Here is a 57,671-nt window from a genome sequence, read left to right as displayed (position 1 = left end):
AAGAATACATAATTCTTCCACTCATTCGAGTACGGATTTTGCATCTTATACTCTATCCATGTAACGGTGGATCCCGTGCTTCCCTACTAAAATTGCTTCAAGAAACCTCTCATAAGCCCATTCTGCAAAACTCCACGTACCGGATTCTCACCATTCCCGGCTCTCTGTAACCCTTCTATTTTGCATACTCTTCTTAATCATCAATTTCAATATTAAATTTTTCTTGGTGGAAAAATAAAAGGGTCCCTCATCCCTTATGTAAAGGACGAGGAACCCGCGGTGCCACCTTTATTAGCTTGAAATAGCTCAGCTTTGACAGTATCAAGAATATTTTTCTTAATACCCGTCTCTTATAACGATGAGACATTCGCCAAAGCCTACTACTAATTATTTCATTAGGTTCAGTTTGGAAGTTCAGAAGTCCATTCATCTACACTTCAACACCGGTTTACACCAACCACCGGCTCTCTGCTTGTATCCGTATAGAATACTACTCTTCATCATCACTTAAGTTTATTTCGAATTTATTGATTATTATATTAATCTCCATACAACAATATGTCAAGAGAATTTATCAATAAAAATTTAAAAAAATTAATCAACGACTATATATGTCTAACATTATATCTTAAATCTCTTCACTAAATCTTGAAGATACTCGGATATATTTGAAAGTGCTCTTGCAGAGTCACCAATATCCCCCATCGTATTTTGGTGATCTTCTATAGAGCTTGCCATTTCCTCAGTTGCTGCAGCATTTTCTACAGCAATGTTTGATAATTCATTTGTCGTAGAAGTAACTTCCTGAATTGATGCAGAAATTTCTTCTGTTACGGCTGCCATTTCTTCTATTTGTGGAGCAATATCCTTCATACCATCAATAATTAAGTTAAATTTCGTTATTGTTTCTTCGGATCTTGACACACCATGTTGTACATCTATTGATACTTGTTCCATTTCTTTTACATATTCTTTCATTTCATTTTGTATTTGGAAAATCAAGTTGGCTATTTCTTTTGTTGACACAGATGATTGATCAGCCAACTTCCGAATTTCTTCAGCGACAACGGCAAATCCTCTGCCATGTTCACCAGCTCTAGCAGCTTCAATTGCAGCGTTTAAAGCCAGTAAATTTGTCTGTTCAGCAATTCCCTTTATGACCTCTGTAATTTTACTAATTTGCATAGAATTTGCGTGTAAAGATTGTATCGTTTCATTTGAGTGTTGAACAGAACTATAGATCGATTGCATCTGATCAACAGTTTCTTGAACTGATTTCCCACCATTCTGTGCGTGTTCAACCGTTGTGTTTGTTAAGTTGGAAATGTCCATCGTACTATCTGTTACTTTCTCCATTGCCTTAGCAATTTCTCCAAGGGCTGTAACACTATTTTCAATTCCTTGCGTCTGTGTCTCTGCTCCACTTGCAATTTGCCCAACCGCAGAATTCAATTGTTTCGTTGCCTCTGTTGTATTTTCGACACTGCCAGTTAATTGATCTGCAGAAGATACAACCAACTCCGTGCTTTTATCGACTTGATCCAATAAATCTCTTAAATTGTCAGTCATCTTTTTGAAGCTTTGAGCAAGCGCACCGATTTCATCGTTTGATTTAATCGTAATTTCTTCTGTTAGATCACCATCACTAATTTTAATCGCAGCCTCCCTTAAGCGCTGGATTGGCTTTGTAATAGAGCGAATAATAAAGTAGCTTAAAATTGCGCCTAACACAAGGAAAATAAGCACTACTAAATAAGTTTCATACATGATCGGTTTAACAGCATCATTAATTTCTTTAGTGTTCATCGTACCCGCAATTTTCCAACCTGTTAAAGGATCTGTCGTATAAACCATTTTTTTATCTACGCCACTTTTGACATATGAAAAAGTTCCTGATTTCTGTTTGTACATGCGCTCGGTAATGCCTGTGCTTGATTTAGATCCCGCTTTTTTACCAGGTACTTCAATCACATTTTTATTTTGATCCAACAATATTGGGTATCCATGGACACCTATTTTAATTTGTTTTGCAAGATCATGGACTGCACTTAAATTGATGTCAACTGCAACGACACCTGATCCATCATTTGTTGTCTTTGCGACCGTAATAACCATATTGCCTGTAACAGCATCTTGATAAGGCTCTGTAATGATCGTTTCCCCTTTTTTAGCCATCGCCTCTTTATACCAAGATCTTTCCCTCGGATCGTATCCTTTCGGCAATGCTTGTTTCGGTTCTATAATCATTAAACCTTTCGTTGTTCCAACGTACACATTGATTACCGTATCGTTTAAATTTTTATACTGTTGAAATTGTGTACGGATTTGTTCATTTTTCTTTTGTTTATATTGCTTTGCAGTAATGTGCTCAGCAAAATAATTAACATCTTGAATTCTTGGTTGAATTGTCTCATTAATTTTCGTTTTTAAGATTTCTACGTTTTGATTTGCATCATCGATTGTTCTTTGTTCGATTACTTTTTTTGAAAAATATGAAGAACTGTAGCCGATAATAAGACTCGGAACTATGAGAACAGCAATTAAAGTAACCGCAAGTCTTGTTTTCATATTCCAACTAATGTACTTTTTTAGAAATTTTTTCATGCTGGCAACTCCTTTTTTGTCGAGGCATGTCATAATACGTCTAATCTTATTATCGTATCATCTTAGTCTTTATTCATAGGTATTTATGACTATATTTAGATTGATAAATATTAATTTTTTATTAGAGCATCATTTAGAAGGATTTTCATAAATTTTTATCGAAGAACATAAACATAAACTTGTGGAAATGAGGGATTTTAATGGCATCTAGAACAATGATTATTACTGAATCCTTGAGTCAACAAAAAGTCGATCAAATTCAACAATATATACCTGATTGGAATATTGTCGTCGGCAAAGAAACCGAAATATGGAAACCTTACGTGAAAGAAGCTGAAATTATAGCAGGCTGGAATAGAAGGATTGAACAAGAAGTTCTTAGTCAAGATTCAAACTTGCGCTGGATTCAAAGCTGGAGTGCAGGGGTTAATAGTTTTCCGTTAGAACAATTAAAAGTGAGAGAGATTTTATTAACGACTGCTAGCGGTGTCCATGCTTATCCTATTTCAGAAACGATTTTCGCGATGATGCTTGGTTTTACACGAAACATTCATACATATGTGCGTAATCAATTGAAGAAACAATGGGACGATACTAATTTGAAGCTTGAAATCCACGACAAAACAATTGGAATTATCGGCGTCGGAGAGATCGGTCTAGAAACTGCCAAAATTGCAAAAGCGTTTGGGATGAAAGTGATTGGGGTAAGAAATTCAGGAAAACAAGCAAAATTTGTGGATGAAATGTACAAAACGGAACAATTGCCAACTGTGCTAAAACAATGTGATTTCGTCATCGTTTGTCTGCCATTAACAAAAAAAACGCATCATCTTTTCGGAAAAGAACAGTTTAAACAAATGAAATCGACAGCCTTCTTTGTCAATATCGGCCGCGGAGAAATTGTTGATGAAAATGCATTAATATCAGCATTGCGCAATGGGGAAATTGCCGGTGCAGGTCTGGATGTTTTCGAAAAAGAGCCTTTACAAGAGGATAGTCCGCTATGGGATTTAGAAAATGTAATTATTACACCACATACAGCAGGCTCAACCGCCCAATACGACCAACGTGTTATCGAAAACATATTGATTCCAAATTTAAAGAACTATTTAAGCGGTAACGACTTAACGATCAATCTTGTTGACTATCATAAAGGTTATTAAGACATTCATGCCTAACATGTAATATTAGTTGTAAGCAGTCGACAAGCTTATTGTTTTTTAGTATTGAATCTGTACACATATCCCGTATTTGTTTTAATAACATGTTAAGTCTCCCATTTTCCACTCTAAAAATCACTTATAGAAATGGAACTAAAGGGATTCAAAAGCAACACTCCATTGGTTCGGAGGAAACCAATGGAGCGTTGCTTTGTAATGATCATTTAAATGTTAGATTGGATAAGCTTGTTTTTATACAAAAATAGCTCTATTGCTGTAAATGCTGCAATAGAGCTTAAATAAAAATTGGATGGGCCAAACAGCCTATCTATTTTTCATCATAGACTATGATCCAGTATTGGAAAAAATGTAGAAGTAAGAATAAATCCTACAATACCTGCCACGATCATGCCAAGACTGGCAAACGTACCTTCAAGCTCACCGATTTCAAATGCCCTCGATGTCCCTGCTCCATGTGCTCCCATCCCTAAAAGAAGTCCTTTTGCAGTTGATGCTTTGATTGAAAGCATTCGAATTACCATTGGGCCAACAATCATCCCAATTAAACCGGTTATAATAACGAAGACAGCAGTCATCGTTGGAAGTCCTCCAATAAGCTGGGAAATATTCATCGCAATTGGTGTCGTAATTGAACGTGGTACGATACTATCAACTGTAGAAGTACTAAGTCCCATCCATAAGGAAAATAAGAATGAAGATGTAATGGCCATCGCTGATCCAACGATGATACTCATCAATACTTCGATACTATATTTTTTTAGCAATGCAAAATGTTTATACATTGGAACAGCAAACGCAACTGTTGCTGGTCCTAATAAATTAGTCAATAAACTAGTCCCTTTCGCATACGTTACATATGGAGTATGAAAAACCGCTAATAGTAAAATAATAAGAATTGGACAAATTAGTAGCGGAGTTAAAAAAAAGAATTTCCAACGTGCATAAATTTTTTTACACATCCAGAAAACAAGCACAGTAACGACAACACTAATGCTTTGGAGAAGCAGATTCATGTTTTACATCCTTTCTTAATTTTGACAAGATTTCCGCTGTAAATCCTGTAAAAATCATGACAACAATTGTACTTAAAATGATAATGAGAAAAATCTTAACTCCTTCTAATCCGAGCATTTGCTTATACTTCATAACCCCTACTGCAGATGGAACAAAAAAAAGAAGCAGTTCTGCTATTAGCCAATTCGCTCCTAAGTCAACCCACTCCACCCTAATGATTTTACTTTGAAGTAAAACAAATAATATAACGAGACCAATAATACTCCCCGGAATTGATATATGAAAAGAAGTGGCAATAAAATTACCTATCATAAATAAAACGTAAAGGAAACAGATTTGTATAATTCTCTTAATCCATATCATCATATTATGTCCTCCCATTTAAGCTTACTTTTAAAAAGAGCAGTCTACAATTGGACCGCTACTTGCTAAAAATTGTTCATTTTATAAGCAATCGACGATGACCTCAACATACTACATTGATGCTACCCTATACGATCCAAGTCAGTGCCCGTGAGGAAAAAGAAATATAAACATGAACATTATTTAACATGTAAGCTTAAACGTTGTCTTCACCCCCATATATACAATTTCATTGCAACAACCAATGCTTTATAAAAAATGTAATGACACATATTGTTAACAATTTTATTCGGTACATATACTTTACTTCAATTTTTATAAAACGTAAAATACATATAATTTATAGCTCCTATAACTTATAGGAATGAAAGTGGTATCATCTCATTAAGATAAAGTTATATATTCAATAAACGTCTTAGCTGCATTTGAAACATATTTTTCTTTTTTTAAAATAATTCCTAAGTTCCAAGGAATAATCGGATCTTTAATAGGAATTGCCTTCACAGTATTAGGATTCGCCTTTTTTGTAATTGATTTTGGAAAAAATGTAACGCCAAGATCTTGTTCTACCATCTCGCTTATAAAATCCCATTGGGAACTTTCATACGATACATTAGGCTGAAAACCGGCATTTTGGCATTCCTGTATAATCCGATCATGCAATGTAAAATCTTCAGTAAATAAAATAAACGGCTCATCTTTTACATCTAAAATGGAAACTTCCTCTTTAGCGGCTAATCGATGTGATGTATGTACAAATAGCATCAATTCCTCCGTAGCAAAAGGAATAATATTAAAATCGTTATCTTCTTCAGGCAGCATGATAATGCCAAAATCAAGCTCGCCCTCTTTTACTAATTGCTTCACCCGTTTTGCACCATGCTCAATCAATTGAATTTTTACATTAGGATATAATGTTTGAAATCCTTTAATGATCTTAGGGAAAAATACAGTTCCAATAAGTGGTGGGAGGCCAAATTTAATTTTTCCCTTTTTCAAAGTCGTCATATCTTGTAAAAGAGCATGTAAATCATTAAACGCATGTACTACTTTTTGGCTTTGAGAAAATACTATTTCCCCAGCATCTGTTAATTCAATATGCTTCGACCGTCTATCAATCAGTTCGATTTCTAATTCTTCTTCCAAACTTTTCACCATTTTGCTTAATGCCGGCTGTGATATATGTAAAGTATTAGCAGCTTTTGTAAAACTTTTTTGCTTTGCAACTTCAATAAAGTAAAGCAATTGACGAATGTCCATTTGATCTATCTCCAATAAATGAATTTATTTCCTTTATCTAGGATATTAATGGATGAACACTTACAATATCAAATCATCACAATTAAATTTAGAAAAAAAGAGAGTTCTTTCATAAATTATTCGGAGGAAATAAGAAGTAAACATGATTTTAGCGATGCATGGATGAAAGTTGCCACCAAAACGAATATAGCAAACTTTCAATATAGTAGATTCAATAATGCACAGATTGCCGTGCCGATAAAAGTTTTTTTCCATAAGATTATTCTGTAAGGGTGAAAAAGCATCCGTTTGTACTGCCAAGATGCTTTTTCGGGGAGAGTAATAATATTATTTCCTGTTTTTGTGTTTTTATACAGTTTCAAACATGATTAACAAATAGATTCACCTTCAAAAGTATAGAATATGTCAAAAATGCTAAAGAGACAGTTTTTTTAAAATTGTTTATTTTTTTCTTTACACTGTCGAATCATGATGTTAGAATAACGTCAACAGGGAATTATCGAAATAAACATCCTATTCTCAAAAATACAAAACAAGTAATGATGAAGAAGGTGTATAGATAAAGTTTCAGAGAGTCGGTGTTCGCTGCAAACCGATACTTCATCTATACAAACCTAGCGCTTCTGAACTGGTCAGCTGAAATAACAGTAGGTTGCCCCGGCATCGCCGTTATCTAGTCGAGACTATTTAAAAGTAGTAAACGAGGGTGGTACCACGGTTAATAACGTCCCTCATAGCAATATGTATTTGCTATGAGGGGCGTTTTATTTTTATGGACGGCATTATAACCCGTTCTATACATTCTATTTTTTCAAAAGTGAAAGGATGAACAAAATGCTATTTTGTAAAGATTCTTTATTTACACCTGGTCCAACACCAATTCCAGAACGAGTTCAAAAAGCTATGAGTCAGCCGATGGTAGCCCATCGCAGCAAAGTTTTCTCTAAAAATCTTGAAGAGGTTGCGACAAGACTTCAGCCTGTTTTTGGTACAAAGGAGCCTGTTATTATTGTAGCGGGCAGTGGAACTTCTGCTTTAGAAAGCGCAGTGTGCAATGTTATTAACGAAGGTGATCATGTAGTCGTTGTTGTCACAGGAGTTTTTGGCGAACGATTCGCTTCAATTTGTGAAGCATATGGCGCTGAAGTCCACCGTTTAAACATAACATGGGGAAAAACTTGCCAACCTGAAGAGCTAGAAGACTATTTAAAAACAGTAAATCAGCCGATTAAAGCTGTATTTGCTACTTATTGTGAAACTTCAACAGCTGTCTTAAATCCTATTAAGGAACTTGGCGAAGTGACAAAACGCATAAGTGATGCTCTATTTATCGTCGACGGTGTTAGCTGTATTGGCGGTGTCCCTGTGAATATGGAAGAATATCAAATTGATATTCTAGTCTCTGGTTCACAAAAGGCATTAATGCTTCCACCAGGCCTTGCTTTCATTGCAGTTAATCAACGCGGTAAAGAGGCGATTAAAAATGGAACATCCAAACGCTTCTATCTTGATTTAAATCGTTATATTCAATCTTATGATGAACAAACAACAACACCATTCACTCCGCCTGTTTCCCTTATTTACGGTGCGAATGAAGTTTGTCAAATGATTGAAGAAGAAGGATTTGAGCAAGTGATCAAACGTCATGCAGTAATGAGAGATATGACTCGTGCTGGCGTTCAAGCATTAGAACTTCCACTATTTGTCGAAAAAGATGCCGATGCTTCCCCTACTGTTACATCAATTAGACCTGAAGATGGGCAAGCAAACGCCATTAAAAATTATTTACAAGAACATTTCTCAATGACAATTGCAAGCGGTCAAAAACAGTTAAAAGGTGAAATCTTTAGAATCGGGCATATGGGATATTGCACACCATTTGATGTTATTCAATATTTAACAGCACTTGAATTTGCTGTAAATGCTTTATACGAAAAAGATGTGTTTGGTCTAGCTGTTAAAACCGCACAGGAGGTATGGAAAAAACATGTATAAAGTGCTCGTTACCGACAATGTAAATGACGAAGGACTTACGAAATTATATGAGCATGAACATTTTACTGTCGATAAAAATACGGAGCTACCACCTAAGGAAATAAAAGAAATCATTCATCAATACGATGCCTTGATTGTAAGGAACCAAACGAAAGTAACAAAAGAAATCATTGAACATGCTGCAAATTTAAAAGTAATTGCCCGTGCTGGAGTAGGCGTTGATAATATTGACGTTGATGCGGCAACACGAAAAGGTATCATTGTTGTCAATTCTCCAGGAGGAAATACAATTTCAGCAACTGAACATACTTTAGCAATGATGCTGTCACTTTCAAGAAATATTCCACAGGCCCATCAGTCAACAACAAATGGTCTTTGGGAACGTGACAAATTTAAGGGCGTAGAGCTTTACCAAAAAACATTAGGCGTCATCGGAATGGGAAAAATCGGAACCGAGGTTGCAAAACGGGCTCAAGCTTTTAAAATGACTATTTTAGGATATGATCCATACTTAACAGAAGAACGCGCCAGCAAATTAGGCATTAAAAAAGCAACATTAAATGAAATCGCTGCAGCCTCTGATTTTATTACTGTTCATACACCATTAATTAAAGATACAAAACATCTTATTAATGAAGCATTTTTAGCAAAAACAAAAAAAAGTGTTCGCCTCGTGAATTGTGCACGCGGTGGTTTAATCGATGAACACGCCCTACTTGCTGCTTTACATTCGGGACACGTGGCAGGCGCTGCACTTGATGTATTTGAAAATGAGCCAAAAATTACCGAAGGCTTATTAAAACAAGCAAATGTCATTGTAACTCCCCATCTAGGTGCGTCAACACAAGAAGCTCAAATACGAGTAGCGATCGATGTTAGTGAAGAAATCATCAATATTTTTGAATCTCAATCGATTCGTAATGCGATTAACATGCCGCAAACAAGCGGGGAAGTTCAAGGACGTATGGAGCCTTATTTAATGCTCGGTGAACAAGTGGCACAGATCGGTATCCAATTATTAAACGATGCACCTGAAAAAATTGACATCACCTATGCTGGGGAATTAATAGAAGAGGACACAAGTTTATTAACAAGAACTATTATAAAAGGCATTTTAACTTACCATCTTGGCGAGAGCGTAAACTTAGTAAACGCCATTCATTTATTGAAGGAACAAGGTTTAACTTACAATATTCAAAAGAATGCTAAAAACAAAGGATTCTCAAACTATTTAGAGCTTACATTGCATAAACATAGCAAAGAAATCAAAGTCGGTGCTGCCATCATTAATGGTTTCGGTGCCCGCATTGTTAAATTAAACGAATATCGTATTGATGTTCGCCCTGAGCAGCATTTACTATATATTAAACACCAAGATATTCCTGGGATGATTGGTCAAGTAGGTTCCATTTTAGGGAAAAATGATACGAATATCGGTACAATGCAAGTGGGAAGGAAAGAAATTGGTGGCGAGGCCATCATGGTTCTTACACTTGATAAAAAAATCGAGCAAAATGTTGCTGACAACATTAAATCATTGATTGGAATGAAAGATATCCAAACATTAGAATTAACAACGGGTTATAACTTTCAGGACTCCCCCTTTATTGAAGTATAGTCAATAATCGTTTATCGAACTCATATTCATAATTGATAGAGAAAAGCATTCGAGCATTGTATCGAATGCTTTTTTATATATGGACGGTGATTTCCGCAGGCGGCCCGTAAGCATCCTTATTTAAGATGAAACGAAAGTAAAAAGAGCAATGATGATAGAATGTTCAGCAGTAAAAAAAAGACTAATAATCATCTGGATAGAAGCGTTAGCCCCTTGATCCTAATGATTATTAGTCCCCTTAAACTAAAATATGCTATTGTACTTCCATTTGTAAATCTCCTCTTTTTGCCCAACCAAGTAGTTTAATAAAATGATAGATTCCTAAAGTAATGATGATTGGCAGCACAACTCCAGTTGCAATGTATATAAGTAATCCCGTTAATCCTTGATTTGCAACAATATTAAGTGGCGCAATTAAAGAATTAAGGCCGAGTCCTGCAAGTTCATACGAAACTTTAAAATGGAAAGCCATCGTTGCGATTGGCGCACAAATAATAGACGAAATAAATGGCGGAATCACAAGTCGCGGATTTTTCACTAAATTAGGAAACTGTACCTTTGGTGTAATAAGTGATTGTGCAATATTTGCACCGAGGTCATTTTGTTTAAACGACATCGCTGTAAACCCAACGAATTGGACAGTACATCCAATTAATGCAGCTGCGCTCGAAACAGGATCAAGTTGCAGTGCAATTGCAAGTGCAGCAGATGAAGCGGGTGTCATTAACAAAATGCTCCAAACAAGGGAAACAACCATTGATCCCAGTAATGGACTGCCATCTACAGAAGCTGTAATTTGTCCGCTAATCCATTGCAGCAATGGTGTTGTTACTGCTGCTAGCCCAACACCTGCAACTCCTCCAACAAGGACAGCAGCAAATGGAATTGCCATCATATCTAATTTTGTCCGACCAGCAACACGTTTTCCTACCCATGTTGCCACAAGAGCCGCTAACACAGCACTGACTGGTTGTCCAGTAACAAGGGTAATGAGCCCATCAGATGTTTGATGAATGGCATTTCCTCCAATTGCACTGCAGGCCATTGCACTAAAAATGATTAATGTATTTCCTCCTAGCTGATAAGCAATCCCTGCTCCGATTGCGGGGGCAAGCAATGATTTTGTTGCAGCTCCAATCGTTAGAAAACCAGCCCATCCTAAAAACTTGCCAAACGTCTCAAATAATAGACCAATCCCCAAAGTCACCAATACTGCATTCGATGCACCGATCGATGCTTTATACATACGTTCAATAAGGTAATCCTTCGTTGCCTGTTTCATTATGAATTCCCCTCTTTTTTGTAAAATATTTAAATTTTCTGTCTTTTATACTTAAATAAAAAACGATAATAATATAAAAGTGCTTTTATCTGCTCATACAATCCAAATGTGGACCATTTTTCCCATTTTCTTGAACTCCTTTTTGTTGATGTTGTAATATTACAATAATATTCAGATAAAGTCAATAATTTATTTTATTCTAATTTATCATTCTTTTATAGAGGCATTTATTATTTAACAATAACAACCATGTGATAAAACCTAACATTATTTTTATCAATTCAATGATTGATGTTAGATTCTCTTTAAATAATAAAAATGCATAAGCCCTGTTCAATATGGGCCTATGCGAATATAGTAATTGACCAATATTAATACATTAAATGATTGTTTGTACATCTAATACAGAATCTAATATATAATCTGCACCATGCTCTTCAAATTCCGCTCTTGCTTCCTGACCTGATAATCCTGTTAGAATACCAGCAAAAAGACAGCCCATCTTTTGCGCCGCTAATAAATCTGCTAAAGAATCTCCAACGATTAATATGTCTTTCCCATTTTTAAGTGGAAGCTCTGTATGAACAATTTCTTGAGCCGATGTTTCAGTCCCTTTTAAAGACAATAAATATGTAAAAGGATTTGGCTTTGCTAATGGCAGATCACTTTGAAGCTCTGTTTCAGCCTTTAGTACTTCGTCCGCTGTAGCAATATGATTCTCTTGGAAAAATTCTAACCATCCTAAAGCTTTAAAAGGTCCAAATGTTTCTAACTGAGGTCTGCCTGTCCCAACCCCAAGTGCAATTCCTTTTGATCTGATATTTGAGAATAACGCTTTAATTTCTTCTGGTTTTGCTAAAGGAATTTCCTCCTCCAGAAAACCTTTTTTTCCCGGCTGAACAGATGGTTTCCCAGTAGAAGATAAAATATATTTATCGCCGACATACCATTCTTGTGAGGCATGTTCACCAACCGACCATAATGCACCTTTTCTACTAAAAATATCTGTTTTAACGCCTAATTTGTCAAATACAATGTTATCTAATACTTTTAATAATCCCTGCTTCGTTTCTGTTGTATGTTTAAAATCTTCAAGGAACATTGTGAAATCCAATGTTAATTCATACTTTGAAAAAACGGCTTTCATTTCTGCAATCGTATCATAATTGATTTCAGCAGTTAACCATTTTTCAATTTGATCCGCTTCATCCTCTTTAATTTGAGTTAAAAGATGGATAAGCTGATCGCTTAATGTTAAATAAATCATATCCCAATTTGCATTTAATCCTCTAGACTTCAGAAGTTTAAGTACTTCATCTTGAACGAAAACTTGCTCCCTAATTCTATTAATTTCCTCATCACGATAGACTGTCTTGAATTGATCAGGAGCCAACCCTAAATAATGATCACTATGTATAATTTCCCAAACAGTTAATCCAGAAGCATCAAAATATCTTTCTTCACTTAATAAAACACCATCAACATCAAATAATATTGTTTTAACCATTTTTTCACCCCTTTACTCTATTAGTGTATCAAAATACGCCTTCAAAATCATTGATTTTTTCGAGTGTTCAGCTAATTAATAAAGGGCCGGACATCACACCGCCATATACAAGAATCTCCTTATATATGTATAATGTGATGCCAGGTCCTTTTAAGTGCTTATAATGAAACGATTTTTCGCTTAGCCTTTTCTGACATTGCTAACCTTTTAAAATATGGAATTTTTTCAATGTCTGCATTACCTCCACTGACGATCACGCCAACGTGTTTACCAGCTACATTTACTTTTCCGCTTAAAATTGCCGCAAAGGCTGCAGCACCTGCACCTTCCACAAACATTTTCTCCCGTTCGAGCATGAGGATAATTGCTGAGGCAATTTCTTCATCACTAACAGTAACAATCTCATCAACATAATGGTTGATGAGTGGAAATGTGAGTCTCCCACTTTCCTTCACGAGAATACCATCCGCTATCCCTGTTACATTATCCAATCTATGATTACCAAGCCCCTTAAATCGATTATAAGTAGCAGGAGCACCTGTTGATTGGACACCAACGACTTTAATAGTCGGGGCGAAATTTTTCACTAAACTAGCAACACCAGCAATGAGTCCGCCACCACCAATAGGTACAACGATTGTATTCAGATCTGAACATTGCTGAATCATTTCTAATGCAATTGTTCCCTGACCTGCCATCACTTCATAATCATCATACGGATGAATAAATGTTGCCCCACTGATCTTTTGATCTTCAATTGCTGCCTCATATGCTTCCTGGAATGATTCACCAGTTAATACGACTTCTGCCCCGTACGCCTTTGTCGCAATTACTTTTGCCATTGGCGTTTTTTCCGGCATATAAATTTTTGATTTAATGCCTTGCTTAGTGGCCGAAAAAGCAACGCCTTGAGCGTGATTCCCAGCTGATGCCGCAATAACACCGTTTCGTTTAGCATACTTAGATAGATTCGTTATCTTATTTAACGCTCCTCTAATTTTAAACGATCCTGTCCGCTGCAAATTTTCCATTTTAAAATACAACTGAGCCCCTGCCATATCATTGAAAGTACTTGATTGATTTAAAGGGGTTCTATGAATAATTGGTAATAAGTTTTCAAATGCACTTATAACGTCTTTAGTTTGTAAGTAATCCCCACGTTCCGTCACACTCCTAATGTTGTGGTTTTTTCATATTCCGCGATCTTTTCTTCATGCATCAATGTTAACCCAATCTCATCTAGACCTTCTAATAGCATATTTTTTTGATATGGATCTACTTGAAATTCTATGCGAAATTGTTCACTAAATATGACTTCATTCTCAAGATCGACCGTTAAATATAAAGAATGTTTACTTGCTTCCTCTATTAAACTATACACTTCTTTTTCCGGTAAAACAATTGCTAATATTCCGTTTTTCAGACAATTGTTAAAAAATATATCTGCGAAGCTAGGTGCAATAATAACTTTAAATCCATAGTCTAAAAGTGCCCATGGTGCATGTTCTCTCGAGGAACCACATCCGAAGTTATCACCTGCAACGAGAATTGAAGTGCCTTCATATTTAGGATGATTTAATTCAAAGTCGTCTTTCTTCACACCATTTTCATCAAATCTCCAGTTGTAAAAAAGACATTCTCCAAATCCTTTTCTTTCAATTCTTTTCAAAAACTGCTTCGGTATAATTTGATCTGTATCAACATTTGTACGATTTAGAGGAAATACTAACCCTGTATGTTTCTTGAACGCTTCCATCTATTAACCTCCTTGAAACGAAATGTACCGATTGAGGAGCACATGAACATATATCTTTTTAATGATGAGATAAAACTGAATCAAGTTTCCGAACGTCTACAAACTTCCCATAAATAGCAGCAGCTGCTGCCATGATCGGACTGACTAAATGGGTACGTGATCCAGTCCCTTGGCGACCTTCGAAATTCCGATTCGATGTAGAGGCACATCTCTCTCCAGCAGGTACAATATCATCATTCATAGCAAGGCACATACTGCAGCCGGCTTCCCGCCATTCAAATCCTGCTTCCGTGAAAATTTTATCTAAGCCTTCTTCTTCAGCCTGTGCTTTTACACTTTGTGATCCTGGAACAATTAATGCTCTTACACCATCATGTACATGCTTTCCTTTCACAACTTCGGCTGCTGCTCTTAAATCGGCAATCCGTGAATTCGTACATGATCCAATAAAAACATGTTGAATTTCGATATCACTAATCGGCTGTCCGGCTTCTAATCCCATATAATGTAATGCCTTTTCAACCGCTTGTTTTTTATTTTCATCCTCAATATTTGCCGGAACTGGCAACGTGCTATTAATTGGCAGGCACATAGATGGATTAGTTCCCCATGTCACTTGCGGCTCAATTTCACTAGCATCTAATTCAAGTGTACGGTCATATTCTGCCCCTTCATCACTTGCTAATGAAAGCCAATAGGCTGCCTTTTTCTCAAACTCTTCACCTTTCGGAACATATTTTCTTCCACGAAGATAAGATATTGTCGTTTCATCTGGGCTAATCAAACCTGCCCTCGCTCCAGCTTCAATAGACATGTTACAAACGGTCATTCTTTCTTCCATTGATAAGTGACGGATTGCTTCCCCAGTATACTCAACAATATGGCCAGTTCCGACGCCAATACCATATTTCCCAATAATAGCTAAAATTAAATCTTTAGCAGTTACACCGTAACCAAGCTTCCCATTAATTTTTATTTGCATCGTTTTTGGTCTTTTTTGCCAAAGTGTTTGAGTAGCAAGAACGTGTTCAACCTCACTTGTGCCGATGCCAAATGCAATCGCGCCAAATGCTCCGTGTGTCGACGTATGACTATCCCCACAAACAATCGTTTTACCAGGTTGCGTTAAACCGAGTTCTGGACCAATAACATGTACGATCCCTTGATCAGGATGATGAATACCTGCAAGCGGTACTCCAAAATATTCGCAATTCTTTTCTAACGTTGACATCTGTTTTTTAGAAACTGGATCAGAAGAGATTCGATCTTTCGTCGTCGCAACATTATGATCCACCGTTGCGAACGTTAAATCTGGTCTTCGTACCTTGCGCTGATTCATTCTTAAACCTTCGAATGCTTGCGGTGATGTAACTTCATGAACTAGATGAAGATCAATATAAAGCAAATCGGGTTTTCCCTCTTCATGAAGAACTAAATGCTGATCCCATATTTTATCAATAATTGTTTGCGGCTTCATCTAATCACTCCAATCTTGATTACTGATAAGTTTTCGCTAATCCATTTATTGCATGATTTTCACGGATCTTTTCAACTACTTTTTCAGTCATTTGTGACGTACTTAAAATGTTCCCATTTGGAATTTGTAAATCTCCAGTACAATATCCATCTTTTAAAATGTCATCAACCGATGTTTCAATAAGCTTTGCTTCTATTTCAAGTCCAAAAGAATAACGCAGCATCATTGCAGCAGATAAAATCGTACCGAGTGGATTTGCTTTTCCTTGTCCTGCAATATCTGGGGCTGAGCCATGAACAGGTTCATACATTCCAAAAGCGTCAGCCCGTAAGCTTGCTGAAGGCAGCATGCCTAATGATCCTGTAATGATGGAAGCTTCATCGCTTAAAATATCCCCAAACAAGTTTTCTGTTACAATGACATCAAATTGTTCTGGCTTCGTAATTAACTGCATCGCTGTTGAATCGACAAGCATATGCTGGACATCAACATCTTGATATTTGGATGCCATTTGATCCACAATTTCTCTCCACATGCGGCTTGATTCTAACACATTTGCTTTATCAACTGATGTCAATTTCTTTCTCCGTAATCTAGCCAATTGAAATGCCTTTTCTACAATTCTTTCAATCTCAGCTTTTGAATACTGTAACGTATCAACGACTTCTTCGTTGAATTGTCCGCGCCTTTCGCTCGGTCTTCCAAAATATAGACCGCCTGTTAATTCTCGAACAATTAATAAATCAACATTTCCTATCACCTCTTGTTTCAAAGGTGATGCAGAAATTAACGGTTCGTATGTTTTAACTGGTCGCAAATTAGCAAATAGGCCCATTTCTTTACGAAGGCCTAGCAATCCTTTTTCAGGGCGCAATTCAGGTTTATTATGATCCCATTTAGGTCCACCGACAGCGCCAAGAAGAATCGCATCACTTTCAGCACATTTTTGCAATGTTGCAGTTGGAAGTGGAGATCCTTCTAGATCGATAGCAATCCCGCCAATGAGCGCTTCAACAAATTCAAATTGATGACCGAAGTGATCGAATACAGCTTTTAGCACTTTGACAGCTCCATCCATTACTTCAGGACCGATACCATCACCTGGTAAAACGGTAATTTTTTTTGCCATCTGTTTCCCTCCTTTGTATAGAAAAAATGATCAACGAATCTATTAAACATTTACTTTATTTAATACATTTTCTTTTGTTCCAATAGCACGGTTAATCGCATTTAAAAATGCTTTCGCGGAGGCTTCTAAAACATCTTGTGCAGAACCACGTCCGCCCGATTCAATATCCTCATATTTTACTTTTACGTATGCATCTGCAAGTGCATCTTTACCGGATCCAACTGATTGAAGCTTGTAGTCAATTAATTTCACTTCACCTTCAACCATTTTTCCTAATGTTTGATAGATTGCTTCTACACTGCCCGAACCAGTACCAGCCTCTTGGATATGCTCGTTTTCTGGAGTAGTAATTTTAACGGTTGCAGTTGGAATGTTGGTCGTTCCGTATTGAACTTGCACACTTTCAAGCTCATATTTTCTTACATTTTCTGGATCTGTTTGCTTATCAGTAAGAATCGCGAATAAATCATCGTCTGTAATTTCTTTTTTGCGGTCAGTTAATTCTTTAAAGGCTTGAAACGCCTCATTTAATTTCTCTTGTTCAAGATCAAATCCTAATTCGATTGCTCGTTCTTTAAAGGCGTGACGACCAGAATGCTTTCCTAACACAAGACGGTTGCTCGAAAATCCAACTAATTCAGGGGTAATGATTTCATAAGTTGAAGCTTCTTTTAAGACACCATCTTGATGTATACCTGACTCATGTGCAAATGCATTAGCACCAACGATTGCCTTATTCCCAGGAACTACCATACCTGTTAACTTGCTAATTAGCTGGCTCGTTCGCTTAATCTCATCCAGTTTCAATCTCGTTGTTGCTTGGTAATAATCTTCCCGAATATGAAGGGCGACGGCAACTTCTTCAAGAGCCACATTCCCGGCACGTTCACCAATTCCGTTAATACAGCCTTCAACTTGAAGAACACCATGCTCAATTGCTGATAATGTATTCGCTGTTGCCATCCCAAGATCATCATGACAATGTGCGGAAAGAATAGCTTGATCAATATTAGGGACTTTTGACTGAATGTACTCAAATAGCTCCCCGTACTCTTTCGGAGTAATGTAGCCAACAGTATCTGGCAAATTAATAACAGATGCGCCTGCTTTTATCACTTCCGTAACGATTTTAACGAGAAAATCACGATCCGAGCGGCATGCATCTTCAGCCGACCATTGCACAATTGGAAATTTTTGTTTGGCATATTTTACAGATTCAACGGCATTTTTCAAGACTTCATCTGGAGACTTTCTAAGTTTGTATTTCATATGAATGGGTGATGTAGCTAAAAAGATATGAATTCTTGGCTCTTCCGAATGCTTTAAAGCTTCCCAAGCTGAATCAATATCACGAGTGATAGATCTTGCTAGCCCTGTAACAGAACTGTTTTTAATGGTTTTAGCAATTGCTTCTACCGCCTGAAAATCCCCTTGGGATGAGGCAGGAAATCCTGCCTCAATTACATCTACACCAAGTCTTTCAAGTTGCTTTGCAATCTCAATTTTTTCAACAATGTTAAGATTAACCCCTGCCGATTGCTCCCCATCTCTTAACGTCGTGTCAAAAATATTAACCTTTCGCATTCGCAACCACTTCCTTTTGTTTTTGTTGGCTTTTCACAAAAGGCATTAATTCTCGTAACTCTTCACCAACTACTTCAATTGGATGTTTTCTTTCACGAGCATTAATGGCATTAAACATTGGACGATTTGCTTGATTTTCCAAAATCCAACTCTTTGCAAATTTACCTTCTTGAATATCTGCCAACACTTCACCCATACGTTGTTTCGTTTCTTCATTCACTACTCTAGGTCCAGAAACAAAATCTCCCCATTGTGCCGTATCGGAGATTGAATAACGCATGTTTTTCAATCCTCCTTCGTAAATTAAGTCCACGATTAATTTCATTTCGTGCAAACATTCAAAATAGGCAACTTCAGGTTGATAACCTGCTTCTGTTAATGTTTCAAACCCAGCTTTTATTAATGATGTTAGACCACCACATAGGACAGCCTGTTCTCCGAATAGATCTGTTTCTGTTTCTTCTTGGAATGTTGTTTCAAGAACACCCGCTCTAGCAGCTCCAATTGCTTTTGCATAGGCAAATGCTAAGTCTTTCGCTTCCCCCGATACATCTTGATAGACAGCGATAAGTGCAGGTACACCAGCACCTTCTACAAATGTTCTTCTTACTAAATGTCCTGGTCCTTTTGGCGCAACCATAAATACATCAACATCTGCTGGTGGAATAATTTGTGTAAAGTGAATGTTAAAACCATGTGCAAATACAAGGGCTTTTCCCGCACGTAGACCTGGTTCAATTTCTTCTTTATATACTTTCGTTTGTAGTTCATCTGGGAGAAGAATCATAATAACATCGGCTTCTTCACTAGCTGCTTTTACAGATTTAACTTCAAAGCCATCTTCAACTGCTTGTTTCCAAGACCTTCCTTCGCGAAGTCCAATTACAACATTAAAACCATTATCACGAAGATTTTGCGCATGAGCATGACCTTGAGAACCGTAGCCAACTACTGCGATTTTTTTGCCTCTTAATACTTCTTCTTGAATATTTTGATCATAGTATACTTTTGCCATTGTTCATCTTCTCCTTTTTGATTAAAAATTTAAAATATTTATTTTAGTAATGAATAAGAACTAAGGTCTGTTACTTGTTTTTGGGAGCCTCTTAGGAAGGCCGTCAGCCCCGTTCTTACCATTTCTTTAATACCATAAGGTTTTAATAGATCAATTAGCGCTTCTACTTTTTCACTATCACCTGTGACTTGAATTGTGACACTATCACGGCTTACATCAATAATAGATGCCCGGAAAGGTTCAACAATCCCACCAATTTCACTGCGTGTTTGCGCTGTGCTTAACACTTTAACAAGCGCTAATTCACGGGCAACAATCGCCTGATCTGTCACATCTTGCACCTTGATCACGTCAATTAATTTGTTCAGCTGTTTTGTCAACTGTTCTGCTTGCGCATCATCATCGACATTTACTACAAATGTCATTCTTGAGATACCGTCATTTTCTGTATGACCAACAGTAATACTCTCAATATTAAATTTTCTCTTTGCTAAAACACCTGTGATTTTATTTAGGACACCACTCTGATTTAACACCGTTGCGATAACAATTCTTTTCATGGCTTCACCCCCATCATTTCATGGAGACCTTTTCCAGGCGCAACCATTGGATTAACCAATTCCAGCCTCTTCACACAACAATCAATTAAAACGGGCTCGTCATCTAAGAGCATGGTAGAAAAGGCGTCTTCCAATTGCTGCTCATTCGTCACTTTTATCCCTCTAATACCATAACTTTCAGCTAATTTAACAAAATCTGGCTGAACTTGAATATCGGAATAAGAATACCGTTCCTTATAGAAAGTTTCTTGCCATTGCCGTACCATTCCTAAATATTGATTATTTACAATTACGATTTTAACTGGAATATTTAATTCCCTAACAACTGCTAATTCTTGCAAAGTCATTTGAAAACCGCCATCTCCGACAACAGCAATAACTTTTTTATCCGGTCTTGCTAACTGTGCGCCAATTGCTGCCGGAAATCCAAAGCCCATCGTTCCTAAACCACCGGAAGTAATCCAGTTATGAGGCTTTTCAAATCCGTAAAATTGTGCAGTCCACATTTGATGCTGCCCTACATCCGTCGCAACAATTGCATCCCCATCTGTATAATGATGAATTCTTGTAATAACATGCTGCGGAGAAAGCTCTTCATCATCTCTATCGAACCAAAGAGGATATTTTTCAGCATCTTCCTGCAGTTTTTGAATCCATTCTTCAGTACCAGCAGTTACAATGTTTCCTTCACAAATTTTGAGCAATGCTTCTCTCGCATCGGACACAATTGGAATATCTGTTTTCACGTTTTTACCGATTTCTGCAGGATCAATATCGATATGGACAACTTTTGCATTCGGTGCAAAATACTTTAGATTACCTGTTAAACGATCATCAAAACGGGCACCGATATTAATTAAAAGATCACTCTCACATATTGCTGTATTTGCTACAAAAGTTCCATGCATTCCAGCCATTCCTAAAAACAAAGAATGATTCGCTGGAAAGCTGCCTAATCCCAGCAGCGTATTAATAACTGGAATTCTCCCTCTTTCTGCAAACTGTACTAGTAATTCAGAAGCCTTTGCATGCAATACACCTGCCCCAGCTAAAATCACTGGTTTAGTAGAATAGGAAATGGCCTCCATTAATTTTTTAATTTGCAATGGATTTGGAGATACATTTGGCTGATAGCCTGGCAAATGTACTTCAACACTTTCAGGTAACTCAATCTTTTGTGCTGAAATATTTTTCGGAACATCAATTACTACCGGACCAGGCCTTCCTGAAGATGCTATATGAAATGCCTCTTTAACAATTCTCGGAAGATCCTGCAAATCTCTAACTTGATAGTTATGCTTCGTAATAGGTGATGTCATTCCAATTACATCTGCCTCTTGAAAAGCATCGCTCCCAATTACGGCACTTGCAACTTGACCTGTAATGACAACTAGTGGAAGTGAATCCATCATTGCATCTGTAATACCTGTAATAAGATTCGTTGCACCTGGACCTGAAGTAGCAATGACTACACCTGGTTTTCCAGTCACACGTGCATAACCTTCTGCCGCATGAATGGCTCCCTGTTCATGCCGAGTTAATACATGTTTAATTGGTTTATCATATAGTGCATCATAAATTGGTAAGACAGCACCACCCGGATAACCAAATAACACATCCACATTCTCATTCATTAGTAATTGAACGAGCGCATCTGCACCATTTAACTCGACTGTTTTTACATTTCCATCCATTCTTGCTTTAGCGCACACGTTTTTCCCTCCTGCTTTTTTATTGATATATGATAAAGGGATATACCCTAATCAAAACAAAAAGCCTTTTTATCCCTATGCATGGTAAAATAGAAGTCTACCATTTTTGTAGGGATGAAAAGGCATCTTTTCATGGTACCACCCAACTTCATGACACTCTTACAAGTGTCACCTCATGCAACATTTCAACGAATGTCGCTTTTTGTAACAAGTCTTTGTAGAAGACTCGACTTATCCTACTAGATGGATCGTTCAGATAAGCACTCAGAGGCGATGTCATGATAAGGGGTATTATCGGTTTCCAGCATCCCCGACTCTCTATAAATACCTGATCAAATCACTTTATCCTCGTCAACGATTTGTTCTGTAATTGAATTTTCATAACTCCACCCGTATTGGCGCTTGATACAAGAGCAGCATATCTTGCCAGCCAGCCACTTGTAATCTTAGGCTCTGGTGGAATCCAATTTCTTTTTCTATTTTCTAACTCCTCATCTGTTACAAGAAGTTGAATACTTCTATTCACTAAGTCTATGAAAATTTTATCTCCATTTTGCACTAATGCGATTGGTCCACCTTCTGCTGCTTCCGGTGAAATATGACCAATACTGATCCCACGCGTTGCACCAGAAAATCTTCCATCTGTAATGAGGGCAACACTTTTCCCTAATCCTCTCCCCATAATAGAGGATGTCGGTGCAAGCATCTCTGGCATCCCTGGCCCGCCTTTTGGGCCTTCATAGCGAATGACAACTACATGCCCTTCTCTTACTAGCCCGTTGTCTATCCCTGCTTGCGCCTCTTCCTGAGATTCAAATACAATTGCTTCTCCGGTAAAAGTTTTAATTGATGGATCAACTGCCCCTACTTTAATTACTGCACCATCCGGAGCGATATTTCCAAACAAGATGGACAATCCACCGACAGGGCTATAAGGATTATCCTTTGGTCTGATTACTTGAGAATTTAAAATTTCAGCGTCTTTTACATTCTCATAAATGCTTTTTCCTGTCACAGTAATTCTGTCAGGATGCAATGCACCTTCTACCTTACAAAGTTCTCTAACAATAGCACTTATTCCACCAGCAAGATGAACATCATGCATTGAATAATCTGAAGCCGGCATGATTTTCGCTAAATAAGGAACTCGTTTTGCTACTTCATTAATACGTTGTAAATCATAATTAATGCCTGCTTCATTTGCGATGGCTAATGTATGTAGGACAGTATTCGTTGAGCCGCCCATCGCCATATCAAGAGCAAATGCATCATCAATCGCTTCTTCTGTTACAATATCTCGCGGCCTTATATCTTTTTCAATACAATTCATTAAGTATTGAACAGCCTCTTTAATAATCCGGTGACGTTCTCCTGATGTTGCTATAATTGTCGCATTCCCTGGAGGAGTTAAACCGAGCATTTCCATCAGTGAGTTCATTGAATTGGCTGTAAACATTCCTGAACATGAACCACATGTTGGACAAGCATTGGATTCTAACATTTCCAGCTCTTCATAGCTGATTTTTCCTGATTTTGCTGCACCAACCCCTTCAAAAACAGAGGTGAGCGATAAGTTTTTACCATCCGGGGTTTTTCCTGCTTCCATTGGTCCACCAGAAACAAAAACCGCTGGGACATTCGTTCGAACAGCTGCCATTAACATTCCAGGTGTAATTTTGTCACAATTCGGAATATAAAAAACACCATCAAACCAATGAGCATTTATAACCGTTTCAGCGCTATCTGCAATTAGTTCGCGGCTCGGCAATGAATATCTCATTCCGATATGTCCCATTGCAATTCCATCATCTACACCGATCGTATTAAATTCAAAGGGAACACCGCCGGCTTCCCAAATCGCCTCTTTTACAACTTCAGCGAACTTATTTAAATGTTTATGTCCGGGAATAATATCAATATAGGAATTACACACACCGATAAATGGTTTATTGATATCTTCCGTTTTTAGACCTGCTGCATACAATAAACTGCGATGCGGTGCTCGGTCAATTCCCTTTTTAATCATGTCACTTCGCATTCCATCACTCCCATTCATTTCCTTTGGAACGACTGTTTCATAAGTGTTCATTCAACTAAAAAACTAATTGAACAAAACATTCTGCATCATCACTCAAAATTGAATTTTTTATATATTCTTTAATTGTTGTCAATCATACGACTTTTCTTATAAATGGTCAACCCTTTTTAGTGAACTTTTTTGACAATTTTGATTAGAAAGTTAATTTGAAAACGTTTCCACTTTTTCCCTACTTATATATATCTACCTTCTGAAAATGGCGAAAAATTTTTTCTGCATTAAAAAATGTTGGTATGTAAGGAATAATTTTACAAAAGAGGATGTTATAGGGGAAATTTTTTTTCAAGATACTCGCTTTCTGCTAGCGGGTGCTGAGTTCCTCAGCACTCCGTAAGTCACTTCAATCCTGCTTTCCTACAGAAGTCCCGTACTTTTCACTTCAATTAACTTCATTATCAGTCTATAATAAGAACAGCATCTTTTTTCTGCTAAAATGACATTTATTTTATTAACAGTGCTGCTCATTGATCTTAAAAACAAAAATAAGAAATCTTTGTTAAACATGTTGACAGATATTTATTCGTTTGTTAATCTTGTTTTCAGATAATACGAAACAAATTTTTCATTCAAAATTCTATGACGAGAAGAGTAAGTTAGGAACTTGTTCCACAGAGAGTTGGCGTAGTGCTGAAAGTCAATGTTCAAGTCCTTTCCGAAGATCATCTCTGAGATGCAGAGCCGAAACAACAGTAAGCTCTGACGGAATTTCCTCCGTTATAAAGGAACACGTATGATTGTACGTTGACTGAGCGCCATTACTTTTTGTAATGGAACTAGGGTGGTAACGCGAGCTAACTCGTCCCTTATTTAGGGGCGAGTTTTTTATTTTTTACTACGAAGGAGAGACATGGCGTGAAAAAAAATGATTTGTTATTTATAGGGTTTATGCTATTTTCTATGTTTTTTGGGGCAGGCAATTTAATTTTTCCACCTTTTCTAGGTATTCAATCCGGAACTTCATACTGGACTGCTATTCTAGGTTTTATCGTAACAGGGGTTGGATTACCAGTAATCGTAATAGCAGCTGTTTCGATCGTAGATGGAGGAATTCAATCGATTGGTAATCGTGTCCATCCAATTTTCAGTACTATTTTTACAGTTATTGTTTATTTGTGCATCGGACCATTTCTAGCGATTCCTCGAAATGCAAATGTCGCCTATGAGATGGGAGTAAAGCCTTTTCTCCACGGTTCAGCACAACAATCGTCTTTATCATTATTTATTTTTAGTATTGTATTTTTTGCCTTAGTATTTTTAGTAAGTTTGAATCCAGATAAAATGTCTAAATATCTTGGCCGTTGGATTACACCGGTCTTACTGATCTCAATGGTTGTATTATGTGTAGTCGGAATTATAAAACTTGCTGGACATCCATCACTTGCACCTGTGGGAAATTATAAAACACATTCTTTCTTCCAAGGATTTATTGATGGCTATTCAACAATGGATGCATTAGCATCTTTAGCATTCGGAATCGTTATATTAACAGCAGTTAAACGCCGCGGTGTTAAAGATAAAAAACAATTGACTTCCTATACTTTAAAAGCCGGTGTTATAGCTGGTGCAATTCTTGCGTTGGTATATGTCTCTTTAGGATTTATCGGCGTCAAAATGGCGTCAGAAGGAACTTTCAGCAATGGAACAGATGTCCTTACTGCTACATCGACCCTTGTTCTTGGTCAAGGCGGAAAAGCATTACTAGGATTTATTTTCACACTCGCATGTTTCACTACTGTTGTCGGTTTAACGACAGCTTGCGGAGAATATTTTTCAGCATTAATTCCGAAATTTAGTTATAAAACAGTTGTTATCACTATAACAGTCATCGGGTTTATTCTTTCGAATCTCGGTTTGAATCTTATCTTGAAATTTTCAGTACCGTTTTTAGAAATGGCTTATCCTATTACAATTGTTTTAGTCGTGCTCACATTCTTCCATAAATTATTCCGCGGTTCCAAAAGAGTGTATGGTTTTGCTTTATTCTTTACAGGTATATTTTCATTATTTGAGGGACTTCAAGGATTTGGGCTTTCATTAGGTCCTGTCAAAACATTCACACAAGCACTGCCACTGGCATCTGTCGGTCTTGAATGGGTCGTACCAGCACTTGTCGGAATCGTCATTGGACTGATTTTCACAAAATGGGATCGGCATACAAATACACCTCATTCATTAAAAACAAAGGCAAGTGAACAGTCATTATAATTTCAACAAAAAGAGCCCCAATTCTCAACGTCATTGAGAATTGGGGCTCTTTTTTGTTGTTTTTCACCTAGTTTCTTCTATTATATATGACTAATCATAATTGAGATCATTTCTCAATACATTTTTTCCACACATGTATTTGTTCCTATAAAATAGAAATTCTTTGATTAGTTGCATCTAGTTCAATTTCACAACCAATTGGCATTGTGATCATAGGATGAGTATGGCAACAATCAAAATCCGCTAAAAACGGAATGTGCTGATCTTCTAATACCTCTAATAATAGTTCAAACGGTTTCCGCCCCGTATGTTGATCATCAAATAATTCATGTTTACCAAGAATAATGCCAGCAATTTTATCAAAAACTCCATTTACCTTTAGAAGGGAAAAGCTCCTTTCAATTGTTGCTGCATTTTTTAAAGAATCTTCTATAAAAAGAATATCTCCTTCTTTTATTTCGGGCATATATTCACTTCCCCAGAAAGCTTGCATTGTATTTAAATTTCCACCTATTAATCTTCCTCTAGCTACCCCATCGTGAACGGTAATCCACTTATTTTCTCTTTTTTCTTTTTCCCTCTCCTGCGTTTCCCATTTTACATATTCATCTGTCCAATAATTTGGCAGTTCAACACAGAAAGGAAAATTAGTTTCGCCAACAAGAATTTTTTCAAAATAGTGATAGGTATCTTCGACGAATGGTGTAAATTCCCCGAATGATGCGACAAGGGCAGGTCCATAAAATGTTTGAACACCTGTCTTCGCATAGATTGCTAGCAAAATAGCTGTGACATCAGAGTATCCAATGATAATTTTAGGGTCACTTTTTAATGCTTCATAGTCTATATAGGGAAGCAGAGAGTTAGAATTGCTTCCGCCAATTGTTGACATGATACAGCGCACTTCCGGATTCCTAATCAGTTCATTTAATTCCTCTACTCTTTCCTGTATACTTCCTGAACGATAATAATCATACTTTCCCGTTAATTTTCCCTCTAGTATTCTAAAACCTTTTGCTTCGATAAATTCCTTCGCCCGTTTAAATCTTTTTGGACAAGTATATGTAACAGGAGAAGAAGGGGAAAAAATACCGATTATGTCTCCCCTCTTTAAAGTTTGCATCATTCTTCATCCTTTCGTTGTTAATTGGAGACTGATTTCTGTTTCAGGGCGGGCGGCTGGTGATCCTCTTTGTTCTAATGCACTGCGGGGTCTCACAGATGCCTATCCTCCCGCAGGAGTCTACGTCTATTTCCGGAACTAATTTGTACAATGTTTGTCTTTAGCTAACCACTTTTGAGTTATGTCCCAGCCTCATCTTCATGCTATACCTCTTCTCGAGGAACCTCTACAGGATCTGCGCCAGTTTTTTTATAAATTGGTAAGATGAACAATAACCCAACAATAAAAAGAACAGCAGCAACTTCAAATATCGCAACAATTGAAAACAACTCTTTTAATGTTCCGGCAATGCTCATTGTTATTACCATTGATCCTGTGAACAATGGCGATAGTGTTCCGTTCACCCTTCCAATGAATGCCGTTTCCGTATGCTGAATAATCATTGTATTGATGCCAATTTGAATGCAAGGTAAAAAGAGTCCACTCAAGAATTGCGTAGCTAAAGTCAGCCATAAAATAGACGAAGCACCTGTTACACTCGTGCCAATGGCATTCGCCAACATGCCGATCGCCAGTAATGTTTGCGGGGGAGTCTTTTTTGAAAAAGCCATAGAAATTCCTCCACCCAATATCATACCAATTCCATTAACCATCAATAGCCATTGCAAATATTCCTTTGGCAATTCTAAACGCTCCGTCACTAAGAAAATGTTGAGAGGCTGGATTAAACCAATTCCTAATCCAGCTGCCATAAAACAAACACCTAGCAACTTTAATTCTCTTTTTGCTAAAACATATTTAATCCCACTCTTCATTTCTTGTAAAAGTGTTGTTACTTTTTCTTCTTTTTTTAGAGAATGGTCAGCTGGTATAAGCGTCAATATTGCTGCAGATAACAAAAATGCGATCCCCGTCATCATAATCGATATGTCTATACCAAATTTCTGATAAATAAAAGTACCGAGTATCGGTCCTAAAATAACAAACATGGCAAAGATCGTTTGATAAATGGACATGGCCGACTGAATTAATTCTTCTTGTAAATGCATTTTGAACAATTTCATACCCGACGGTTGCGAAAATTGCGATAGTATTGACGAAATTAAAGTAGCAAAAAATATCGCCTTCCAAGTTCCGAAAACAAGAGCAAGAATTACTGCAAAAACTGAAACAGCGCTTAAAGCATCGCACCATACCATCGTCCTTTTCGGCCGCCATCGATCTGCAAATGCCCCACCAATAAATGAAAAAATAAATATCGGCGCAAATTCTGCCACAGAGATCATCGAAACAGCAAAGGCATTTCCATTTGTTTTATCCATGACAAATAAAAGAACAGCAAAGTTTCGAATCCAAATGCCAATTTGCAAACATATAGCGGAAAGGAATATTGCCCTTACAAAGCGATTTTTTAATAATGTTGTCAAGACATTTTCCTTTTCCTGCCGCATCTTTTGATTTCTATTTTTTTCCATATAAAAAACCTCCTATCCTGCATTTTTTAGAATAAGAGGTCGTCTTGAACCGAAGGACAACATACCGAACGTACTCGTACTGTATGATCCATGATTTTTATAAAAATACAGACTAATCCTATTCAAAAAATGCATCGTATCGTTTACGAGTTGTTTTTTGAATAAATAGGATTAGTAAATCATCGCCCTTTGGTTCACTCCTTCATATTTAGTGTAATTAGTGTAACCGATTTAACAATTGATTTCAAGAATCTTTTTACTATTTTTATCTAATAAATATAGGCGCAAGATGAGCAACACAGCCAAAATTCATGAATAATATAAAATTAAACGCCGTAGAGCATATGAATTGTTATCCCAACAAAGAGAGGACTTTTTGTAAGGAATTAAACAATGGCAGTCATGTCCTTTTTCCATCAGCACATATTATGAACAGTTTGATAAAAAAGCAACTTGTTTCACATAAGATTTCCGCATCATCACATGTTTATATATATTAGAACTATTCATAGCTTGATACTGATTGTAATCCAATACGATCAATCATTCTATGAATTTCTTCGTTTAACCCTACAAGTATTACTTTTTTATGATGACTTTCATATTTTTCGATTACTTTTCCAATCGCTGTTACACGAGAATGATCCCAAATATGTGAGTGAGTAAAATCAATTTCAATTTGATCAGGATCATGTTCATAGTCAAACACCGTCAAGAAATAATTAGTCGTTCCAAAAAACATTTGTCCTGAAATGGTATAAATGTTTTTGTTTCCTTCTATTTTCGAAGACGATTTAATATGTGCAATTTTCCAGCCAAACACAAGAGCACTTAAAGCGACACCTAATAGGCATTTTACACACAACGCAAATTTTGAAACGAGAATCTTTGTAAATCATTTAACTCAAATAACAACCAACAATCAATAAGATTGATTGTTGGTTGTTATAGACTCTGAAAACCTGAAAAATTCTATTCGCATTTTCTCCTTTTAATAATAATAGCCACTCTATTAATGAAAGCGCGAAGCTTATAAATAACTAATATATTATTTCATTACTTGGAGACTAAACTCCTCTCAACTCGATTTCTTCCTGAAGTTTTCGCTTTATAAAGTGCACTATCTGCCTGCACGATCAGCTCCTGAATTTCGTTTTCAGTGCATACAGTTCCAGTCACTATGCCAATGCTAACAGAAATGTGATCTAGAACAGGAGAATGTTTGTGCGGAATTCCAAGTTCTAACACGGCATTCCTTATCGACTCCGCTTGTTTAAATGCAATTAACTCATCTAAATCAAAGATCGCAACGATAAATTCTTCCCCGCCAAATCTTGCTGTAATACTGCTGGACGGATCAAGAGTATGTTTAATTTTTTGCGCTACTAATCGCAACACCCTGTCTCCTTCTACATGACCATAATGATCATTGAACAGTTTAAACGCATCAATATCGAGCATAAGCACGGATACTTTCCGCTCTACATTTTTCAAAAGAAGCATTTCTGCTACATATTGGTGAAAACCTCTGCGATTTGGAATTTGCGTTAACTCATCTATTAACGTCAATTTCTTTAGCTGCTCATTTACTCCTTCTAGCTTTCTATTCATTATCTCATTCTCAGCAATCTTTTGTGCAAGGCTTTCATTAATCTCCTTTAAAAGCAGCTCATTATAAAAATTAGTCGAATAACTTGTATAGAGCATTCTTGATGCCAACCAGCAAAAAAACAGGAAAACGGTTAAATTAATATAATGGCCAAATAATATAGCACTTGAATGTTGAAAAAAAGGTAATCCAATCATTAAGACAAGAATTGGCAGGCTGTAAATAGTAAGGATTGTCCGATTAGACGCATGAAAAAGAATTGATACACACATAAAATTCACTACAAAAGCTAAAACATTCCCATACGTTTTTTGATCAATAAGGGTAACTACAGCCCCCCATACTAAAAATAATACAACCATACTTAATAAGCCAAATCTAAACATTTGATACTCACGTTTCGTATATGTATCTTTTTTCTCAAACCGATGGATATAAGAAAGCATAAAAATGCTTAATACAAGCAACGTTACATACATACAAATATATGAGTCAAATGAAAGCAAAGAGTGATTGGAAAAATAGTATGAAGACCGATTTAATACAATAAGAATGGACTCAAATAATACAACGATTTTAGCAAAAAGCTTGCACCGTTGTATGTTTTCCTTGAATAAATATGCTTTTAATAACTTTTTCTTTTCATTTGATACTTGCGGAGACACAAACGGACGAATTCGCTTCATCTTTAACCTCTCATCATTGACATTTTGATATGTCAATTATACAAAATAAGAAAAAAGTAATATATCTTTTTTCTTATTATTCGTATTTTTTTCAATGACTCTATTATCTTTTATCAAAAAGGGAGTAAATGATTTCCGCGGGCCCGCCCATTCGTTTGCGAGGTCTCTCGTTGCCACGCTTTACCCGCAGGAATCTCCCCCTTCCTCCAATCAACTTCTTTTTATCACTGTTTTAGTGAACAACATCTATTAGAAATAGCAATTTATTTAGAAAAAGACTTTTAAGGAATTGATGAAAAATAGTGCCTTTCCTTTAAAAAATCGCTAGAAAGGCTAAAAAGGAGGTGGATTTGAAGTGTCATCGGACATTCAAAATAGGATGATTGGCTGGATAATGAAAATATTGCCTAACTGACAAGGAAATCCCTTTAGCAATACTCATTGCCATCGTATAAATAAGATGAAGGTTTGTATATAGAAGCGAATTTGCTGTATCATGATCCTGTTTTAAGACGACTCCCATCATACTACAGTCGCCAACTGGAGTCAGTTTTTTTCCAAGAGCTTCACCAGGGTGCAAAGCCCCTTCACGAATTACAATTGTGTTTACATAATCTTTTGGGCCTAGAACACTATCAATCGCTATAACGAAACTATTTTTTAATACCGAAATTTGTGAAAAATCTTGTATGAAGTTGACTCCATCGAGTGGGTGCTGAAGATTTCCAAATACCGTTAAATGTTTAGGATATAAATTAGAAAGCAGTGTTCCGACTAATGGACCAAGGCTGTCACCACTAATCATATTGGAGCCAATTCCCAACACGTATATACGCTCCGTTCCTTCAGGAATGAGTGAATATAATATGTTCCGTATAAATAGTGGCGCAAGTTTATCATTATATGAGATACTTTTCTCACATAATGCCCTATTTTCCTTCAAGCAATATTGACCGTCCATTTTAGTCCCCCCAAGTATGAGCCTTGATATCCACTTATATATGTAAACGCTTAAAAACAATGAATATATTTTATATTCTTCATCTCACCGATCATTTCCTTCCTGATCTCAAAGAAGTCCTCTTCCATTAATAAGTAAAAAACCACTGTGCTTATCAACTAGTAAAAGGCTATATACACCTTTTACGTCAATAAAAACAGTGGTTATTTTTAAGTGATATTTAGTTTAAAAGAACATACATGAATTTTTTCTTGAAAACTATTAGCCAAATTTCCATACACTATGACTTAAGTTTCCATATCGATAGCTGCGATGGAGGAGCATTGCCTTCTGTACACGATCTGCTGCTCCCATTGCATAAATAAGCGGAATAAAGTGCTCTTTTCCATACGGAGGAACTGCAAGTTCAGCTGATGGTGCCGTTGACTGATAGCTGTATAATGATGATAGATCCCATTGCTGCAAAGTTTGTGCTAACCACTCGTCAAATTCAACCGCCCACTGATCAACACTGCCATCATCAGCCCAATTTAATGCTCTTAAATTATGGACCGTGCCCCCGCTCCCAATAATCAATATATCATGTTTTCTTAATTGCTCTAAAGCTTTACCGATCTTATAGTGCTCCTCTAAGTTTAATTGCGGATTAACTGACATAGATATTACAGGAATTTCTGCATTCGGATAAAGTAAACGGAGCACGACCCAGGCGCCGTGATCCAAACCGCGTTGTCTTTCCACAGCAAACGGTATAGCACTGCTAGTGAAAAGGTCTTTGATTTCTTTTGCAATATCCTTGTTCCCTACTGCAGGATATTGGATTCGATTTAATACTGGGTCAAATCCTCCAAAATCATAGATCATACTATATTGATCAACTTCACTTACTTTTTGAATGCGTGCTTCCCAATGAGCTGAAAATAACACAATTGCTTTTGGACGAGAAAGTTGTTTTCCTAATTGACTTAAAAACTGCGTATATTCATTGTTTTCGACTGCTAATAATGGAGCACCGTGTGCTATAAATAAAGATGGCAACATTATCCTTTTCCTCCTTATCCCTTCACTCATCTATTTAAATCGTTCAAAAGCCACGTCTGAAAATCTATGACACTTTGTTTTGATACAGTATGCCCTTCTGCATATGTGTTAAAAGTAACAGAAGCATGCAAATTACGGAACAACTCTGCATTTTCCTTTCCCCATTCATAAGGCAACACTTGGTCAAACTGTCCGTGCGAAATAAACAGCGCTAACCGCTCAAGTGATTGCTTATCGTATTCCTCTTTAACAAACTGTGGAATGTATCCGTTTAATGCAATAATTCCTTTTATACTGTTCCCACGCATTAATCCAAGTGTCATGGAAACGATCGCCCCTTGACTAAAGCCTAACAAATATAATTGGCTTACATCGATTGGATACTGTTCGCAAACAAAATCAATAAAGCTCGATAATTTCGCAATGCCTTCGTCGAATACATCACGATGCGGCTTGCCAAATGCTTGAATAGAAAAATAGGCAAATCCTTGTGCTTGTTGCAAATGACCGCGAATACTAAAAATATAAAAATGGTCTTCAAGTCCTTGAACTAATGGCAGCATATTCTGCTCGTTGCTCCCAATACCATGCATCACAAACAAACATGGGTATTGTTTATTAGGAATGAGTTCTTTCGGCTTCCGAAGCTCATATATCACGGGGGCTCCCATTTATAACATCCTTTCATTTAAGATACGTATATTTATAAAGTTGTTTTCTAATATGAACATTTGTTTTCTAAAATGATATAAAAATAAAGGATGGAATGTCAACTATTTTTTTGCTAATATGTAATTAATTTTACTAATAAGAAACTTTTGAGGTGGAAGCATGAATATTGGTTCTAAAATTCGTACGATTAGACTAAGAAAGAAACTGACTATTGCACAAATGTGTGAAGGAACTGGACTTTCAAAAGGATTTATTAGCAATGTAGAGAACAACAACACATCTCCATCCATCAATACACTGCAAATTATCGCTAATTTTTTAAATATCCCACTACCATACTTGTTATTGGAAAAAGATCAGCATATGAGTGTCATTAGAAAAAATGAAAGGGAATATACGATCAATAAAAAAAGGGATTTAAAAATTGAGCATTTGGCATCTCAAGGAGGCTTAAGCATGAGACTCGTTGAATTTCCACCTGGAGCATCAACAGCTGAAGAAAATGCTCATGAAGGTGAGGAATGTCATTTAGTCCTTCGAGGTAAAATTCTTGCAAAGCAAGGTGAGGATTCGTATATCCTTGAAGAAGGAGATACATTTAGTTGGAGTGCGAGCGTTCCCCACTATGTTGAAAATATCGGTGATGAAGTCGCATCGGTATTAATTTCCGTCTATGCTGTTAAATAGGGAACAGCTATATGAAACGTCTATTTTAGGATGCATAGAGACATAATCATCGAACGCCTCTTTATGCATCCTATGTTGATTGCGGAAAAGATGGGGAAAAGAAGTCTTCATTCATCAATGTTTTTTATAATAGCTGCAGGATTCCCGCCTACAACGACATGATCAGGTATATCTTTCGTAACAACAGCTCCTGAAGCAATCACTACATTATTCCCTATTTTGACGCCAGGGTTTATAACCGCTCTGCCGCCGATCCATACGTTGTCACCAATTGTCACCGGCTTTCCAAATTCAACACCAGAATTTCTTTCTAGCGGATCTAAAGGATGTGTGGCTGTGTATATATGAACGCCTGGAGCAATGAAACAATTATCTCCAATTCGTACTTCACAAATATCTAAAATCACACAGTTAAAATTCGCAAAAAAATGTTCACCGACATGGATGTTATAACCATAATCACAACGAAAACTCGGTTCTATAAATAAGTCATCCCCAGTTGAACCAAAAAGTTCTTTTAAAAGCTCCTTCCTTTTATCAATTTCAGTCTCTAATGTTTGATTAAACATTCGTGTAATCCGCCGTGCACGTTCACGATCTTTGACTAGCTCATTGTCACTAGGGTCATATCGTTCACCATTGATCATTTTTTTCTTCTCTGATTTCATATCTATCCCCTCTCCTTTTTTGGCACTAAAATATTATTCTACTAATTATGTGCGATTCCTTATTCCACTCAGTTTCTAGTAAAAAACAGAGGTGTTCAAGAGTTTTTAATCGGCTCTCGTCCTCTGCTCTTCCTTTTCTTCCCATATATAAGCATTATTAACGTGGACTTTGGATTTTGTATTGACTTTCAATAAATTGTATGCGATCATACAATTCTTGATTTACGGGGGTAGGTACACCATACTTTTGCCCCATTTTCAACACAGTGCCAGCAAATAATTCCACTTCACTAGGGCGTTTGGCGTCAACATCTTGAGCCATAGACGGTTTTCCATTTGCACTTAAAGCATCTACTACATCCAGCCAGTAGTTCAAGTCTGCTTCTGTTAAATAAACTCCTTCTTTTTCAGACAAAACCATTACCTCACGCATAGCGGCAATCATCATATCGCGAGCTTTCCCTTTTCTTTGAATTTCCCCATAATTACTTTCATAAACAGCAACCGTCTGATTTACACCAACATTAAGCATAAATTTTCCCCACTGTCTTTTATACATATCTGTATCTGCCTCATATGGTACATCCATTTGTTCAAAAAACGCCGCAACCGTCTTTACCTTTTCTGATATGATATCGGGTTCCCGCTCGCCAAAACAAAGCATGCCCATATGCTCATAAGTTAGTTTGTTACCTATTTTCACTGCGTCCATCCCTTGAGCAACACAATACAATATTTTTTCCATTCCATATGTTTCACCAATAATCGCTTCGCTCGTTATACCATTTAATGCAGATAGAATAATCGTCTGCTTACCAACATGATGTTTCACATCGTGAATTGCCGCTTGTAAACCATCAAATTTCACTGTGAAAATGATCAAGTCTGCCGGCTCACATAATTGCTCAGGTGTCATATAATTGAATTCACAACGTTCACCGTTGCAATAAACGCCATCTTGCTTATACCGTCTGATGCGTTCCTCATCTGCAATCATTCTTAAATTTTCTTTCGGCATTCTCTTTGCTAGATGATGGCCAAATAAAATACCTAAAGCTCCTAACCCAATAATGGATACCGTTTTAATTGCCATAATATGATAATTCCTTTCATGTTTTTATGTAAATATTATCATAGATTCAGAATTATATGATATATTTTATTTGATGATGCTAGATAAAGGCTATTTTCGTCTTGAAAGGGGGAAATGATGTTCTTCTAGCAGTCTGGATTTCTCTGATCCTTTTATGAACGGTTAAGTAAACACCATCAATATAAAAAAGGAGAAAGCATATACATATGCTTCTCCTTTGTCTTTTACTAGCTATTAATATGGAATTTTTAATAAGTATTTAGTGTAACTCCCACGGACGGTGCGTACCTAATAAATCAGCTAAATGTTTGCTGCGGGAGCGGCGTTGTTTACGATTAGCAGCCCTTTCAGGAGCGCCTTGGTTCAAAAATTTTTCTTCATCTGTTTCGGGAAAAATTTGTGGTACTGTTGTTGGTCGTCCGTCTTCCCCGATCGCGACAAATGTTAGAAAAGACGTTGCACAAACAGTACGTTCTCCAGTAATCAAGTCTTCTGCAACAATTTTAACAAAAACTTCCATTGATGTATGATGTGTCCACGTAACAAATGCTTCAAGAGCAACCTCATTATCGACCTTAATAGGATTAAGAAAATCGACAGAATCAGTCGAGGCAGTTACAACAGGCCCTCTTGCATGCTTCATTGCCGAAAGCGCAGCTACATCGTCTATATGCGCCATCAGTTTACCACCAAACAACGTATTATGATTGTTCGTATCCGGTGGGAGAACGTGACTTGCTTTAAAAGTTCTCGTTTCTTTCACATAGCGGATTTCACTCATGATGTTTCCCCCTAAAAAAATGAAGCACATTAATCGAGATTGTAAAAATATATTCAAACTTTTGAATTTTGTTCCACAATCTATTGACTTCTCATCCTTCTACATAAGTTCCAATATAGTTTTTTATAATTACATATTAAGATGCCACTGTCAACAAATTGACACTTCTATTTGTTTATATCAACTCACTTAAATTTGCTGATGGATGTGGATAGTGTAATGCATTTAGACTATTTTCGTATATTTCATTGCCTTTTTATCAAAAGAGAGAAGGTATTTCGCTTCATATGTTCGCTTTTCACTGTCACAATCCGTGAATATCCGGGGCCTCACACCTTCCGTTCCAATCGGCTTTATGAATAATTGAAGGGAAAGACCATCTATTATAGATAACGTGCTTTTAATAAAACCTTAAAATTTTTTTGTATTTATTTAACCATACCGTTACGAAGGGCTGCGACAACTACTTGCGTCCGATCTTCGCATCCAAATTTTTGCAGTATTCGGTGCACATGTGATTTTACTGTCCCTTCAGTAATCATTAGCTTTTTAGCAATCTCGTCATTTCGTAATCCATAAGCCATTTCTTGAAGTATTTGCTGTTCACGCTCTGTTAAAGGCTCTAACAGCGTCCATTTTTTCTTCTCCTCTGGCACAATAAACCCGGATGACGACGCTACCATTGAAAGAGCATGAGCCGCTAAGCTTGTTTTATAAATAGCTTCACCACGGAATGCAGACCGGATAGCGTCGAGCATATCTTCTACCTCTGCATCCTTCAGCAAATAGCCGACAGCACCTGCACGAATTCCTTGATAAATATATTCTTGATCATCAAAGGTCGTTAAAATGACGATCTTCGTTTGCGGAAACCGGGCAATAATCTCTTTAGTAGCTTCAATACCTGACATGCCGGGCATCTGAATATCCATCAGAATCACATCAGGCTGACATTGACTTGCTACTTTTACTGCTTCTTTTCCATCTGAAGCTTCACCAATAAGCTCCATATCGTCTTGTAAATGAATAACATATCCAAATCCTTGCCGAATCATCGTTTGATCGTCAACAAGCATCACTTTCATCTTCTTTTCAAGCGCCATATTTCCCATCCCCCCTTCTTCAATTAGTCCAGCATTGGCACTTCCGCAATAATGTTAAACCCATGTGGTTCCATAGCTGAATAGTGCAGTCTTCCTCCTTGCTCCTCAAGCCTCTCCTTCATCACCTTTAAACCGAATCCTTCATGAATTGGCTGGCTTGATTGTAAAATACCATTATCGCGAATTTGCATGACGATCTTTCCAGCCTCTTTTGTTAAACGTACGTACACCATTGTCGCCTGAGAATGGCGGATAATATTTGTGATCGCTTCTTGTAGAATTTTAAACAATGTACCGTAAATATTAACATCGATATCCTCATCATTTAACACTGTATCGAATTCGTATTGGATGGACGCAGTTGCTTCCATGCGTGAAAGCAATGCTTTTAAAGGGGTAATTCCTGACTCGGAACGATCATCTGCAAGAGAATGAACAGATATACGAATATCATGCAATCCTTGACGAGCAACGACTAGTATCGATTCAAGTGATTTCTCGGCCTTCTCCGGCTCCTTTTTCATCATATAACGTAATGCTTGCATCTGAACGATGAGCGACGTCAAACTATGACCGACAGCATCATGAATTTCCCTTGCAATACGGGTTCTTTCTTCCAGCACTGCATACTGCATAGCTGTCACAGATGCTTCTTGTAGCTGCTCATAAGCTTCCTGCAATTGTGCTAAATGAAGCTTGTCCAATTCGTACATCTCGTTCCTCTGTATCCGATTTCGAATCGTAATATATATAACGATTGACAGCATGCCAAAAGATACAATACTAAAAGGATCCTCACTTCCAAAATGGATATAGAGTACTGCTGTTACAAAGATCACCGTCATTCCCAAAATTGACGGTTTAGACAATGACAGCCGAACAGAAATTGAAAGGATTGCTGTGGCGAGGAAATAAATCAGTTTTATTTCATGAAACAAAAATAAAACCGTCATTGCTTCAATCACAATTATCAAGAAAGCAAGGAACAGTCGCTTTCCTGACCACCATGATTTTGGGACGGATAATACACTAGCATATATTGCCAAAAACAAAAGATTGAGAAGCACTTTTGGCAGGGAGCCGATAAATAATTGGCTCATATACATGAGTGAAAAGATAACAGCAATATTAATCAACTTTCCTCTATTCTCTCGAATATTTTCTACTGTCATCTTCATTCACTCCTATTTCAATTCAGCCATCTATTACTCACCTGACTGTAAAAGATGTTTTTGTTTGCGCAATAACATCATATAATAACTAACATAGTAAGCAAACATAATGAGCAAGAAGCCAGCAGTCCATGAATTTCCAACAGCATATCCCATATTCTGCATTTCACTTGCTTGCTCCCCCTGCACTCCGCTTAATACACCATGGGCATACATTTCATAAAAACGATAAATTAAACGTATAAAGAAAATTGCAATAACAGCGGTACCCACCCATGTATTTGGTCGGTAATACCAGCTTCGGTCCCTTTGCTCAAACCGTGTCATTCCTGCACTATAATAAGAAAGAACGATACCAATCATAATTCCAATAACATCTGATACCAAACTTACAGGGTGTGAAATACTTTCTCCTAAAAATACGATCCCAACTATAAATAAAAGAATCGCTCTAAACATTATTCTTCCTTGATTCAACTGTTGCCATCCAATATTTCGGCGAATGCGTCTAAAGATGCCAAAAATGATAACTGCTGCGATGATGATCACCGTATAAAACTGTTGGTGCATAAACATTCCTCCCTTAATTTAATACATCATAAATAAGTGCAAATCATCCAAGCTTAACATATTCCTTTATTCAAATCGGATAACTTAATTTCAGCTGCCTGCTTAGGATATGTTTATCTTACCTAAATCAGCTTTATGAATCTACTAACTTCGGATAGAAATTTATTTAACATTACATCTATCTCTGGATAGAGACATTGCAAATTCATACACGAAATAACAATCATAAACATATCGTATGCACAAGTGCAAATTTTGGACATATAGGCTTATGAACTATTTTGTGCCAACCAATTGAATAAAATGAAGTGCTCCAAATTAGAATATAGGTTTTACTGAAATATATTCAAAAAAAGAGGAGCGACAAAGGTAACTAAAGAAAACTCGAATATTGCGCTCCAACCCCGCTCCGGAAATATCCTTCGCTTTCCGCAGGCTAGCACCAATCCAATGGAATATTGCGTAAAAAATAGAACACCCCCATCGAAACATTGATTCGATGGGGGTGTTACACTCTCCTAATTAGCTTTCTTGATATACTGATAAATCTTTTATTTTAAGGACCCAATCTTTTAAACTTCCATATTCATGAGGATCAAATCCAAAATGTGTCATAACTAAGTTGATCGATTCTCGTTCTTGATCATGAAAAACACCGTCTGAGAAAATAAGTCGCAGTATTTCTGTTAAAGCAATTGTTTTAGAACGTTCATTTGTAAATAACTTAACAATTTCACTAATCTCAAGACCTTTTATCGTATAATTCTCTAATCCCATTTCTTTTTGGTATTTTTCAAAAATCACATCTTCATAGATTGATAGTCTCCCATCACTCTTTGCAATTAATGCCGCCAGTTCAAGAAATGCTTCTTTCTCCTTTAATTGAAGTTCTGCTAAAAACATTACGCTCATCTCCTTTTTTGGTTTATATGTCCACGTAGCAATTATTTTCAAGTAAATAAAAGTGAGGAATGATTCGAATTGATAACAATATGTCATGAATCACGAATGAACTATTATTGTCATGTATAGTTATTCTATCATGACTCTATTAAGAAATTGTTAACAACTTCATTCCAGATTCTATTCCCTGTATGAGCAGGGAAAAAACCAATTTATCCACATTTCTAAAAGATTGTTTTGAAAATAGATATTGTTTATAAAGGGGCACTCCACCAACTTTATGAATCGTTTAATGAGAAAGAAATAAAGGATATAAAACGGCCTTTTTAAAGAATCTTCATCATAAAAAGATAGTTCAGTTGAGTAAAGTTATAGACGAGTTATAAACATTGTTGGGGATAAAGGTTGAAAATATGGGGATATACATTTTCAAAAAGAAATAATCCACATGTGTTTAAGAAAGAAGTCCAACGAACATGTGGATAAATTATTGTACGAAATAAACTTTTTACGGCTAATCCTTTACTAGCCCCGTCCGCAGCTCATTTACCTCAAATTCCAAATAGGCTTTCAAACAAGTCAGCATGAATACCCAGCCTTCTTTATTATCAATCAATTGATTAACAAACCCTTTATCTTTCTCATTAAAGCCTTCTTCACGAACTTCAATAATAGTACTCATATGATCATCCGCTTCTAGCATAATCGTGACAACATACCCTTCTCCATTGGCCCCCCATTGAAACACGATTTTCTTATTCACCTCAATTTCTATTATGACAATCTCAATCTGTGCATTGTATTCATCGTATTTGACTGTAATCGTCTTTCCCTGTTTCCACCTTTCAGAAGTTGATGAAAACTAAAAATTACTGATTTTTTCAGGATCTACGAACGCCTCAAATACTTCATTAGCAGGCTTTTTTATTTTAAATTTTGTGAGATTGTTCATCTATTAAATTTCTCTCCTCTATTTATATTTAATCGTATCACACTATGTATAGATAATCGTTTGGAATGAAAAGAATGCTTACAAAAAATAATTGTTAGTCTAAACATTTATATTAATTTGATTAGCATCGGCCTTTTTTGAAGCTAAGTAGCAACCGAAAATCTCTCTAGCAGCCAGTCCATTTCCCATACATAATCGTCACTTTACTTTATAGGCAAATAATTGAATGAAATACTTAGAGTAGGTTATTCCTCACTAAATTCTTTGATAGTGCAATAGCCGTACAAACAGTGTCGGTCTTGATCTGATGGAGGAGGAGAGTATCCTTTCGTTCATCGAAGAACGGAAGATGGGGAAAAAGCTGCAGCCTGCATATAAAAATGGTCCAAACTTACTTATACATTCTAGTGCCTCCATTTTAATGAACTACCAATAGCTGTATCGGATGAAATTAATTTCTTCCCACTTTTTCGTCTGTATTAAGTGCTTTAAAACCGATGAACTTTTGAATCGCATTTAAAATTTTCTAACAGTCATTAAGTTTAAATGATGTAATTTAACTTAATATTCAAGTACAAGGCTGAAACTTAATAATTGCTAACATAGAAAGTCATACTTCTTAAACTGTTACTCATAATCTCTATGTAACTTAATGCAACCTAACAGCTCTTTGAAACTATTATATTTAACCTCATTTCAATCCGCGCACTCATGTAGAGTGCGACTTTTACCCATTGCTCTAGGATAAGATTGTGCATTGATATTTCAATCCACGCACTCATGTAGAGTGCGACGAAAAAGTCCAAATGAATAAAGAGACTGCAAAAGATTTCAATCCACGCACTCATGTAGAGTGCGACTTATTGATAAGTTGTTTTGCCATATCTTCTGGAATTTCAATCCACGCACTCATGTAGAGTGCGACTGACGTAGACAAAGCAGACATACCAGCAAAAGTAATTTCAATCCACGCACTCATGTAGAGTGCGACCGACAATACATCCAAGATTATTTAGGCATATCAAATTTCAATCCACGCACTCATGTAGAGTGCGACTGCCAACAGCATTCGTGCAGCGTTGGATGACACGGAATTTCAATCCACGCACTCATGTAGAGTGCGACTTGCATATCCTGGTGATGAGATAAAATTAAATTGTATTTCAATCCACGCACTCATGTAGAGTGCGACTTTATGGGAAAAAACAGCCTTTCCAGTAACAGGAATTTCAATCCACGCACTCATGTAGAGTGCGACAAATTCATTAAAAGGACGTCCATTTTTTATAACAATTTCAATCCACGCACTCATGTAGAGTGCGACGTACCTCCGTAGACATATAGCTTAGTATACATCTGCATTTCAATCCACGCACTCATGTAGAGTGCGACTGATAAATGGTTTTCATAGTATCTTCTCCCTTTTATTTCAATCCACGCACTCATGTAGAGTGCGACTTTTTTCACCATTAAATTCTCTTTCCTTAATCTGAATTTCAATCCACGCACTCATGTAGAGTGCGACCTTTGTAATGCAGTATCAGCTGTTTGCTGAGCTATTTCAATCCACGCACTCATGTAGAGTGCGACAAAACTATAGATTCCTAGAGTAATAACACATAGATTTCAATCCACGCACTCATGTAGAGTGCGACGGGATGGTGTACTGTTGTTCCAGTATGGGGAGATAAAATTTCAATCCACGCACTCATGTAGAGTGCGACTTATTGAAGCTTTGGAGGGTTAATGATGGGTCTTAATTTCAATCCACGCACTCATGTAGAGTGCGACATATCTGGTGTATTTATCAAATAATAAGCATAGCGATTTCAATCCACGCACTCATGTAGAGTGCGACTCACAAATTTCGACTTCTTCATATGCCTTTGATATTTCAATCCACGCACTCATGTAGAGTGCGACGGAGCAACCGCTATAACCGCAACACAAGTAATCAGTATTTCAATCCACGCACTCATGTAGAGTGCGACTGAGATTCCTGCGATGTTAGTATCCCGTTCGATCGATTTCAATCCACGCACTCATGTAGAGTGCGACGTTTCAACCGTCACTAACCGATTTCCCATTTTATATTTCAATCCACGCACTCATGTAGAGTGCGACTATCGCATTCGTTGTACTTCTCATGGTTCCAGATGATTTCAATCCACGCACTCATGTAGAGTGCGACTTTTTCATGACCATCACCTATTTGTAGTAAAACCTATTTCAATCCACGCACTCATGTAGAGTGCGACCGAGAATCCGGGTTAATGCGTGAAAAATGGGATATTTCAATCCACGCACTCATGTAGAGTGCGACGCTATATTTTTCTGGTGCTGCCATTGACTCTGGGTATTTCAATCCACGCACTCATGTAGAGTGCGACTATTTCGTTGCTATTTTCTTTCTTGCAAGAAAAATTTCAATCCACGCACTCATGTAGAGTGCGACGCCTTCAACGTTTAAGGCATATGCATTAAAAGGCAATTTCAATCCACGCACTCATGTAGAGTGCGACCGTATGTAGACCCTGCTGCATCTGTTAACGTGGCATTTCAATCCACGCACTCATGTAGAGTGCGACAAACATATCCAGCCCGTGTATTTTGCTGTCTGTTATTTCAATCCACGCACTCATGTAGAGTGCGACGATTTACCCCCGTATAATCAGATCCAAATCCGTTTATTTCAATCCACGCACTCATGTAGAGTGCGACTGCGAATTTTAATCAAAACAATTCAACATTACAAAAAAATTGATTAAAAACTCACCATTTTCTTTACTAAAGTAAAGAACTTAATAAAAATATAACAAAAATTGGAAATAAAACATGAAAATTCAGGTGCGAATATACTAGGAAATTTATGTGCACTTTACTTTCGCACTAAAAAATTAAAGGCCCCTCCACATCAATTGATTGTTTAACTCCAATATGTTCTACCTTATTCTTATAATGATTACCTAGTTGATAAAATCTAAGACTATCTTGATTTTCATCAATAATATTTGTAAGCTCAATTTTTAATGTTGCAAACTGCGCAGCATCTACAATACATTCAAATACTGAATTTTGGACTCGTTGTCCGTAATTTTGACATAGCTTTGAAACTTTCCTCAATCGCTTTTGACCACTGTTACTAACAGTGCTAACATCATACGTAATTAATACTAGCACTACTACACCTACTTCCATAAAAAAGGTGGATACTCATCCAAGTCATTACGTAAATAACGGGCTAATAACAATGCTTGGGCATGTGGTACTAATCCCCATGATATTTTTTCGCCAAGATACGGATGTGTGATCTTTTCTTGCTTTTTAGCTTGCCAAGCTTTTAAGAACTTTCTTCTAGCTTCATCTGTCATGATTATAGCTCCGTTTTCTTTTTTTAAAAAGGCATCTTTATTTAAGATTCTCTTATTAATTAATGATAAAACAAATCTATCAGCATAGACACCACGTAATTCCTCCATAATATCTAGAGCGAGAGATGCTCTTCCAGGTCTATCGCGATGTAAAAATCCAACATATGCATCCAGTCCCACCCCTTCTAATGCGGAAGCCGCATCGTTTGCTAATAATGTATAAGCAAATGAGAGCATCGCGTTCACATTATCTAACGGCGGTCTCCTAGAACGAGCGTGAAAATAAAAGTCATTTTTCTGCTGTAAAATCATCTGATTGAATATTTTATTATAGCTAGTAGCTGCTTGTCCTTCCAATCCTCTTAATCTTTCTAAATCCTCACAGATCCTAACTTCATGAATAACAGAAGATAGATAATGAGAAACTTCTTTGAATTGATTGACATCAACCCGAAGCGGATAATCCCTTGTCATCCTCTCAATTATCCATTTATGATTGTAAATTTTTCCGATAATAAAATTTCGGGCAATTCTTGCAGACATATGTTCATCATCTGATACTCTATATTGTTTCTTTCTTAATACTACATTTCCTCTACTTTGACCGATTACTCTTGCTAGAAAACGACCATTCATCGTAAAAAATACTAATGAAATGTTTCTTTCAGCACAATACCCCATTAAAGCAGGACTCGCACCAGTATATCCAAAGGATACAACCGCTTCTAAATTATGAAGCGGTAGTCTCCCTAACCTTTCTTGTTCCTTAAGAAGAACAATATTATCGCCATCTAAAGATAAATAAACATCTGGTTGAGTGATAAATAACGTATTTAAAAGTTTTTTCATTCATTGATCTTCCCTTCAATATAACTTTTTACAGATCGTTTATTCATTAATTTCGGTAAACAAATATTTTGAAGGGAGCAATTTTTACAATAAGAGCCTGTCTTTACTTTAGGTGTATACCTTTGCTTATAATAATCGTGCATGTCTGCAACAATTGATCTTACTTTATTTTTATCATTAATTGTTAACGGAACATCTATTCTATGTTTTATTTCATTATAAAACACGTATCCGACATTGACTTCACAAAGTAGCATTTCTTCTAAACACATCGCTTGTGCTGTTAGCTGCAAAATATCGGAATCGTTCATCTTTGGTTTCCCACGTTTATATTCAACAGGATAAGCTACGTACTTTCCTTCTATCCCACTTATCTCCACACCATTATCATCCTGAACAAACTCTACAACATCACAAATACCTGTAATGTTTAACTCTTTTGATCTCACAGGCATTGCACGAACAATTAACTTGTTGCCTCGTTTTTCCCTTATAAATGGCTGATCAGCATTTCGATGAAGATATTGCCCTTCAACAGTTCTAACATTTTCTTCCCATTGCTGTTCAATATGGATTAAAGCCCATTGTCGTTTACAAAATTGAAAATGTTGAATACCAGACAGCATCAAATAATCAATTTCTTTATCATACTCCATTAATGACATTCACTTCTAATCCGTCTAATTCATTCAGTATAATTGTGTAATCATCAATCGACTTTGGTTCATCTACATTGCTTTTAATTTCTAATAACCGATGAACTTTTGCAGAAGAATATTGGCCTAATTTAGATTTATGCTCCCACCAGTAAACTTTGTGTACTTCCATACTTCCGTCAGGTCTGGCAGCCGAGGTGTCATTTTCAAATAGTGTTATGAGTGCTTGTTTGATTTTTTCTGCATCCTCATTGGTAAAACCAGTTTTTTCAGCTAATTGTGTGTTGATACTGCCATAAAAAACATATAGTCCAAAGTCTACCCTGTGTTTCATCCCCATCGTATCCGAACCTTTATCTTTACCAGGTTCAGAGTTTACGCTTTTTGTTATTTGCATACTTGTAATGTCAATTGGATCAATGCTTGTTGCTGTTTGAATAGACACTGGTCCTCTAACGCCAACGGATACTCCTTTGTTCCCCGAACCTTTAAAAGCAAACACTTGTCCGAAACTTCGGACGTCAATCCATTCTTTACAAGCAACCATTGCAAATTCATCATTTGAACTATCCTTTGACTTTAACATTTTACTTAGCTCAGTATTCGCTTCAGCTCGCTCTCTTAAACTGCTATATGAATCTGCTTTTCTATCATTGGATTGAACAAAAATTGATTCTCCCATATCTTGCAGGCGATTCCTAATTTTCCGTTTAATAGCTACATCGGATATTTCTCCATACCCGTCATAATTTTGTCTCGGACGATTTCCATTTAATGGATCCCCATTTGGATTGGCTTTTGTAACAGATAAAACAACTGCAAAATCAATTTTATGATCTAATATAGTCATAGTAATTTCTCCCTTCTAGTTAGATGTTTCTTCTTTCATTGTATTCCTTTGCCATAATTCATGGCGTTGGCTATAAAATCCTAATAAATATTTACCCGATAATGGTCTATTATTAAAATCATCAAAATTCATGTTAGAAGCTACTTCATCTATTAATTTAGACAAATATAAGCCTCTTGTACCTAGTCTTGCTTGATAGGGCTGCAGGCTAGCTTGGATAGTCTTCCATGTTCTTGCAGGATGTTGCGAAAAAGCATTCATATATCGAATTGCATTTGTAGATCGTGTTTCATCACTATCTAGTGCACGTCTTTCCAAAACATCTGCAATTGCTAATAATCGACCGAATAAATAATCACGATCAAAATTCTTTGTATCTAACGTCACATTGTAACCCTCCTTTTTATTAATTAAGGCACATGCAATACTCAATGTTTTTTCCCATTCCCAATTTTCCATTGCTACAGGATTGGAAGCACGATAAAAAGCACTTTTTACAATATCTACTGGAATTTTTTTATCATCTAAAATACATGGAAGGATACGTTCCATTAATCCTTTAACAACTTTTTCACTCGCTTTTTGTCCATATGCAGCAAACGCAATATCTTTTGTAGCAGGTGCACCGAAAAAGATTATCCCTTTACGATAGCAATGCCTCCATATACATGTTGAATGCCATTTAACTAACCTATCTAAATAAAGGTTTTGATTCATATTTCGGTAATAAAGAACTGCAAGCCGACCTGTAGTTGCTGAATCAAGGATCATAATGTTTACTTTTGAATCGGCGGGCAACTCATTTTGATATCCATCGATTACTTTAGAAAATTGTTGAGCAAATTCTTCATTGGTATACGATTTTCTTTCTGTTTTCTCGGATTGTGCTGGATCAAGTGAAAACAGATCATATGCGTCCTCATGAGGATCATACGTGTTAACTTTTTCATTCTCCCATACAAGAAACACACGTTGATCAATGATTTTTCCTTGACGCTGAATCAACCATTTCAGAGCATTATGCGCCTTTTGTGACACATCATAACTAATGTTGGCAACTTCATTGCTTTTATTAAAACGTCCTCTAAAAGTAAAGCCGCTACTATCATTAGCTGAAATTAATTTAGCTTTATCTGCAGCATTTCTAATCTTGTTTGCATGTTTATCTGTACTCGGTAATGTTTCTCCCGTTACGAAGCAAACATCTTCATCACTTAATAGATTTTTATAATATTGAATGAAAGAATTATACATTTCGGGATCTTTCCATACTTTCGTTATGATAGAATCCGGAGAATAAACATTAAATCTAACAAAGGCACTTTCCTGTCCACCGCTAATGACCGAAAACAATGGCGGTTTATTGCCATACATAGACTCAGCTTTTTTATCCCATTTCTCAATTAAATGTCCATCGGAATCTAACCATACGATCTTCGCATCGACTAAGTCACGAATCAATCTTTTTTTGCTTAAATAAGTATAAATACATTTGAGTTTTTCATTCGCATAGGGAGATTTCACCCAAGCCTCAAGTTGCTTAATATAGTATGTAAACGGCTCTATCTTTCCCCCATAAGCTACAAAATCACCAGCTACATAACTTAACTTATCATGAAGTGGATACGGAGCAATTTTTAAACCAGCTCGGTTAGCTGAATCTTCCGTACATGGAATTAACGTGCTAGCATCACTTTTATCAATAACCGTTGCTGAATGAAACTCCCCATCTTCTGTAATTTCTACTTCAATATGAGCATTTTGTGTCGTATGGGAAATTGGTAACAATGTAAATTCCTGGTCATTATACTTTTTTTCGATTTCTCCAACTCGGTCTAAATTAGATTCATAAGTCTCATATAAATTTAATAACCAACTCATTTATTCCCCCCCTCTTCCAGTTTTTTTAGAAGTTCATCTGCGGATTCTACATTTGTCTTATCAAAGTACTTAAGATCCATTCCTGCAATCTTTCGGACTTTTGTACACTGGTCAGGTCGAATAAACTGGATAATGCCATTTTTCATTACTGGATTCCATAAACGCACTTCCATTTCACTTCTACCAGTTTCATCAGGATAGTTAATTCCATGAACCATTGTCCCTAAATGGATCTCTCCATATTGATCATAAAATCCTTCCCCTTCGCCAAAAACACAAGGTTCTACATAAGCCTGACATTCTCTTGTGCCTAAGAATATATCTCTCCTTCCTCCGGCTTTAAGTGAGCGTTTCAAAATATTATGATGCTTATTTTCGTTACGATCAAAAGCCATATCCGGACGATAAGGATTAAATATGAAATGGGCTCTTACTTGATAATGAACATCCTTTAAATAAGTATAGTTTGCCAGTGTATTCCCTCCGCCATATTCAATCGGTCTTATACCTTTTGACTCCATTTGAATTGGTTTCATCACGCGAACCTCATCTACTATCATTAATAATGTAGGCTTCCAGTAAATTGATTCTACAATTCCCTTTAACGCTTGATAAGTAGGTACTTGGTATGATAGTTTTTCTCCACCCATTTTTGTCAAAGGATCCGTGAATAACGCATATTTCCCATATACTTCAAATTCAATCGCATTTCTCATATATGCACCTCCGTTCCTTTTTTTAATTTCCTCACAATTAAATAGTACATTTTCCCTATATCTTTTTCAATATAAAAATTATATATTATATGAAAATTAAAAAATATCATTGTGTTATAATATATTGTCGCTATTTAAGCGCGGATTGAAAAATATATTATATTATTTAAAAACCTATCTTTACTATTAGATAGGTTTTTAAAATATGGTGAAACCGAGCTCGCTATCGTTTTCAAGATCTAGACCAAATTCCCCGCTATAAGCCCCTTCTTTTAATGCAATAATTCTCCCATCTAAATAACTAATTAGACCGTCCTGTTTATCTAATTGTTCCAGTTCATAGTGGTAGAGATTAATTGTATAATACTGGGCTTTTCGTAATAATTGTGTGAGATCCTCAATGGATCCATTACTATTTAAATCTGCAATAATTTCTTTCCCTTCTTCAAAAGGAACAATAACAGACGTGGTAAGGTCATCGATGACATGAAACTGCTCGGCCGCAGTACGATAACTGTTGACTAAAAATAATGGAAGACCCTTTTTCTCTTTATTACGGCAATAAGCTTCGTGATAACTATATCGCCGTTTTGTTTCAGTTAATAATTCTGTCATGTTCTTTTTTAATTTCGGGATAAAATAATTTAAATCATTTTCGAATTCGGTATAAAGCTCTTTGAAATATTTGTTTAATGCTTGAGTAGATAAAATATCTCCTCCATACTTTGAGTGATCATGACGAATATCAATAAGTATCTTTTTTGAAACTTGTTTTCCAACTTTAATCTCTTTTAAATAATCTAGATTTTCCTCCTCATGATCAATGATATATACAGATTGTATTTCTTTTTCCCCATGACGGTTGCATCTACCAGCTGCTTGTGCAATAGAATCTAATCCCGCTAAAGATCTGATCACACAATCAAAACTGACGTCCACGCCAGCTTCAATTAATTGGGTACTAATACAAATAATTTGTTTACCTGCATGCAAATGTAGTCTTACTTCTTTTAATATTTTATTTCGATGTGCAGCACACATTGAAGTACTTAGATGGAAGATAGGAATCTCCTGTTGCTTAACTTTTAATAGTTCATATAACTTTTTTACAACTGATTTTGTATTTAAAATAACTAAAACACTCTGAACTTCTTTTAATTTTTCGTCAATAAAATGTGCGAGCTTTTCATTGTTAAATGTTGCCTCCGTTGCTTTATCAACAATTTCAACTCGTTTAAATGCTTTTATCACTTGATCTAAATTTTCAACGATTTCCGCATCTGCATCAACATCTAGTTTATGCTCTACAAAATCCAATGCAGGCTGGGTAGCCGTACAGAGGATAATAGAAGCATGGCAATATGTTTTTAAAAAATTAACAGCTTGATTAAACAAAGATATACATGAAACAGGTACCTTTTGTATCTCATCAAAAATAATGACCGACTCACTCACATTATGAAGTCTTCTAATATTTCTACTTCCTTTTGCATAAAAAGTGTTTAAAAATTGGACCATCGTTGTAAAGATAATTGGAGAGTCCCAATTATCTCTTGCCAGTTTTAATTTTTGCTTTTCATTCATTAGTCCATCTTGATTCTCGTCATCTTCATTCGTATCTTCAATCACGTTTGAATGGTGTTCTAAAATATGAACATTGTCCTTTAATATACTCCGGACTTCTTCTGCATTTTGCTCAATTATAGTTGTATAGGGAACAATATAAATAATATGTTTTTTGTTATAAAGTGTAGCGTGCTTAAGTGCATATCTTAAACTTGCTAATGTTTTTCCTCCTCCAGTTGGAATGGATAATGTATATATTCCCGATGGTTTCTCCGCAAACTTATCACACTGTTCCGACATTTTAGATCTCAGTATATTAATATGTGAATTCGCATCTGTCTTCATTTTAAAGGCATTTATTTTTGATAATAATCTCTCGTAATAAATTTCAAAAAGCTCACCAGCAGTACAACTAAATTCGTCTGTTTTATTTTCCTCGAATAATCTAGTATTCGTTCGATCAGCATCGATTAAAGCACTAAAGATAAATTTTGTTAAAAACATTAGCTTTTCCTCATAACTCTTTGACTGCTCTTTCGTTAAAAAGTCTTTTAGTTCAGATACAGCTTTATCCACATATTTATAGAAATCATTTTCAGTCATCACATGTTCAAAAAATTGTTTTTTTGTCTCCTCAAACTCAACCAATTCCTTATCTCGAACTCTATTTAAATAATTAGAGTTAAGATCTGGGCTTAAAAAATCTTGTAAATAAGAGTGATGAGAAATAATCGTATTTCCCACAACTTCAGCCATTATAGCCTTATAAGGGTCTAACTTCTCACCTGTATGAAAAAGTTCATATAATAGTTTCCCTCCAAACGTTGAGTGGTCTACACTCCCTCTTTTCAGTGAAGAATCAGGGTTATTCACCGCCTCTAATATATATTCTCTAAATTCAGTCGTATATTTTCCTAAATCATGAAGCAATCCAGCAAGCCCTGCCAAATATTTAACGCCAATTTTTTCTCCATAAGACTCTGCTAATCTCTTTGCCTCTAATAGATGCTCTTCCACCGTTTGTATTTGTTTATCACTTTCACGAATATGTGCGATATAATTCATGATATCCCTTCTTTTAAAGAATTTAGAATAAGACGAGTATTAAATTTCTATATAGTTATTATAATCGATTAATCTCATTGCGGGTAAAAAGAACTAGTAATAATTCATACGTGTCATATGATTTTTGAACTTTAATTCTATTAAGAAGAGATATCAAATTTATATATCACATTTGTTTAAATTCTCCTCTCATAAACAAAAAATAAAAACTAGCTTATAAATAAGCTAGCTGCCTTCTAAATGTTCACTCTATAAACTTCTTTAAGTATCCTTCATAAACTGAAGAATTTGTCAGTAGACCTTTCGAATTACTATATTTAGATATACTTGTTTTTAACGTCAGAAAAAGCACGAATAAAATCTTTTTCTACTTCTTCAATACTTGCGTATGGTGTTTTCAGCCGCAGCAATCTTTTATAAAAATCGATTTGCGTTTCTGAGAGGTTTAATTCTTCGTACCATCTTTTCCCTTTTCCTTCCTTTTTCTTAAAAGAAGAATAGTGAAGATATAACAAAAAATCACCTAAATATGAAAAATCTTGATCAAAACAGTATTGTTCATTGTCCGCCCAGCGGGCAAGACCGAAATCTATAAGGGATACTTCACCGGCGTCTATGAGCACATTCGGAATACGTATATCGCGATGAACTATTCCTCTTCCGTGTAAATACTTTAACACGTTGATAAGTTGGCTGCCTATATGAAAAATTTCCGTTTCCGTAAACATATGCTTTTCTTTAAAGAGCATCACTTCCACAGTTTTCCCTTGCTTTAGTTCAAGTACATATCCATACAAACCATTATCATTTACAATCCCCAACAGCTCAGGTACTGCATCATGCCGAATTTGTGACAGGATGACAGCTTCATAGGCATTTTTTCCTTTATTCTTTTTAAACATTCGGGGTTTAAATCGTTTAATGACGACACGGTTTCCATCATTCGTCATAGCTAAATAACAAACTCCATAACGTCCTTCCCCTATCGGCTCGATCAGTTTGTAATTCCCGTAATTTTTTCCGCACCATCTTCTTTTATGGAGAAACCTCAATTATTTGTTTTCGCTCCACAATTCGAACAAAATTTTGCACCTGCTGGTAACGTTTCTCCGCAATTCATGCAAAATAACATCTTTTCCACCTTTTCACCACATTCCAGGCAAAATTTTGATCCTGCTGGTATTTGTACATGGCATCTTCTACAAGTCATTACTTGCGAATTTGGTCTTTCTTGACTCGGTTCGTACTCGTGACGATGCGGATAGCGATTATAAGAATAGCTCCCAGAGTTCAGTACATCTGCCAGTTTTCCAAACAGACCTTTTCTTTGATAATGCTTATGCCCATGATTCCCATATTTATACGGCTTGCGGCCTGATGATCTTGAAGAGAAAAAACTCACAAATAACACTCCTTAAACTCTTTAGTTTCTATCTATAATAATATGACAGGACTCATACATGTGCAAATGATGTACTGCCGATATGCGGCTAATGAATATAAAGAAAAAAGCAATTAATACAAAAAAATCCGAGCTCGGTTGTAACGAACTCGGATCAATCTTTTCTTATTCTAGGTTGTCTTCTTTCACACCGTTGCTTTTCTAACAAATAAGATTTGAGGGGGGCCCGCTTCCTACAGAAACATCACCATTCCTCCACAATCAACCTTAATCAATTATGCTGTTGGATTGCTTTCATCCGACAAAATAAGCTGTGCTACACATTCCACGTGTACAGTATGCGGAAATAAATCCACTGGTTGTACAGCTTTTAACGTATAACCAAATGGCTCAAGTTCTTTTATATCTGTCGCAAACGTATCTGGATTACAAGATACATAAACAATACGTTCTGGTTTAGAGCGGCCAATTTTACGCATTACTTTCCCGCCTGCACCAGACCGAGGTGGATCAAGTAGCAACAATTCCGGATTACCGAAGCTCTCTAACACTTGATCAATTCCTTTTCGAGCATCTTTAGCCAAAAAGTATGTGTTCGAAATCCCATTATCTTTAGCATTGCGTTTTGCAGATTCTATAGACGTCTCTACAATTTCAATTCCAGCAAGCTTCTCAACTCTGCTGGCAAATGGAAGTGAAAATGTTCCTACGCCGCAAAATAGATCGATCATCTTTTCTGTTTCCTTTGGCTGCCCCATTTCCAATGCCAACTCAACTAGCTTCTGAGCTTGTGTCGGATTCGTTTGGAAAAACGTATCAAACCAAAGGCGGAAACGATATCCTGCCATTTCATCGTAAATAAAATCACGTCCAGCTAGGACATGCGTATGCTCGGATTGAGTCCTGTCAGCCCATTGCGTATTTTCAAGCCATAGTAGACTTTTTACTTGAGAAAATTTTTCGTTAATTCTAGCTGTCAAATCACTTACCGCTTGTTCAAGATCACCTGTAGGTGCTTTCGTAGCAAAAAGGGCAAGCATCATTTCACCAGTAGCAAAAGATTGGCGAACCATCAAGTGACGAAGAAGTCCTTCATGTGTATCTTTATCGTAGCCTTTTAATTGATGGTCTTTTACCCAATTAGCTACTTCCATTGCAGCTGTAACCATCTCTTTGCCGGCAATAAGACATGATTCAAGTGAAATAATTTTGCGGAAATTTCCCTGTTCATGCAAACCGAGTGAACCATCCGGTGCAAACGTAAATTCCATTTTATTACGATAATGCCATGGCTGCTCCATTCCGATTGTATCGTGGACAAGATCAGGGTCAAATCCTTGCGCAGCAATTGCTTGTTTAACATGGTCAGTCTTTTGTTTTAACTGTCCTGTATAATCCCAATGCTGCCAAACGCAGCCTCCACACCGATCAAAATGCGGACATGGGGGAACCACTCTTTCAGGATGGGCCTCTAAAATTTCTTCTGGTATTGCTTTTCTTCTTCTTCTGTCAGGCCTATCAACAGTCACCCGTACTTTCTCACCAGGGAGAGTTTGCGGAATCGTAAGCTTTAATTTTTTAGGATTACCGTGCTCATTTTCGCGCCACACTGCAGCCTGTCCAGAACCTTTTGCATCTAATTGGCGTATTTCAGTAACTAAAGTTTCTCCTTGTGTAATCGTCAATTAATGCTCCTCCTTCTAAAAATTCAACTAATATGTTATCGAATATGCTTAAGCATTGAATTATGCAGTAATTTTCATTCCATTTATTATTTTTTGCATACTTATCTAGTATAAAGGATTCAAGACCAATTTGGAATCTTTCATGTATAGTAGATATTAACAGTAATAAATATTGACCATTACAAGTCTAATATTCAAATGATTAGCGATCTAAATATGTTCCTACACCATACACATTCCAATAAAGTAAAACATATGTCCATCCAATATAACTTGTCCCGCAAACATCCCCTTTTGAAAGGCAGTGATCGATATGCGTATAGAGACTATAAAAGAAGTTTTAGCTAAATGTGACGGGCTGATAAATAAGGCGAACAAAAGCTTTGTCAGGAATTTATTGATTTTTAAATATTTAAATGACTGCTTCGACCAGGAAAGAAATATTATCAAGCAGGACTTTCTAATTCGGGGAATATGTGAAGTCGAAGCAAAGCAATTAATTGAAGAACATGCCTATTACAATGTAGTCTTCATCCCTGTATGTGCAAGATGGAATACGCTAAAACAAGCATCCAACATCCATGAATCCATTTCAACAGCTATTGAACATATTTTAGAAAGCAATCCAAATATTTATCTGCCTATCAAATATGAAAACGGAACTAATGATATAGATGACTTTACGACGATTGCACTCATGACACTAATAGAGGTTCTCCAATTTGAAGCTATTGTCATACAGGAAGAATGGAAAGTAATCGAACATTGGTTAAACGAAGTTAAAGATGTCTAAATGCCTAGACCCCATCTTATACACAAAAAGACATCTACAAATATAATGTAGATGTCTACATCACAACTGCGATGGCGATGTAAATTTTAAATAAAATAAAAAACCCTCAACAGGAATTGAAAATTGCTACTATTTAGAAAAATATGGGCCTAAATGGACTTGAACCATCGACCTCACGCTTATCAGGCGTGCGCTCTAACCAGCTGAGCTACAGGCCCTTATTATTTTGGAGCGGGTGATGGGAATCGAACCCACGACAACAGCTTGGAAGGCTGTAGTTTTACCACTAAACTACACCCGCATAAAAAGTTGAAATGGAGCCTAGCGGGATCGAACCGCTGACCTCCTGCGTGCAAAGCAGGCGCTCTCCCAGCTGAGCTAAGGCCCCGCGTTTAAGGTGGCGCGCCCAAGAGGAGTCGAACCCCTAACCTTTTGATCCGTAGTCAAACGCTCTATCCAATTGAGCTATGGGCGCATATTAAAATAATGATGCCGAGGACCGGAGTCGAACCGGTACGGTAGTCACCTACCGCAGGATTTTAAGTCCTGTGCGTCTGCCAATTCCGCCACCCCGGCATAAGGGGTAAACTGGAGCGGAAGACGGGATTCGAACCCGCGACCCCCACCTTGGCAAGGTGGTGTTCTACCACTGAACTACTTCCGCATTTTACTTTTTATTAATATGAATAATCATGACAATAAATTAGAAAAGATGTGCCATGAAGGATTCGAACCTTCGACCCTTTGATTAAAAGTCAAATGCTCTACCTGCTGAGCTAATGGCACGTAATAAAAAAATGGTGCCGGCCAGAGGACTTGAACCCCCAACCTACTGATTACAAGTCAGTTGCTCTACCAATTGAGCTAGACCGGCAACATTTTATATATGGTGGAGGATGACGGGCTCGAACCGCCGACCCTCTGCTTGTAAGGCAGATGCTCTCCCAGCTGAGCTAATCCTCCATCATTAAAAGTGGTGAC

Annotated in this window: 45 protein-coding genes, 9 tRNA genes, 1 pseudogene, 1 CRISPR repeat array and 4 other annotated features (1 of these 60 running past the window's edge); of the genes and pseudogenes, 6 read left to right on the top strand and 49 right to left on the bottom strand. The window is 36.7% G+C overall.

Annotated elements, in window-relative coordinates; all coding sequences use genetic code 11:
- Window positions 1–210: a binding site (T-box leader), on the bottom strand (it extends 35 nt beyond the left edge of the window).
- A 48-nt stretch (window positions 211–258) separates the two neighbouring features.
- Window positions 259–513 (bottom strand) — a binding site (T-box leader).
- A 108-nt stretch (window positions 514–621) separates the two neighbouring features.
- Complete coding sequence (locus tag G4D61_RS09455; RefSeq protein ID WP_035355853.1) at window positions 622–2,604, bottom strand: methyl-accepting chemotaxis protein; 1,983 nt, start codon at window positions 2,602–2,604, stop codon at window positions 622–624.
- 200 nt (window positions 2,605–2,804) lie between these two features.
- Between G4D61_RS09455 and G4D61_RS09450 the strand changes: the two genes are divergently transcribed.
- Window positions 2,805–3,767: a D-2-hydroxyacid dehydrogenase gene (locus tag G4D61_RS09450; protein ID WP_035355856.1), complete on the top strand. Its 963-nt coding sequence runs from the start codon at window positions 2,805–2,807 to the stop codon at window positions 3,765–3,767.
- A 335-nt stretch (window positions 3,768–4,102) separates the two neighbouring features.
- Here G4D61_RS09450 and G4D61_RS09445 read toward each other — a convergent pair whose 3' ends face one another.
- The 3 genes from G4D61_RS09445 to G4D61_RS09435 form a co-directional block, all read right to left on the bottom strand.
- The gene (locus G4D61_RS09445) at window positions 4,103–4,798 is read right to left on the bottom strand and encodes an LrgB family protein (protein ID WP_163173786.1); all 696 of its coding nucleotides are present in this window, start codon (window positions 4,796–4,798) and stop codon (window positions 4,103–4,105) included.
- The gene (locus G4D61_RS09440; protein WP_429889196.1) at window positions 4,773–5,165 is read right to left on the bottom strand and encodes a CidA/LrgA family protein; all 393 of its coding nucleotides are present in this window, start codon (window positions 5,163–5,165) and stop codon (window positions 4,773–4,775) included. The genes G4D61_RS09445 and G4D61_RS09440 overlap by 26 nt, the downstream gene beginning before the upstream one ends.
- A gap of 381 nt (window positions 5,166–5,546) precedes the next feature.
- Window positions 5,547–6,422 carry a LysR family transcriptional regulator gene (locus tag G4D61_RS09435; RefSeq protein WP_025728045.1) on the bottom strand — a complete coding sequence of 292 codons (876 nt, stop codon included), beginning with the start codon at window positions 6,420–6,422 and terminating at the stop codon, window positions 5,547–5,549.
- Window positions 6,423–6,952: 530 nt separating this feature from the next.
- Window positions 6,953–7,157, top strand: a binding site (T-box leader).
- Window positions 7,158–7,256: 99 nt separating this feature from the next.
- On the opposite strand from G4D61_RS09435, the gene G4D61_RS09430 reads away from it, so the two are divergent.
- Window positions 7,257–8,417: a pyridoxal-phosphate-dependent aminotransferase family protein gene (locus G4D61_RS09430; RefSeq protein WP_163173784.1), complete on the top strand. Its 1,161-nt coding sequence runs from the start codon at window positions 7,257–7,259 to the stop codon at window positions 8,415–8,417.
- Entirely contained in the window at window positions 8,410–10,035 is a 1,626-nt protein-coding gene (serA, locus tag G4D61_RS09425; protein ID WP_163173782.1) for a phosphoglycerate dehydrogenase, read from the top strand. Before G4D61_RS09430 ends, serA begins: the two co-directional genes overlap by 8 nt.
- A 253-nt stretch (window positions 10,036–10,288) precedes the next feature.
- Here the strand turns inward: serA and G4D61_RS09420 are convergent, their stop codons facing one another.
- From G4D61_RS09420 to ilvD, 11 genes are all read right to left on the bottom strand, one after another.
- Window positions 10,289–11,317, bottom strand: coding sequence for a PTS sugar transporter subunit IIC (locus G4D61_RS09420; protein WP_025728053.1), 1,029 nt, complete (start codon window positions 11,315–11,317; stop codon window positions 10,289–10,291).
- Between the two features lie 379 nt (window positions 11,318–11,696).
- Window positions 11,697–12,824, bottom strand: a complete 1,128-nt coding sequence (locus tag G4D61_RS09415; protein ID WP_163173780.1) for an HAD family hydrolase — start codon at window positions 12,822–12,824, stop codon at window positions 11,697–11,699.
- A gap of 158 nt (window positions 12,825–12,982) precedes the next feature.
- Window positions 12,983–13,993, bottom strand: a complete 1,011-nt coding sequence (gene ilvA / locus G4D61_RS09410) for a threonine ammonia-lyase (protein ID WP_025728059.1) — start codon at window positions 13,991–13,993, stop codon at window positions 12,983–12,985.
- Window positions 13,990–14,580, bottom strand: a complete 591-nt coding sequence (gene leuD / locus G4D61_RS09405; protein WP_163173778.1) for a 3-isopropylmalate dehydratase small subunit — start codon at window positions 14,578–14,580, stop codon at window positions 13,990–13,992. The genes ilvA and leuD overlap by 4 nt, the downstream gene beginning before the upstream one ends.
- 58 nt (window positions 14,581–14,638) lie before the next feature.
- On the bottom strand, window positions 14,639–16,057 hold the full coding sequence (gene leuC, locus G4D61_RS09400) for a 3-isopropylmalate dehydratase large subunit (protein WP_025728063.1): 1,419 nt from the start codon (window positions 16,055–16,057) through the stop codon (window positions 14,639–14,641).
- Between the two features lie 19 nt (window positions 16,058–16,076).
- Complete coding sequence (gene leuB / locus G4D61_RS09395) at window positions 16,077–17,186, bottom strand: 3-isopropylmalate dehydrogenase (protein WP_025728065.1); 1,110 nt, start codon at window positions 17,184–17,186, stop codon at window positions 16,077–16,079.
- A 42-nt stretch (window positions 17,187–17,228) separates the two neighbouring features.
- Complete coding sequence (locus G4D61_RS09390; RefSeq protein ID WP_025728067.1) at window positions 17,229–18,770, bottom strand: 2-isopropylmalate synthase; 1,542 nt, start codon at window positions 18,768–18,770, stop codon at window positions 17,229–17,231.
- On the bottom strand, window positions 18,757–19,785 hold the full coding sequence (gene ilvC / locus G4D61_RS09385; protein ID WP_025728069.1) for a ketol-acid reductoisomerase: 1,029 nt from the start codon (window positions 19,783–19,785) through the stop codon (window positions 18,757–18,759). The genes G4D61_RS09390 and ilvC overlap by 14 nt, the downstream gene beginning before the upstream one ends.
- 38 nt (window positions 19,786–19,823) lie before the next feature.
- Window positions 19,824–20,345 carry an acetolactate synthase small subunit gene (ilvN, locus tag G4D61_RS09380; protein ID WP_025728071.1) on the bottom strand — a complete coding sequence of 174 codons (522 nt, stop codon included), beginning with the start codon at window positions 20,343–20,345 and terminating at the stop codon, window positions 19,824–19,826.
- On the bottom strand, window positions 20,342–22,039 hold the full coding sequence (gene ilvB, locus G4D61_RS09375; protein ID WP_163173807.1) for a biosynthetic-type acetolactate synthase large subunit: 1,698 nt from the start codon (window positions 22,037–22,039) through the stop codon (window positions 20,342–20,344). The genes ilvN and ilvB overlap by 4 nt, the downstream gene beginning before the upstream one ends.
- Window positions 22,040–22,394: 355 nt before the next feature.
- Window positions 22,395–24,095: a dihydroxy-acid dehydratase gene (gene ilvD / locus G4D61_RS09370; RefSeq protein ID WP_163173776.1), complete on the bottom strand. Its 1,701-nt coding sequence runs from the start codon at window positions 24,093–24,095 to the stop codon at window positions 22,395–22,397.
- Window positions 24,096–24,722: 627 nt separating this feature from the next.
- Window positions 24,723–24,962: a binding site (T-box leader), on the top strand.
- A gap of 45 nt (window positions 24,963–25,007) precedes the next feature.
- Between ilvD and brnQ the strand changes: the two genes are divergently transcribed.
- Window positions 25,008–26,360 carry a branched-chain amino acid transport system II carrier protein gene (gene brnQ, locus G4D61_RS09365; RefSeq protein ID WP_025728077.1) on the top strand — a complete coding sequence of 451 codons (1,353 nt, stop codon included), beginning with the start codon at window positions 25,008–25,010 and terminating at the stop codon, window positions 26,358–26,360.
- A gap of 145 nt (window positions 26,361–26,505) precedes the next feature.
- Here brnQ and G4D61_RS09360 read toward each other — a convergent pair whose 3' ends face one another.
- From G4D61_RS09360 to G4D61_RS09330, 7 genes are all read right to left on the bottom strand, one after another.
- A complete protein-coding gene (locus G4D61_RS09360; protein WP_437177745.1) occupies window positions 26,506–27,483 on the bottom strand; it encodes a S66 family peptidase in 978 nt (325 codons plus the stop codon).
- Between the two features lie 203 nt (window positions 27,484–27,686).
- The gene (locus G4D61_RS09355) at window positions 27,687–28,958 is read right to left on the bottom strand and encodes an MFS transporter (protein WP_371316515.1); all 1,272 of its coding nucleotides are present in this window, start codon (window positions 28,956–28,958) and stop codon (window positions 27,687–27,689) included.
- A gap of 502 nt (window positions 28,959–29,460) precedes the next feature.
- Entirely contained in the window at window positions 29,461–29,781 is a 321-nt protein-coding gene (locus G4D61_RS09350; RefSeq protein WP_035354896.1) for an STAS domain-containing protein, read from the bottom strand.
- A 233-nt stretch (window positions 29,782–30,014) separates the two neighbouring features.
- Complete coding sequence (locus G4D61_RS09345) at window positions 30,015–31,253, bottom strand: GGDEF domain-containing protein (RefSeq protein ID WP_025728082.1); 1,239 nt, start codon at window positions 31,251–31,253, stop codon at window positions 30,015–30,017.
- A gap of 358 nt (window positions 31,254–31,611) precedes the next feature.
- The gene (gene yyaC / locus G4D61_RS09340) at window positions 31,612–32,214 is read right to left on the bottom strand and encodes a spore protease YyaC (RefSeq protein WP_052137890.1); all 603 of its coding nucleotides are present in this window, start codon (window positions 32,212–32,214) and stop codon (window positions 31,612–31,614) included.
- A 261-nt stretch (window positions 32,215–32,475) separates the two neighbouring features.
- Entirely contained in the window at window positions 32,476–33,255 is a 780-nt protein-coding gene (locus tag G4D61_RS09335) for a DODA-type extradiol aromatic ring-opening family dioxygenase (protein ID WP_163173772.1), read from the bottom strand.
- Between the two features lie 26 nt (window positions 33,256–33,281).
- Window positions 33,282–33,926 carry an alpha/beta hydrolase gene (locus G4D61_RS09330; protein WP_035354892.1) on the bottom strand — a complete coding sequence of 215 codons (645 nt, stop codon included), beginning with the start codon at window positions 33,924–33,926 and terminating at the stop codon, window positions 33,282–33,284.
- Between the two features lie 160 nt (window positions 33,927–34,086).
- On the opposite strand from G4D61_RS09330, the gene G4D61_RS09325 reads away from it, so the two are divergent.
- Window positions 34,087–34,614, top strand: coding sequence for a helix-turn-helix domain-containing protein (locus tag G4D61_RS09325; protein WP_035354889.1), 528 nt, complete (start codon window positions 34,087–34,089; stop codon window positions 34,612–34,614).
- Window positions 34,615–34,721: 107 nt separating this feature from the next.
- On the opposite strand, the gene G4D61_RS09320 is transcribed toward G4D61_RS09325, so the two are convergent.
- The 18 genes and pseudogenes from G4D61_RS09320 to rlmD form a co-directional block, all read right to left on the bottom strand.
- Entirely contained in the window at window positions 34,722–35,282 is a 561-nt protein-coding gene (locus G4D61_RS09320; RefSeq protein ID WP_025728091.1) for a maltose acetyltransferase domain-containing protein, read from the bottom strand.
- 157 nt (window positions 35,283–35,439) lie between these two features.
- Window positions 35,440–36,375, bottom strand: a complete 936-nt coding sequence (locus G4D61_RS09315; protein ID WP_205603249.1) for a ketopantoate reductase family protein — start codon at window positions 36,373–36,375, stop codon at window positions 35,440–35,442.
- A gap of 259 nt (window positions 36,376–36,634) precedes the next feature.
- Window positions 36,635–37,156, bottom strand: coding sequence for an acyl-CoA thioesterase (locus G4D61_RS09310; RefSeq protein ID WP_163173770.1), 522 nt, complete (start codon window positions 37,154–37,156; stop codon window positions 36,635–36,637).
- A gap of 428 nt (window positions 37,157–37,584) precedes the next feature.
- Window positions 37,585–38,259, bottom strand: a complete 675-nt coding sequence (locus G4D61_RS09305) for a response regulator (protein ID WP_025728097.1) — start codon at window positions 38,257–38,259, stop codon at window positions 37,585–37,587.
- Window positions 38,260–38,282: 23 nt separating this feature from the next.
- Complete coding sequence (locus G4D61_RS09300) at window positions 38,283–39,431, bottom strand: sensor histidine kinase (RefSeq protein ID WP_025728099.1); 1,149 nt, start codon at window positions 39,429–39,431, stop codon at window positions 38,283–38,285.
- Window positions 39,432–39,464: 33 nt separating this feature from the next.
- Window positions 39,465–40,001, bottom strand: a complete 537-nt coding sequence (locus G4D61_RS09295) for a CcdC protein domain-containing protein (RefSeq protein ID WP_025728101.1) — start codon at window positions 39,999–40,001, stop codon at window positions 39,465–39,467.
- Between the two features lie 522 nt (window positions 40,002–40,523).
- Entirely contained in the window at window positions 40,524–40,904 is a 381-nt protein-coding gene (locus G4D61_RS09290; RefSeq protein ID WP_025728103.1) for a hypothetical protein, read from the bottom strand.
- A gap of 514 nt (window positions 40,905–41,418) precedes the next feature.
- Window positions 41,419–41,856 (bottom strand): annotated as a pseudogene (locus tag G4D61_RS09285) (SRPBCC domain-containing protein).
- A 693-nt stretch (window positions 41,857–42,549) separates the two neighbouring features.
- Window positions 42,550–44,577: a CRISPR direct-repeat array (repeat unit 32 nt; unit sequence ATTTCAATCCACGCACTCATGTAGAGTGCGAC).
- A gap of 168 nt (window positions 44,578–44,745) precedes the next feature.
- On the bottom strand, window positions 44,746–45,036 hold the full coding sequence (gene cas2, locus G4D61_RS09280; protein ID WP_025731628.1) for a CRISPR-associated endonuclease Cas2: 291 nt from the start codon (window positions 45,034–45,036) through the stop codon (window positions 44,746–44,748).
- Between the two features lie 8 nt (window positions 45,037–45,044).
- Window positions 45,045–46,076, bottom strand: a complete 1,032-nt coding sequence (gene cas1c / locus G4D61_RS09275) for a type I-C CRISPR-associated endonuclease Cas1c (protein ID WP_025731629.1) — start codon at window positions 46,074–46,076, stop codon at window positions 45,045–45,047.
- Window positions 46,073–46,732 (bottom strand): CRISPR-associated protein Cas4, encoded by a 660-nt coding sequence (gene cas4 / locus G4D61_RS09270; protein WP_035354880.1) that lies wholly within the window; start codon window positions 46,730–46,732, stop codon window positions 46,073–46,075. The genes cas1c and cas4 overlap by 4 nt, the downstream gene beginning before the upstream one ends.
- A complete protein-coding gene (gene cas7c, locus G4D61_RS09265) occupies window positions 46,722–47,582 on the bottom strand; it encodes a type I-C CRISPR-associated protein Cas7/Csd2 (RefSeq protein ID WP_035354878.1) in 861 nt (286 codons plus the stop codon). The genes cas4 and cas7c overlap by 11 nt, the downstream gene beginning before the upstream one ends.
- A gap of 15 nt (window positions 47,583–47,597) precedes the next feature.
- Complete coding sequence (cas8c, locus tag G4D61_RS09260) at window positions 47,598–49,463, bottom strand: type I-C CRISPR-associated protein Cas8c/Csd1 (protein WP_163173768.1); 1,866 nt, start codon at window positions 49,461–49,463, stop codon at window positions 47,598–47,600.
- Window positions 49,460–50,179, bottom strand: a complete 720-nt coding sequence (cas5c, locus tag G4D61_RS09255; protein WP_025731633.1) for a type I-C CRISPR-associated protein Cas5c — start codon at window positions 50,177–50,179, stop codon at window positions 49,460–49,462. The genes cas8c and cas5c overlap by 4 nt, the downstream gene beginning before the upstream one ends.
- A gap of 198 nt (window positions 50,180–50,377) precedes the next feature.
- Complete coding sequence (gene cas3, locus G4D61_RS09250; RefSeq protein WP_163173766.1) at window positions 50,378–52,810, bottom strand: CRISPR-associated helicase Cas3'; 2,433 nt, start codon at window positions 52,808–52,810, stop codon at window positions 50,378–50,380.
- A gap of 317 nt (window positions 52,811–53,127) precedes the next feature.
- On the bottom strand, window positions 53,128–53,862 hold the full coding sequence (locus G4D61_RS09245) for a serine/threonine protein kinase (RefSeq protein ID WP_035354874.1): 735 nt from the start codon (window positions 53,860–53,862) through the stop codon (window positions 53,128–53,130).
- Window positions 53,859–54,212: a zinc ribbon domain-containing protein gene (locus G4D61_RS18490; RefSeq protein ID WP_025731601.1), complete on the bottom strand. Its 354-nt coding sequence runs from the start codon at window positions 54,210–54,212 to the stop codon at window positions 53,859–53,861. The genes G4D61_RS09245 and G4D61_RS18490 overlap by 4 nt, the downstream gene beginning before the upstream one ends.
- A 275-nt stretch (window positions 54,213–54,487) precedes the next feature.
- Window positions 54,488–55,897, bottom strand: a complete 1,410-nt coding sequence (gene rlmD, locus G4D61_RS09235; protein ID WP_025731602.1) for a 23S rRNA (uracil(1939)-C(5))-methyltransferase RlmD — start codon at window positions 55,895–55,897, stop codon at window positions 54,488–54,490.
- Between the two features lie 313 nt (window positions 55,898–56,210).
- Here rlmD and G4D61_RS09230 point away from each other — a divergent pair, with 313 nt between their 5' ends.
- Entirely contained in the window at window positions 56,211–56,690 is a 480-nt protein-coding gene (locus tag G4D61_RS09230) for a type I restriction-modification system subunit M N-terminal domain-containing protein (RefSeq protein WP_163173764.1), read from the top strand.
- Window positions 56,691–56,834: 144 nt separating this feature from the next.
- Here G4D61_RS09230 and G4D61_RS09225 read toward each other — a convergent pair.
- The 9 genes from G4D61_RS09225 to G4D61_RS09185 form a co-directional block, all read right to left on the bottom strand.
- A tRNA-Ile gene (locus tag G4D61_RS09225) sits at window positions 56,835–56,908 on the bottom strand.
- A 9-nt stretch (window positions 56,909–56,917) separates the two neighbouring features.
- A tRNA-Gly gene (locus G4D61_RS09220) sits at window positions 56,918–56,991 on the bottom strand.
- A 14-nt stretch (window positions 56,992–57,005) separates the two neighbouring features.
- A tRNA-Ala gene (locus tag G4D61_RS09215) sits at window positions 57,006–57,078 on the bottom strand.
- 10 nt (window positions 57,079–57,088) lie between these two features.
- A tRNA-Arg gene (locus G4D61_RS09210) sits at window positions 57,089–57,165 on the bottom strand.
- Between the two features lie 15 nt (window positions 57,166–57,180).
- Window positions 57,181–57,266: transfer RNA gene (locus tag G4D61_RS09205), tRNA-Leu, on the bottom strand.
- Between the two features lie 13 nt (window positions 57,267–57,279).
- Window positions 57,280–57,354: transfer RNA gene (locus G4D61_RS09200), tRNA-Gly, on the bottom strand.
- Window positions 57,355–57,403: 49 nt separating this feature from the next.
- A tRNA-Lys gene (locus G4D61_RS09195) sits at window positions 57,404–57,476 on the bottom strand.
- 12 nt (window positions 57,477–57,488) lie between these two features.
- Window positions 57,489–57,564: transfer RNA gene (locus tag G4D61_RS09190), tRNA-Thr, on the bottom strand.
- A gap of 13 nt (window positions 57,565–57,577) precedes the next feature.
- Window positions 57,578–57,653 (bottom strand) — tRNA-Val (locus tag G4D61_RS09185).
- Window positions 57,654–57,671: the final 18 nt, after the last annotated feature.

The organism is Heyndrickxia ginsengihumi (genome assembly GCF_011008565.1).
Taxonomy (GTDB): domain Bacteria; phylum Bacillota; class Bacilli; order Bacillales; family Bacillaceae_C; genus Weizmannia; species Weizmannia ginsengihumi.
Note: the sequence above shows the minus strand (reverse complement) of the source record. Positions and strands in the feature narration are given on the sequence as shown.

What these genes read in the sequence shown, in the direction of transcription:
- G4D61_RS09455 (WP_035355853.1), bottom strand. Translation starts at nt 2,604, where the DNA reads ATGAAAAAATTTCTAAAAAAGTACATTAGTTGGAATATGAAAACAAGA.
- G4D61_RS09450 (WP_035355856.1), top strand. Translation starts at nt 2,805, where the DNA reads ATGGCATCTAGAACAATGATTATTACTGAATCCTTGAGTCAACAAAAA.
- G4D61_RS09445 (WP_163173786.1), bottom strand. Translation starts at nt 4,798, where the DNA reads ATGAATCTGCTTCTCCAAAGCATTAGTGTTGTCGTTACTGTGCTTGTT.
- G4D61_RS09440 (WP_429889196.1), bottom strand. Translation starts at nt 5,165, where the DNA reads ATGATGATATGGATTAAGAGAATTATACAAATCTGTTTCCTTTACGTT.
- G4D61_RS09435 (WP_025728045.1), bottom strand. Translation starts at nt 6,422, where the DNA reads ATGGACATTCGTCAATTGCTTTACTTTATTGAAGTTGCAAAGCAAAAA.
- G4D61_RS09430 (WP_163173784.1), top strand. Translation starts at nt 7,257, where the DNA reads ATGCTATTTTGTAAAGATTCTTTATTTACACCTGGTCCAACACCAATT.
- serA (WP_163173782.1), top strand. Translation starts at nt 8,410, where the DNA reads ATGTATAAAGTGCTCGTTACCGACAATGTAAATGACGAAGGACTTACG.
- G4D61_RS09420 (WP_025728053.1), bottom strand. Translation starts at nt 11,317, where the DNA reads ATGAAACAGGCAACGAAGGATTACCTTATTGAACGTATGTATAAAGCA.
- G4D61_RS09415 (WP_163173780.1), bottom strand. Translation starts at nt 12,824, where the DNA reads ATGGTTAAAACAATATTATTTGATGTTGATGGTGTTTTATTAAGTGAA.
- leuD (WP_163173778.1), bottom strand. Translation starts at nt 14,580, where the DNA reads ATGGAAGCGTTCAAGAAACATACAGGGTTAGTATTTCCTCTAAATCGT.
- leuC (WP_025728063.1), bottom strand. Translation starts at nt 16,057, where the DNA reads ATGAAGCCGCAAACAATTATTGATAAAATATGGGATCAGCATTTAGTT.
- leuB (WP_025728065.1), bottom strand. Translation starts at nt 17,186, where the DNA reads ATGGCAAAAAAAATTACCGTTTTACCAGGTGATGGTATCGGTCCTGAA.
- G4D61_RS09390 (WP_025728067.1), bottom strand. Translation starts at nt 18,770, where the DNA reads ATGCGAAAGGTTAATATTTTTGACACGACGTTAAGAGATGGGGAGCAA.
- ilvC (WP_025728069.1), bottom strand. Translation starts at nt 19,785, where the DNA reads ATGGCAAAAGTATACTATGATCAAAATATTCAAGAAGAAGTATTAAGA.
- ilvN (WP_025728071.1), bottom strand. Translation starts at nt 20,345, where the DNA reads ATGAAAAGAATTGTTATCGCAACGGTGTTAAATCAGAGTGGTGTCCTA.
- ilvB (WP_163173807.1), bottom strand. Translation starts at nt 22,039, where the DNA reads ATGGATGGAAATGTAAAAACAGTCGAGTTAAATGGTGCAGATGCGCTC.
- ilvD (WP_163173776.1), bottom strand. Translation starts at nt 24,095, where the DNA reads ATGCGAAGTGACATGATTAAAAAGGGAATTGACCGAGCACCGCATCGC.
- G4D61_RS09360 (WP_437177745.1), bottom strand. Translation starts at nt 27,483, where the DNA reads ATGCAAACTTTAAAGAGGGGAGACATAATCGGTATTTTTTCCCCTTCT.
- G4D61_RS09355 (WP_371316515.1), bottom strand. Translation starts at nt 28,958, where the DNA reads ATGGAAAAAAATAGAAATCAAAAGATGCGGCAGGAAAAGGAAAATGTC.
- G4D61_RS09345 (WP_025728082.1), bottom strand. Translation starts at nt 31,253, where the DNA reads ATGAAGCGAATTCGTCCGTTTGTGTCTCCGCAAGTATCAAATGAAAAG.
- yyaC (WP_052137890.1), bottom strand. Translation starts at nt 32,214, where the DNA reads ATGGACGGTCAATATTGCTTGAAGGAAAATAGGGCATTATGTGAGAAA.
- G4D61_RS09335 (WP_163173772.1), bottom strand. Translation starts at nt 33,255, where the DNA reads ATGTTGCCATCTTTATTTATAGCACACGGTGCTCCATTATTAGCAGTC.
- G4D61_RS09330 (WP_035354892.1), bottom strand. Translation starts at nt 33,926, where the DNA reads ATGGGAGCCCCCGTGATATATGAGCTTCGGAAGCCGAAAGAACTCATT.
- G4D61_RS09325 (WP_035354889.1), top strand. Translation starts at nt 34,087, where the DNA reads ATGAATATTGGTTCTAAAATTCGTACGATTAGACTAAGAAAGAAACTG.
- G4D61_RS09320 (WP_025728091.1), bottom strand. Translation starts at nt 35,282, where the DNA reads ATGAAATCAGAGAAGAAAAAAATGATCAATGGTGAACGATATGACCCT.
- G4D61_RS09315 (WP_205603249.1), bottom strand. Translation starts at nt 36,375, where the DNA reads ATGGCAATTAAAACGGTATCCATTATTGGGTTAGGAGCTTTAGGTATT.
- G4D61_RS09310 (WP_163173770.1), bottom strand. Translation starts at nt 37,156, where the DNA reads ATGAGTGAAATCCGCTATGTGAAAGAAACGAGAACTTTTAAAGCAAGT.
- G4D61_RS09305 (WP_025728097.1), bottom strand. Translation starts at nt 38,259, where the DNA reads ATGGCGCTTGAAAAGAAGATGAAAGTGATGCTTGTTGACGATCAAACG.
- G4D61_RS09300 (WP_025728099.1), bottom strand. Translation starts at nt 39,431, where the DNA reads ATGACAGTAGAAAATATTCGAGAGAATAGAGGAAAGTTGATTAATATT.
- G4D61_RS09295 (WP_025728101.1), bottom strand. Translation starts at nt 40,001, where the DNA reads ATGCACCAACAGTTTTATACGGTGATCATCATCGCAGCAGTTATCATT.
- G4D61_RS09290 (WP_025728103.1), bottom strand. Translation starts at nt 40,904, where the DNA reads ATGTTTTTAGCAGAACTTCAATTAAAGGAGAAAGAAGCATTTCTTGAA.
- cas1c (WP_025731629.1), bottom strand. Translation starts at nt 46,076, where the DNA reads ATGAAAAAACTTTTAAATACGTTATTTATCACTCAACCAGATGTTTAT.
- cas4 (WP_035354880.1), bottom strand. Translation starts at nt 46,732, where the DNA reads ATGGAGTATGATAAAGAAATTGATTATTTGATGCTGTCTGGTATTCAA.
- cas7c (WP_035354878.1), bottom strand. Translation starts at nt 47,582, where the DNA reads ATGACTATATTAGATCATAAAATTGATTTTGCAGTTGTTTTATCTGTT.
- cas8c (WP_163173768.1), bottom strand. Translation starts at nt 49,463, where the DNA reads ATGAGTTGGTTATTAAATTTATATGAGACTTATGAATCTAATTTAGAC.
- cas5c (WP_025731633.1), bottom strand. Translation starts at nt 50,179, where the DNA reads ATGAGAAATGCGATTGAATTTGAAGTATATGGGAAATATGCGTTATTC.
- cas3 (WP_163173766.1), bottom strand. Translation starts at nt 52,810, where the DNA reads ATGAATTATATCGCACATATTCGTGAAAGTGATAAACAAATACAAACG.
- G4D61_RS09230 (WP_163173764.1), top strand. Translation starts at nt 56,211, where the DNA reads ATGCGTATAGAGACTATAAAAGAAGTTTTAGCTAAATGTGACGGGCTG.